The sequence below is a fragment of the Pontibacillus sp. ALD_SL1 genome (genome assembly GCF_017355605.1).
In genome coordinates this window covers 825887-877530 of the sequence record NZ_CP062975.1, presented here as the reverse complement: position 1 = coordinate 877530, position 51644 = coordinate 825887, and the positions used below count along the sequence as shown (strand labels likewise).

The following is a 51644-nucleotide window of genomic DNA, read 5'->3' as shown; positions in this document are numbered from 1 at the left end:
TTTAACACCTCGATATCCGCCTCTACATCTCGACCGTCAAAATCAAGAGGCGCGTTTTGGATCCGCTGTAATTCTTTTTCGACAAAACGGGAACGAAGAATCGTCATATTTTCATAGGATTCATTTAACACCTCTTCTGCTTCTCCTGGGCTCGCATCAAGATTGAGCTGAATGATGCGTCTCGCAACTTTCCCTGGCGTACTTGCTTCCTCAACGGCGATATAGCCTTCATCATTATCATCGGATCGGTGCATGTTGAACCAGTTTCGAACGGTTCCGACAACCTGCTCCCGATCTGTCGCAAAGGCACTTTCACATAAAAAACCATCAATTCTCGCTATGATATACACGGATCATTCCCCGTTTCGTTTCGATTTTTTGCAATGGGTGACAGAACTCATTGTTCCAACGCCTTTCCTATACTTGAAACAAATACACCCCGTTGTATTTTTCAAAAGACGTTCTGTCTGTTTTCCATGCTTCTTTAACCTGTTCGACCGTAGGACTGATGATTGTTCCGTCCTGGTTTTTCTCCAAAGCCCAGGTACACGCGTAAGAATAACCTCTCTTTGTTGTAACGACGCATAATTTGTGAGTGTCACTGAATTCCTTGATTTCAATATACATGAGTTCCCCTCCACATAAGAATAAAGGTTCCGTGGGCGCCATTTCTAAAGCAATTCTAGATCATCAACTATACCATATTCCTTCATCACCTTTTTTAACTCAACCTCATTCGTAAAGGCGTTTTGTTTGGTGCAGTCTATAAAACCACCTTTTGCTAACATTTCAGCTGTAATTTGCTCTTTAGTGACTACCGTTTCATCAAACTCAACATCATCTTCAACTTCCCATGCTCGATCGACTGTTTCTTGGTCTATTTCACTTAAATCGATATCAAATAAATCAACCCAACCTTTTTGTTCAGACACGTCAAAACGATTTAAGATTACGATTTGATAGCACTCTTCTTTTATTGGTTTAATCCAAAAATCGCCGCCTATTAATTCGTATCCATTATTTCTTTCTAAATATGGATGCACTTCTGCGTCTTCCTTCATGAACATGCAGCTCCTTTGTCATTATTTATGCAGCTTTTGCCTATTCTTGATGATGAACTTCTACGATTTTTACGTCACCCTGAAACTCGAACCCTTCTTCCTTCAACCCTCTTAACTCTTCGAATGCTTCTGAAAGGTCTCCGATCGGTGAGCTGATTACGCCTTTTGAATCAACGATTTCATAATAAGGTGTTTTCATAGCTTACATCCCTCTCTGTTATTATTTTTTTATCCCTTGTTGTGCGTTTCGAATGCATACAGATCCTCATCGCATTCAAAACACTGATACTCGTACTCTTCCAACTCACTATTTTCCACTTTGCTCCCGCATCTGTTGCACACTCGTTTTTCCGCCATACAACATCATCCTTTCTGCCAGTCACTACCCTTATTATAAACGGTTTTATATAGGTAATATAAAAAAAGAAGCGTTCTTTATACGCTTCTTCCTACGACGCCTCGGCCTTATTGAAAATCGCTTTTTCTCTTAGTTTTTCATACCTGATCCCTTTATCGAATCGATGAAACGTTGCGAGGATCAGAAAATAAAAGAACGCAAGACTCGCATCCGATGGGAAGAGGGTAACATCGTAGGATAGCAGTAACGGAAGCGGCAAAATAATGATCAAAACGGTAATCAAATACACAACGCTTTTCCGTTTGAAAGCACGATGCTCCGCTTTCCATGTTTCGTTGATCTCTTCTAAGGAATCAGCTTCCATTTCCATCAGACGCAGGAAGTGATCATTCGATAGTTTTTTCAGGTGTTTCATGAGCATACGATGTGTGTATAGGCCTGATATGACACCGCTCAACAGAATGGAAAAAACGCTGTCCCGAAACGCAATATAACAAAGCAAAACGGTTAAAAAAAGACCGAACATGCGCAGGTCTTTCGCCTTTACTAACAGGAGCCTTCCCCTGGTTGATTTCATCTCTTATCCCCCTGATTGATGACAGATATTTACTTTTATAAACAAATTCCCCTTGTTTATGTTGGGAAATCAATTTTCTTTCCCACTAAACTTGCTAACAATAAAACACTCTCTTTGTTGGATGGTGTGAACAGCCCTTGAATGCCATGACTTACGGTTTTGATAACCCCTTCAGTGTCCACGTTTAATTCCATAATGACCGACGACATGTCTGTGTTTACATCTTCAGCATCGACGCCTTCAGGCGCATAAATCATATCCGCTTCGCTTCGATCAATAAATGTGATCGTTTTTCCATCACTTAAATCCGTGATTGTTGTTTCTAATGTTCCGAACACGGGCAATGCACCCTTTACCATTTGCTTAAAGCCTTCCAGGTCAGCCTTTTGTTCTTTGAAAAACCCATCTTTAATCGCTTCAAAAAACTGTTCTCGATTCATCCCATCACCTTTTCTTGCTTAATGTTTTCATGGTAAGCATATCATGGATCTCCATCATTTACTAGATTTTAGGTAGACAAGCGGGAATGCTCGGTTGGTTAGAGGTTCACTAAAGCAGACCTCCATTTTGTCATATCCAAAAATTTTTGTTTAATGTTTTTCGAGGTTTATCCTGCCAATAAGGTGCACACGCGATTATATCTATTCCGCAGAGTAAAGGGAAAAAGCACCCTAGAGGGGTGCTTTTATCGTTGAAATACCGACATGGCTTTGCGTTCAGGAAGAGGAATGTAGATTTCTTCCCATTCCAGCTTTCGCCCGCACGAGGGACAGAACACGAAATCTTCCTCCATAAACGTTCCGCACCCTCCGCAATAGGGTTCGGCATCATCACCAGCAGACATGTAACTGGCGTAAGCAGGCGTCCAACAGACTTTTGCTACCTTTTTCTCCCGTTTGTTAATCAGAAGCGGGAATCGTTTTCTCATTAGGCTCATCCTATCTGTATAGTAATCTTGTTTGTTCTTATTCTATGGGGAAAGCGTTCGCTTCATGAAATAAAAAAACCAGGGAGATGTCCCTGGTTTTTGGATTATGCTTTCTGTCTCAGATAAGGTTCGATCTTTTGATAGGTTTCATTTGTCACAATCAAATTCGTGCCATTTGTTTGATAAACAATATACCCATCGCTTGTACGGGCTTTGCTGGTATAGGTCAGTTCGCATGCTTCTCCTTTTTCAATCGCATTTAACAGACCATTCAATGTTCGGCATCGTTTCATAGAAAGCGCCTCCTTCAGGTTTTTATTTCCCAAATTTTAAGCTGGAATGTACACATGATCGTTAGCATTGATAACGTGCACATCGTCGGTTTGCGGTGTAACCGTTCCGTTGATATTTACAGAAAAACTGATATTCATCGTTTCTTCAATCTTCCGCCAATCAAGATCATCGGTTTCCGTTACAGCGTCCCCATAAGCTTGTGAATACGCCTCATTATAATCCTCATCGCGCCAGTCCTCAGCATTTTCCACTTCCCCGCGCCATAAGGCATCCAGTGTGTCTCGGAATGTTTCGGCGTGCTCCTGTTTCTCGAATAACACAAGATGGTGACTCCCCTTTAAATGATTCATGACTTGAACAGCAAACATATGATCATCTCCTATATCGTTAAGATTTTCTTTCCCAATTAAAATCAAGCTGTTCAAACATCCATTCCTTAAACGCTTCTTCCACTTCCACTTCCGTCATGTCATCGGGTAATTCCACTTCTTCCGTAACTTGACTGCCTACATATTGAGTTTTGACTCTGAATTCATAAATCATGTTACATCCTCCTGTACTGGTTCATTGTTTCTGTTTTTCAAATTCCATTGGGCTCCAGTATTCATCAGAACACTCATAAATCATCCACTCTTCCGCACCAACCTGACCTTCAGAATCGACATCGATTCGGACCATCACCTTTTTCCCGTCAGGATCTGTGGCATTGAAGTAGAGGCAATCTCCCTCATCCTCTGTTTCGAACACGACGTTTTGATAGTAGCCGATTGATTCGATATAGCCCTGTACCTCTTCGACGGTATAGTTCAATTTTCGTTTAATGTGCTTGTGGTAGTATACTAGATCCTCATCATACTTGTCATCATCATATCGGAAATCGCATAACTCCTGATGTGCCCCCTTCAACTCTTCGTCGCTTAATCCATGATAATACACGGTTAAAACAGCCACCCACAGTTGTTTTTGTTGGATTTTGTCACAGCACTCCCACTCATCTTCAAGTGACGCGTTTCCGATACGGTGAGCAAAATCAATAAACACCTCGTCGAGTTCAGGGTGCTCAAAAAACAGGGTTTCCTGACGAATCAAGTCATCCAGCATCATCACTCTTGTATAGTCCATACATTTCCCCTCCAAGTATCGTGATGAGTACCGTTAGCCTAACACTAAAACCATTCGATCCTCTTCGAGTAAAATAACGCGTTTCGGAGTCACGCCTGTTACGTTTCCGATTACCATATCAGCAGCATCTTCAGCAGCTTGCGGATCATCCGCCGCATCTTCTTCGACATCTAAAAACCTCATTATCTTAGGATCATTCGGGATACGCAGAACACGCTCACCGCTTAGCTCGCCGATGAGAAAGCGAAAGTCGTCTACACCGATGATCTTTGAAACTTCCTCTTCAATGTCCCTTCTCCCATACAGCTTCGCTTCATCAAACTCATGCATGGTGTGTATCATCGTATCATCCTTTCTTCTTGCCCGTATTGCATCTAGTATACCTTACGATTAAGGGGTGAGGTAAAACATCTCAAGATTTCGTATCCTCTCCAAAAAAAGACGTTCTCCTACGGGTTTCATACGTCCTTTTTCGTATGGTATTGTTGGACGGAAAGGGGAGTAAATAAATGACACACGACACAAATAAAGGAAGAGTTATTAACATACACAGCATGAAGGGGTCACGCATTCGTTACGATGCAGAAGGATACAAAATGACGAAGCTGTTTAAGTGGCTCGGGTGGACGATTATGGTGATCGGTATTATCGGTTCTTACGGGATTGCTCAAACCACACATGAGGTTCTCGACTACCCTGTCTTCAGTTTTTCAACGTTTTTTGCCTATGCGCTCGGCAGCATTGCAACAGGTGCTCTTTTTTTGGGCTTGGGAGAGATTATATCCCAACTTCGCATGAACAACGAATTGCAGGACGTGGAGATCAAATACCTGAAAACGCTGGTGGATCAGACAGGTGAAGAAACTGGGAACGGTACATAATAATAATAAAAAAACGACTTCAATACGAAGTCGTTTTTGTTGTTTTACTCTCTGTTTTGTAGCGGGATTAACAAATCAGGCATCACTTCAACTTGCTCACCCTTCTCCGTTTCGCATATCCATCGTTCGCCTGCCTCTTCGACAAAATACAAGTATTCTCTACGAATGACGTGCATGAATTTTTTACCTTTTTCAGCCATTTTCATTCCCCATTTCCTGTATAGGTTCAAATCTTTTTCCATCTTCTACGCCTGCAAGATACGCATCGTTCAACAGCCTCGCAAGTTTTACGGCCCGATTCCAGCCCATCCCTGTTTTGATTAGGATGCCGTTTCGGTAGACAGAACAATGCCTTTTTGCTTCTCGAATTACCAAAAACTCCCCTACAAACGTATAGCGCTGTCCTTTCTTGTTTTTGCATGTGAACATCCCTACACCTCTTGTTGTTTTGGTTCGGTTCATGAGGATCGATAATTCGCTATTTCATCACAACGGCAATGCGTCCGTTGATTGTTTTAAATAATCGTTTCACCTCTTGATCCTTTCTCTCCCATGCATAATACGCCATATCTTCCTTGTCATCGTAGTACACAACCGATGACCCTTCTCCAAGCAAGAGGATTTCTTCTGTGGTCAGACTGCTTTCTTTTAGGGGTTCTACCACCAATCGGTGTGAATCCATCTTGTAATAATCAGTTGTCCGTAGCATGAGATCCTCTCCTTTATTTTTTATTCCACCAGCCGCGCACTTCATCATCCATTCTGTGGTCGTATTGAATCAATTCCCCTTCGATATAACCCTGTTCCAATAAACCTCCGACATGTCCTGTATCCGCGTCATTTAAGGTTCTGTCCGAGCTGTCAAAGAAGGTGTATTCGACCTCAATCCCGTTGATCACGGCCCTGTTTTTTTCTTTCTCGACGATTTCATAGGAATTGAGATTATGGATCAGCGTATTGACCATCTCCGTTGCTTCACGATCCCCTACTGGATCGAGTAAATTGGCTTTCATCAGTTCAAGCATCGTGATAGCATCCTCGTATCGTTTTCTCATTGTACCAGGCCCCTTTTGATTCAATTTTTATGCCGTTGTCAGCTGAAAACTCCTATACTTCCACATTTAATTCAACAGGCTGAATGTGTCCGTAAACGAGAAGGGTGTCAAGCGTACGAATGTCCATTTTTATGATTTCGTCCTCATCGCGGTCACTGCATTCGACATCACCTTTACGAAGATCTTTGATTACGACTTCTTTCACTTTATCTTCTGTGAACACACCAACTAAATGATAACTGTTCGTCATCTTCCATTGATCGCAGTGATAGTATACATACAGTTTATCCATCTTTATCTTCCTCTCTTATTAACTGATACTCCTATTATAATCGGAAACGAGAAGGTGTTTGAAAAAACACCCCTTTTTCAGAGTTCAGGCAATGAAAAAACCAGGTTGAAAAGAACCTGGCTTTTGATGATCCGTTTTGTCTCAGGTATTTGTATTGTAATAAATCCGCTTCCCATTTCATTTCAATGAATCAAGCAACATTTCTCTGACATCGTATATACCCTGTGCTCTTTGTTTTTGGTTGTTGCATTCATCGTTAATCTTTTTCGCTTTTTCATCCAATTCAAGATATCTTTTGTGAGTGATCGTTTCTGATTGCATTTCTTTCTGTATTTCATTATGCTGATCCGATAAATATTGAGCTTCTTTGATAACGTCTCTGTACATTTCAGACACGCGTTCAATAGCTTCCCTTTCGCTCATATGAGCATACACCCCTTTTCAGGTTGAAACAATTCCTTACAGTTTGATCTTTAGCCAATAATCTTTGCCTTCATCAAGGGGCGGTGGATACACGTGGCTTCAGCCATGTGAGGAAACCGCCCGACTTTTTCTCTTATAATCCCATCCATCGTTACGGTGGACAACCTGGCAGTGTTTCCAAGAAACACCCTGGATCGTTTCGCCTGTAAGGTGGTTCTTAATGTTAAAGAATCCGTTGTGACGAATCGAAACGCGACCAAAGTACGTTCCCTGTTTTTTACCTGTTGGAACAAGAGCGTATACAATGTCTCCTGTTTGAACGTTATTACACAGCTTCTTCCGCTCTCGATGACCTTTACGCTTTCCTTTCTTGTCATACTTCTCAGTATGAGTGTGTTGTTTCGGGAACCCATATTTATCTACGCGAGCCATTTGTCGATTCCCTCGACCAGTTGCGTGGAACTCTAACACTTGATCAGTAAAGAAGTTCCAATGCAAAGAATCCCCGACACATAAAGCGTCATAATAATGTTCTTTGGGGAGATCAGATTTTATGCGCTGCATTTTTGTCTTAGCTCCACTTTGGGAATACAGAGGTAATTCTCTATTTTTTAACTTGTTATAAAGTGCCCATCGTGTTGCGTTTACCGCACTTGCATCTTTAAGAGGTTGTTTTCTCTTTCTTAACACCTTCGGTATTTCTGAAGATATAGTTTTATATCGTTTGGATTTCTTTTTCTTGCTAGCTTCAAGCCATTCAGATAGAAACAAACTTCCTTTTTCCTCGTTACAAGGTCGGCAAGCTAGAGTAAGGTTTGAAACTCGATCACTGCCACCTTTAGAACGTGGCTCAATGTGCTCAACCTCTAAAGGAACATCCTCTTCGTGGCAATAAGCGCATTTTCTTCCCCATTTTTCTAAAAGGTATTCACGAACCTCGTATCCATTTAACTCCCCTTGTTGATACTCAACCCCTTTTATTTCAGGATTTTCTAGCTTTTGAGTATCAAATTTAACAAGTTCTAGAGCTAAAGAATCAATGGGGATAAACCTCATAAGTTTTCGCAGTAGATTTTCTGTTTGCGAAATCCTAGATCCAAGAGAAGGGGCCAACCATCCTCTTGGACGGTTCGTTGTAAATGAAGATGTTTGTCCTTTTTGGTTAGGGAATTTGCACCTACGATAGCGTGTTTTTCTACCTCTACGACCTCTCCGTAAGGAGTTTCTTGATTGGAGTTCTTCAGAAATGCCTTTTTTATGATGCAGTTCTGATAAAACAACAACGTTATTTCCTTTTGTGATCGTTAGCCCTGTTATCTTACTTCCAGGATCAATCTTCGCTTCGTAACTATGGTTAGAAACTGTTTCTTTCTTTTCTTTCAAGCGAATAACGAAGGGGTAGCGTTTATGCACCACAGCTTTCCCTCGTTTTAATAGTTTCCTAGCTTTTGCTGGATGACACATATCTAATGGCTCTTTGTTTTTGTTTAAGACACAGACAAACAATGGTTGTCTCCTTTCGCATCCCGATAGGGATGAACATATGGTGTTACCTCACTCAAAAGAGTGGTGACGCGACCGCTAGGTCATCTCTCCTCGCCAATGTTAAATAGAGTTTCGATCTCCGCAGACTGTATCGGTGTCCCACACCGCATCCTTTTACGTACGGAGAAAGGCACTTTCGTACTGGAGAAGCATACGAACGCCTGTCATCTCTTAAAGAGAAATCATCTATCTAACGTAGTCTAAAGTAGACTGAGGCTGGACAACAAAGACTTCATCACTGGCTTTTACAAGCCCGCGACTTTAGTCGTGGGTTATTGACTCGACTGCTGTTCGATTAACCACTGGTCTTTCATCTCTTCACCCAGTAAAAAATCAATCGTTCCGTCTTGATTAAATCTCATATTTCTGGCTTTTTGCCAATCCAGCCACGATTCTGATTGATCTTCCTTTTCCGTTTTGACGCTATTCGATTGCACTTTCACAACCGTTCGCACCTCACCATTATGATAAGGTTTTAAAGCATTTTCCACGATCTTCAATTTCGAACCCACTTCTAACGATATTTTTAGCTGTGATAAGTTTTGAACAACCACAGGATCATATCCCTTCTGTAAAAATTCTATATTGGTTCACACGTTGTATGTCTCTTTAACGAACGTAAAGATGATTAATTCGTCTCATTCGACTTATTCTCGAGATCACATAAAAATCAAATCAACATTTTATCCATTACTTGTTAAACTTGTATTCGATATTGTCTAAAACCATTCTAACTCCCTCTGCATAATTCAAATACATTTGTGCATTTTCTTTATCATTTTTTTCTAAACAATTTGTTGCATTTTTCTCTAATTGTTCAAGAGTATCACTAACAACCTTTACCACTTCTTTTGCTCTCATACTATCATTTCCCTTCTGTATAAAATTAGAATTATATCAACTCTGCATTTTCTGTTAACGCTCGTATAGCTCTTTCGCGTAGATGATTTCTCGGTTTGTGAACTCGTCTTTTTCCCCTTCTTTTAACGCAAGAACATGCTGATCGAACTTATACCCAATCACCACATAGCGGCAGAGGTACCCGCATCGTTTTACGATCTGCCCTTCTTTGAATTCCATATCGCATCTCCCTTTCTCTTAGGTGATGACTGCGTAGCGTAAGGCGTATCTGTCGTCTACCGTGACCATATCGCCCTTTTTAAGCAACGTCTCAATTGTTTCGTCAAACTGTTTGGGCGTATACGTTTCATAGCGAGCATCAATTTCTGATACAAACTCATCCACGAAAAATCCCCTGTCTTCTGTGTTCAAGACCTCCAGAATCTTTTCACCCAGCTCTTGTTTAATCGGATTCATGCTCATCTTCCTCTCTTATTGATTACTACTCTTATTATATAGGAGGTTCCGTGCTTCGTATAAAAAAGACTCGTTTCTTTATCCCTTCCCACCTCCAATCCTCTCCTGTGCTATAATCATGAAAAATACAGAGAGGAAGATTCTATGTTGGATCACTGGCGAAAAGCTTTTCTGATTAACATGATCGAAGAACTGAAAGAATCCCCTGATGAGGAATCTGAAACCCTGGGAAAAGAAGCGGAAGAACATGCTCACCAAAACGGAACAGAGGAAGCTCTTTCTTTCTTGTTTCAGCTTTCGTATCTGTCAGATGAGGTTCGGGAGTGCTTAGGGAAAGGATTCACCGAAACGGTCGAGTCCATAAGCTACGAACATGCGGTGTCCCGTTTCGGACCTGCTGCGGACAGTCATTACACCAGCTCTTTCGCATCCTACGGTCCGATAACCTACGAAGGATCCTTTGTCCCAAGATGCTGCATCGAGTTTGATGGACTCGTCTACCCAATTACCTTGCAAATGAGTCTTGAGGACTTATTGGACGACGATGCGTTTCAACGACACCTGCGATTTGTTAAGGTTCAAACAGACCAAAACCTAAGATTGGAAGTATCCTGAAAGATGAGCGGGAGCTCATCTTTTTTCTTGCATTTTGCTATAATACATACATCCAAAACCTGGAGGGATTAAGGATGTATGTATTATTAAAAACCGTTTGTCTTATGGTGTATAATGTTCTCGCTATTCTTGCAGCGGTATTAACGTTCGTCGCGCTTGTCATTATGGTTCCTCTGTTGCTGTTTTTGGCAATCGTTGAAACGGATACCGAGGATGGTTTTAAAAAAGTCGCTGATTTAATCGAAGATGGTTTGTAATTGGTCTAGCGGCTAACTTGGGATGGTTTTTAACATCTTGCATTTATCAAGAAGAGGGATGGTAAAATAGCAAAAAGGGCTTCAAACTACTAGTTTGAAGCCCTTTTTTTTGTTTTTTCCATAATTAGATCTCCACCCACAAATACTATTGTTCCAATAAAGAGGGTTTGGAGGAGGTTTTCTCCCCACATAAAATCATTCGAACGAAAATACTCAATACTTGTCAATACAGCAAATAATACTAAATAACCAATTCCGTAAAAAAGTACTCTCACCATAACACCTTCCTATATTTTCCTATGTTCCATTAAATGTTAACTCAAATAAAAGTAAAATTGAATAAGTATAAAGTTACAAATTAAGATAATCCGAAATATAAAGAACTCCGATCCTATTTCAGGAGACCGAAAACGATTTTGGGCTACATGAAACCCATATGAATACTCCCCCACTAAATCATATATTTTGAAGGGGGTACTCTGGGTTACGTTTGATAGACCAACTGGCCTTTCCGTAACGTTTGGGAGGGTTTTTTGGACGAAAAAACCGTCTCTAGGACGGTTTTGAGAATGTTCTATTCTTTTTTTATTTTCGGCGACAAACGGGCAATAGTATACAGTTCCCCTTTGTCATTCTTTGACTCTTCAAGACTCGTGATCGTCCAACTTCCCATATAGTTAATCACCTCTTGTTCATCTTTAAATCGGTCATGCTCCAAATGGTTCCCAACTGTGAATCCATATCCGTCTTCGAGGACGAATAAGACCTTTCGAATCGTGTCGTTGATTTGATTAAACACCTCACGTTTGATTTCTCCAAGTTCCACATATTCTCCGTACCATTCCTCATACATGTCCTCATAGTATCCTTCAGGTACATAGTCCTCAAACGTGAACCCTAAGGCGATAGCTTTATCTTTGGACCAGGAGGAAAGGTTGTACCAATGGTTGTATTCCGCTCCTACATAAAGACGATCCTTTCGATATTTGATTCCCCGATACATGACGCCTACGGGTTCGCTTCTGGTTTCGATCAGCCTCTCTAAGATGGGTGTATCCATCCTTGAACCCAGAAACTCAGCCAAATCCCTGCCTTCCTCTTCGGTTAGATCTGAAACGACTTTGTATTCCTGTTCCATTTTCATCCGCCTTTCTTATGTCATGTTTCACTTATTATACGTCACCGATCCATTGGAACGGAGAAAACGTATGGTTTGTTTCGTCATAAGGTTTCGTCCCCATTTGCCGCAACCTTTTCACATTTTTTTCATCCCGCTCCTGTTTCCTCATGCTAGGATAAGGACGGTTAACAGCGTAAACAATAAATGAAAAGGTGTGATCCGATGAATTTGATCAAAAAGCGCCGCGCGAAGCATTCAAAACGAGGGCATTATATCCAGGATATCGAACTGAAAGAAACAGCTTTCTCCCCTGGTGATAAATATAAGTACGTGCTGGACCTGAACGAAAAACGCATCGTCATTCTTCCTTCTGAGGACGGGAAAGGCAACACCGTCTCAAAACGAAAAGTGAAAGACGGATACAAACCTGTTCTTGATATCAGAAGCAAAGAAGCGAAAGCGTTCTTCGGCGAAGCAGATCAGCTTCAGGTCAGCATTTACGAAGACCAGGTCATCATTGAAGTCTTCGAGGAAGAAGAGGAAACTCTTCTTCAAAAAGCGACCCGTACCGTTAAAAACGTACTGAAGAAAACGGGTAAGGTGGTTTCGCTTTCGGAGCGGGTTGCCCTGAAACACAGAGGAACCCTCACCCTCTCGAAAGAAGACTTGAGGAAAGCGGCTGGATTCGAACAGGTCAGTTTCGAAGACCTGGGCTGGTCCGTTGAAACGGATTCACAACAAGGTTCTGTATCCGATATTCAGCATGCTTTGTCGAACATTGGAATCCCCCTTCAGGCCGCAAGCTTGTTTTCAGGGATGGGCATTATGGATAAAGGATTCGTTGATGCAGGATTCGATATAGAGTTTGCCATCGATTTGAGTGAGAATGCTTGCGAGACGTATCGCGCGAACATCGGCGATCATATCGTATGCGGCGATATTACCGCATTTGATAAAGAGAAGATTCCGAAAGTTCCGCTTATGTTTGGCGGGAGCCCGTGCCAGGGTTTCTCAGCCGCGAATCGGATAAACGGATATTTAAACAACCCGAATAATCCGAATAATTTGCTCGTGAAGCATTTTGTGGATTCTGTAAAGGCGAATGAGGCTTGTCAGGTGTTTGTGCTTGAGAATGTACCTCAGATCCTGACAGCTGGAGGAGGACGCTTCAAAGAAGAAATTTATGAAGCTCTTCATGAATTCGATATTACTTCTGGTGTTTTACTAGCAGCCGATTATGGTTCACCGCAGCTAAGAGAGCGGGCTTTCCTGATCGGGAGTAAAATTGGACGGATCGATCTTCCAGAACCGACTCATTCTCCGTCTGAATACACAACGGTACGGGAGGCATTCAAGGGTCTTCATGACGGGATTCCGAATATGAAGGATCATTCCGATCCGAAAGCGCCTACGATTGAGCGTATGCGTCACGTACCGCAAGGCGGGAACTGGCGGGATATCCCCCATCATTTGCGAACGAAAAAAATGACGGATAGTGGTTCCACTCAGCATTCCGTGTACCGACGACTCGAATGGGATAAGCCGTGCAAAACCATCGTGAACCCTAGGAAATCAAACATTACGCATCCCGATTTGCATCGTTCTTTATCCATTAGGGAGTGCGCGAGGCTGTTCGATCTTCCTGATACGTTCGTGTTTAAGGGAAAAAAGAATGCCAACCAACAGGGAATTGCCAATGGGGTGCCTGCGAAACTCGCCAAAGCGGTGGCCCTGAAAGTGAAATACGCCATCGAGCAGTTCAATATCAGACAGCAACATGCCACAGTGTAAGAAGCGGATATCCGCTTCTTTTTTCTTGCACTCTTTTCGGATATTCTCTCACCCTTCACGAAAACAAGGTATACTGGGAATACAATAACAAGAGAGGATGATAGCTGTGAACGAGTACAATTCTGGGACGCTGGTTGTCATAGCGGAAGAAAATGATAATGACAGTTACGATGAGTATCGCAACATGGAGTTGAAAGTGGTTGAGGTGTACAGAAGTACCGAGGATCATCCGTATTATGATGAAGGACTGCAAGGGGAAGGGCTTCACGAACTCGTGGTCAACAACAAAGATGAAACACCCGTTCCGTTCCTCCTGTACCATTACGAACTGGATGAGGTGTAACAAAAACGGTAAAAGGAAGCTTGTTGGCTTCCTTTTTTGTGTGCTTCACCAGGAAAAAAGTCAGGCAGTTGCCTGTCATAACAATAAATGATTTTTTCTTCCCCTCAACACGAGTTCACGGTATAAAAATACCTGGGGGTGATACTATGCTCAAGTTTTTACTGCTTCTTCTCTTCACGGCCATAAGCGGTGGGATTGGCTATGCCATAGGCTTTTTGGGATCCGACGGTTCGAACAGTCTTGTTGGCGTTGTTTTTATGGGTCCGTTTTTACTAATCGGATTCATCGGATCTTCTATTTTCCTGTTCAGAAAGAGAAAACGCTGAAAAACAGAGGGATGGTCCTCTTTTTTCACCTTTACCAGAAGACCCCGTTACTGGATTGGATGGAATGAGACCAAAGCGCAAAAACGAAAAAAGGTCAGACAGTTTGCCCGACCCCACTCATAAAAGTTTCATATTTACCAAGCGAACGGAGTTATTCCCTCGTTTATCGCATCCAAACATTCCTTCAGATGCTCTTCGTTGTTGAACGCATACAGGTCAAATGTGAATGTGATCTCGTGTTCTTTCTCATCTGTTTCTTCCCAGCCGACGACTTCTACATGCTCTTTTTCGAACCCTTTTTGTTTCAATTCTTCCTGTAAACACAGGGCCACATCCTTCACATCATGATGGGCTCTGACGATCATTTCCACAACAGGGTATTCTCCGTATTCCTCATAAAACGACAGGGGAGATCCTTCGGTAAGGTTTTCCGTAATCCAATGTTCTCGTTTCGATTGCTTTTCACACATCGCATTCATCATGTTACGCCTCTCTCCCTCGGGATTGTATTTTTCTAATACCTCGGTTTTCTTCACTATTATAAATATTGAAGATGCATCGAGCCTTATCCCCGCTCAAATGAAAATTTGCAACAACATCATCCATCAGACTTTCGCTTCTGATTTGAGCCTGATTCACTTTGCTTAAATCCGCAAATAAATCTGGGTCTGATTCCACATGGTTCTTTACCTCGTTAATTTTATACGTTTCCCCAAACTTGAATTGTTTCACTTGGTTCACCTTCTCTTTCAACCTCTTATTTTTCTCTAATTATAAATCATTTCCAAACTACTTTTTCAGAAAAACCACAAAGGTTTTCTTCTTAACGCAGCTTTTATTTTTCGTCTGATGCTTCCCCGTGGATAAATCCAGGGGGTTCCAGTTCTTAATAGGACTAAGCTCTTCCGATCTGTTTTTTAATACAAAACAGAAAAAGGCTATCACCTCGTCCCTAAGATCCTTTCACGAACGAAACAGTTCTACCGACACAAGGATAAACAGTCCTTATATCGGGCGCTCGGATTCCCTTGCACCTCACCGTTTATTGATCGTCTAGGGGCACATCTACACCTGAGGATATTCTTTGATGTCTGTATCCTAAGACAAGTTTATTGTTTCATTTTCTAAAAACCGAAAGAAGAATAAGTCTTTTGGTTTTTTTCTTTGGTATTTTTAACACATTCATCTAAGAGTACCTTAGCCATATCCCATTGTCTCTTTGATTTTTGTTTGCTTAGAGTTCCCGACCTTACAATACATTTAGCTAAAAAGGCTGAATATAAATCTCTCTGAGCAACGATTCCGCACTCACACCGATGCCATCGATCGGAGAGTTTTTTCTTTTTCGTTTGTCCGCAATGACAAGTTTGCGATAATTTCGTTTTGTAGGTTGATATCTCTTGAAAATCACCACCATAAGCAATCATACGGTCTTGGAGTCGATTGACGAATTGACTAGGAGCTCTCCGACCTACGGATTTGCCAAATAGTTTTTGAAATGCTTTGTAAGAAAGTTTTTCTGCCTTTACAATTTTAGAACGGCGAACAATTTGATTAACTTCCTTACCATGGAATGTCTTTCTTTTTTCTTTAAGTTTGCGTTCATATTCATGGACAAGGGCTTTAGTTTTCAAATAGCGATTGGAGGAGGCCCAGGTCTTTCGACCTTTCTTTACGACACCATTAGGAAGGTAGTTGTCTGGGTTATTTTTTCTTCGTTGACGATCCATTTTGCGTTGAAGCCTACGTTTTTCTTTATCCAAAAACACAAGTTCAGAACAAAACTCTTTCAGCTCCGCCTTGGTATCCGATACAACGGCAATCGTCGATGGACCAACATCAATACCTGTCTCTTCGGTTCCGAGCGAATGTTTTTGATACGGTTGACCTTCTAAAATCAACTGAAGATAAAACTTACGTTTGCCTTTGACGACTTTTGAAATCAAACGGCAATACTTGATTCGTTGTTTCAAGGCATGTTGCATCCACTTATCTTTTGGATTAATCGAACACTTGCAGGTCGTATTCCCAATAATTGCATAGCCATTGGAGTAGCGAATGAATGTTTCATTGTTTTTCCCTTCAATGGAAACGAACTCACCTTTTCTTTTGAAGTTGGCTTTTTTTGCTTTTCGCAAAGCGACTCGCTGCTCAGCTCTAAAAGCTTTTGTTGATGTTTTCTGGCAAACGTGAGTACCCAAATGCTCCGCGATGAACTTGGAGTCGTTTTTTGTTTTGGTGCCAAATGACTGCAAAGAGGAATCCGTAAACCCGAACTGTTCATTTAAGTATTTAAAATTTTCTCTTCGTTTGCTTATGTTTTCTTTCTTATTTTTCGGTAGTCGAATGGTTTCTTGATATAACTTCGTGTTTTTGATTCGATTGGAACGCTTTCTTGCTTCTGATAGAACAGCATTGAAAAGCTGACGGGCGCAGTCGGACAGCTTCCAATAGTATTTTTCTTGCTTGGCTACGGATTCTAGAGGCAACGTAGCTGTAAACGACGGGGTGCACTTTTTTTGAGTTTTATTGTCCAACATAACGCCTTAACTCCTTTACACGTTTTTTTGATTTTCGATATATAGTTTAACAGTATCTAATGTTGCACCACCTACTGTTGAAACAAAATAACTATTCGTCCACAAGGACGGAATTCGACTTTTCAACCAGGGAAACTCTTCTCTTAGAAGTCTTGAAGAAGTTCCTTTCATTTTTTTAATGAGCTTATTGATCCCGAACTGTGGATCCACATCCACAAGAAGGTGGACGTGGTCTTCCATGATTTCCATTTCTATAATTTCTGAATCGAGTTTTTCAGCAACTTCCTGGAGAATAACTTTCAATCGTTCGTCTACTCCGTCGATAAGAACTTTCCTTCTATACTTTGGACACCAAACTACATGGTACTTGCACGAGTATACAACGTTCTTATTTGATTTATATTGAATTAAATTCTTCATGTATTTATTATATCGTTGCCGTTTATCTAATATACATGATAGGAAAACAAAACATAGAAAAGAGACCTCACCCCATGTCTGAAGCCAGGGGCTTGCGGTCTCCTAATGAACGGTCAGTGAAGGGAAAGACGAAGAGTATTATGATGTGTACACGTCAGACCAGCGTATCCTTCACTCGTTTTATGGGAGGGATGTTGAGAACCTCGTTCTGTATGAGGAAACAGCGTCCGCCTATCAGAATGCCTGTTTAACGCTTGAAATGATCGAATATGAGTTCTCACCTGATTATAAGGGTGATGAGGATCACCCGAAAGGAAAGGAACGAAAAGAAATCCTCGAACGCCTGGAGGAACAAAACCGAGAAGCCGAACTCCTCCATCAAACGCTGGAACATGTTGAACCGAAGATTCTCGATTCGTTGAAAATACTCGAGCTCGAGCCTTTGTAACAGCAAAAAACCGCAGAACCATGTCTGCGGTTTTTTGCTTACCCCACTTCCTCGAGGGCTTCTGCGATATGGTGTTTTTTATGGGTTTCGAGTCTCGCCATTTTGTCAAACGTATGAAACAGCACGATTAAGACGGAGAAAAAAAGAGCAAGGCCCATGTTGGAAGAAATGAGTCCATTCGCCGAAGCGATGATAACGGAAAAGGGAAAGGTGATCACCAAAGCAACGATAGCCGTTCCTTTGGATAATCGATGGTACCTCTTCCGCTCTTCCTCTCTTATTTCATCAAACGGTTGTTCTTCGTCTTTTGCTCGTTTAAGCGTTCTGAGGACATAGTTGTTTCCGAGTTTCGTCAGGATCCCTGTCATGGTCCGATGTGTGAGCAATCCTGTAATTCCTCCGCACAAAAGAGCCGACAGGCCTGCTTCAGGAAAAACGATGTACAACAAAGATAAAAGAGAAAACAAGGCGAATAATCGCCAATCTGTTTTCTTAGTAGAATAAAATAGTTCGGTTATCTGTTTCATACTATCCCGCCTGCTTTAAGGTATTCATCGGCATTGCGTTTCAATCCTGAACGCATAGCCTGTGTTGCATGCATTTATTCTGGTATCGGACCTCCATTATGCTTCTTCCGTTCTGATTCAATGTATTCTGGATAGGACAACAGCTGTGTCTGTTCTCTGTATTCCACTTCTTTCGCGTAGTCTTTGAAGAAGTTTTTATAATCTTGAGATTTTCTTTGTTCGAGAAAATATTGAAATTCAGTTGAGGATATGTCCTGTATATCGTCATCTGTCAATCTTCGATGATCGTTATGAGGAATCGTCAAATCCATTCTTTGACACTTTAAAAGACTATGATCTTGATCCGCTTCTTTTAATTGTGGCAAAATCAAATAATCCCGATTGTCTTTCGTGATCCCGATATAGAAGAAATCATCATCTTCACAAGGCATTCGATTGATGTTTCCTAGTACATCAGACAAAGGAATTTTGTTTTTCCCAAAGGAATTTCTCTTCCAGCGAGGAGAACCTTTTCTGCCACCAAAAATAAGCAAGCCTAAGGATGCACTGGCATACAAAAGAAGAAGAAGAGGCAAAAAGACGACACAAATAAGACCAAACACCACATATCCAAGAAAATCGCTCAACGAAAACAAAAGAAGAGCCACCAGGCAAAGAGCTAAAAAGAACAGAAAAAGGACAATAAAAAAGAGACCAAAACGATCCAGCGTATCGCCTGAATGATTTGTTACAACCCCTATTTCCCTGAAGAAATCGGTCAACCCGATGAAGGTTGAAAATTGCACAATGGGTTCGATGAAAAATATAAAAAGGCCAATTAGGATCAAACTAATTAAAAAAGGGAGACCCCCGTTATACCCCTGATTGTACATTTGCCTCATATGAACGTAACCTAATAATGTATTTAGTATTTTAAACACCGCCTATTGTATATAAAACGTTTTTTGTTGGTCATGGCTCTGGGCTTGTAGAATGTATGTGCTTACAGATTTTCGATCTCTTGTTTGATGACCTTCGCCCTTCTCACCTCGCGCCTCGCCCCTTGATCGATCCAGTGAAAAGCGACTAGTATTCCTGCGAAAAAAATGGATAAACGGAGGTCTGACTGAAACCATTGTTTCGAAAAGGCCAAAAGTAGCGGGAGGGGCAAAAGAACCGTTGTTAGGACGAGGAAAACCAGCAAACTTTTCCGACGGAAAAGTTTCAGCTCCTTCTCAACAGTTTCCGCGAACCCGTCCAGGGAATCGAGTGGTTGATTCATCATATGGGAGAGACGGTCGTTCGCCAATTTTTTTAAATATTTGTTAAACGCCTGATAGGCAAACAAACCGCCTATTCCTCCGCTTAGTATTGCGGTAACTTCTTCGTTCTGATTCATGATATGTATGAGAATCATCAGAAACAAAAGCCCAAACAAACGACGGTCTTTCACAGCTGATGATGTCAGAAAAGCAGCAACCTTGTTCATAGTCATTCCTCCGTTACCATCCGCCCTCTTTGTAAGTGCGAATCTCTTTTTTAATCGTTGAAACCAACAAACCCACACAAATCGTGAGTAGCATCAAGGAAAGAACCGTCTCCCCTGCCCGCCATGCGTAAGCGGTCTGTCCTGCAACTACGACGACAAATGCATGATCGATAAAACGCATAAACCATCTGTACATTCTGTTTCCCTCTTCCTAGCTTCCACATTTAGGTATAGTTTAGCAGTTTTGAAATCCCTTGTCCTGCCTATTTTTTCTGATAGAGCGCTCATTTTTACGTTCACAACCAAGAAAGCTCGGTTTTTTAAAGCCGAGATGAATCGGGAATTTTGCCTGTTATTCTTGTTGGTTTCTGCATAAAATAGGAACAGGAGGTGAAAATCATGTCTACTGTAACCTATACCGTCCAGTTAAAAAAGCTAACAAGACGAAAGCATATAGCTTTTTTAAAGGATCAAAAGGAATACTCCAAAGCCGTAAACTGGTCCGTCGGGGAACTTCAAAAAGGGAACAAATTATCCTCTAAAGACGTGCCTGGTCCACTTAAAAGTGCGATTAAAAACGAAAGTATTCGACGGGCTAAAAAAGCCCTTTCAGACGTTCAAAAGGGGCTGGCTAAACGAGTGCCTCGGTTTAAACCTTCTCTTCCAATCTCTATAAACAATCAGAACTGGAATACGATCGAGAAAAACGGCAGATGGTATGTCAGTTTCACCTCAGGCCTTGGCAAACTCCAACTTCCTGTGATCGAGAATGAAACCGTACGGACCTATTTCCCTTTTTTAACGAAAGCGTATAAAGGCATCCGAAAGACCTTGCAGCTATTCCGAAAGGGAAAGAAATGGTATGTAGCGATCCCGATTGAAATGGCCACTCCAATTGATGGAATGGGCAGAGATCAACAGACACCGATTGGTGTCGATGTAGGTCTTCGTCATTTGGCTGTTGTTTCCGAACCAACCAGTGGAAAACGACAGTTTTTCAGCGGGAAAGAAGTTGGGTTTAAACGACGTCATTTTCGTTCCCTGCGCCGTTCGTTAAGTAAAAAGAAGGCACTGCGTGCCGTTAAACGCGTAGGTCAAAAAGAAAAGCGTTGGATGACGAACTATAACCGTCAATTAGCCCGAGATATTGTGCTGTTTTCCCTTCAGTTTGAAAACCCTGTAATTAAACTTGAGAAATTAGATGACATACGAAAAACGTGCAAGTCGACCAAACGAAGCGATCGTACCATCCACTCCTGGGCATTTTATCAGCTTAAACAGTTTATTAGGGAGTGCGCCTCGAAGTACGGCATAACCGTAACGGATATCGACCCGTACAAAACGAGTCAGACGTGTTCTGCATGTGGTCATGCCGAAAAGAAAAACCGATCAAGAGATCGGTTCTGTTGTCGTTCTTGCGGGTACACCTCACATGCCGATTTAAACGCAAGTCATAATATCGCACGAGCCTAGCGGTGTAGCCAGTTTTCTGGTGATAGACTAGGTGCCCAGACGGTATAATCCGAGCTGGGAGGGCCGCGTGACACGGCCTGTGGTCTCTACGTTGAATTCGGGTTGGAAACAGAACAACTGTAAAGCAGAAAAACACTGCTTTATTCCGAAGGAGTAAGAGACTTCCTTAGATCCTTGCAGGATGCATGGGGTTTTAACCCCGTGAGGATGTCACCACTAACTTCCACTCCTAATCTCGTATAAGAATCTCTCGATCTACCATACTAGGAATATAACCGAAAGGAGTTGAAGAAAAGATGGCCAACCGCAATCACTTAGTCGTCCCTGGTGTGGAGGAAGCAATGAATTCCATGAAAACAGAAATTGCTGCTGAGTTTGGTGTTGTTTTAGGGGCCGATACGACAGCCCGTCAAAATGGGAGCGTTGGAGGCGAGATGACAAAACGCCTCGTAGAAATGGCTCAGGAACACTTAAAATAGATAGATAAAAGCCCGAGAAAAGAGTTTTTCTTTTCTCGGGCTTTTTATTTTTATATAGTGACTCTTAGGAATCTAACACATCAATCAAACCTTTTGTCTGTTCGGGTGTTCCCGCTTCATGAAAAGCTAGGATTAATTCACCTAATGTCAACTGCCCGTATTTTTCTTCGCTTTCTTCCCGCCACTCGTTCGTGTACGGTTCACCATCCCTGTGACAAGCTAAATACATGGCAGCGTCTAACAGATCCGTTTCCTTCACAAAGAACGTACCGTCCTGTTTAACATGAATAATCGTGTGATGATCAAAAGCCCCCCCATTAATCTGCTTGATAACCTCACCATTCCACTTATTTTTCATTTCAATATTTCCGTTTTTGTCATCCTTGCGTATGAACCAACCCGTAGAATAGATCATTCTGCTTCCCCCTTTAAGGTTTTGGCAATCGGGCTCGATATCCGCTTTCATACAGGTGTTTGATAAAACGATCGTAGTTATACGACCCTTGTTTCATCAAACGATCATACCCGACATCCTTTCTCCACCTGAAGAAGTGTTTCAGTTCGCGTACCAAATCCGAATCTCGGATCGTGACCGTTCGTTTATCGTATTTCCTTCCGTTACAGCCCCTGTTATCCTGGGTTAACGTATGGGTCTCATTCTGTTCTCTTGGCTCGCGCATCACGTCTTCATTCAGAGGTTCATCGGTCATTCTGATCCCTATGACTTTTTCATGCGGACTTTTAAACGTCCACCCGTGATAGTTTTGGCACAGTCGGCTGATCTCTCTCAAATCATGAACGTTCTCATACCTGTACATGCCTATATTCCCGACCTCAACATGCTTCAGGAACAGGGGTGCCAAATCCAAAGGTTTCAGTTCTTCCATCGTCAGTTCTTTCATTAGAATCATCCTTTCTGTTAAGCTTTTCCTCTATTCTACATCGATTATCAAAAGGACTGTAAAAACAACCTCAGTGTTTTTCTTCTCTCTAAGGATACATGCCGTACAATAAGAAGAACAAAGGATAAAAGGAGAGGATCCTATTGGAAAAGACTTTAACAAAAGAAGACATTTGCAGGAAATACAAAACGTTTGAAGACCTGGCTCGGGCCCTTGATTCCTGCTACGACCTTTATGACCTTGGATACTGTGACGAAGAAACACAAAAACAGTACGAGGAAATGGCGGGAATGGGGATTCTTGAGGTATTTGGATACTGGCGCAAGGCTCAGGGAGACGCGGATTTCAAGGGTTATCCGTTCGATTAAAGAGGTACCACTTTTTTTCTCCACTAGGGAAACGCTGGTGGTAACATAACCATAACGACACAAAAAATAATGAGAAGGGATGATGATGATGGCGGAAAAAGTAACGTATCTTTATTTGGACGCCCATGCGTTCGAAAGAAATAAACTGGAGATATTTGGTGCATTATCCGATGACATCGATTGCCCTGTGCAGGCAAGCATTCACGATCTGAAGTACGACCTGTACAGACAAAAACGTTTGCTTTCCCTTGATGCCCATCCAGATGGTGTGCTATGTCCATGGGAGGGTCAATTGGTGGTATCAGAAGGGATTTGTCACTGGAATGAGCAAAAAAGAGATTATGAACTGGTTTCATAATCTAAGATAATGAATCCAAAAAAGCAGATGGCGATCAGGCCACCTGCTTTTTTCTTTCTCTTATTTGTTTCCGCTGTGATCCTGATGAAGACTGAAACAGTCAGTACGTAACCCCCCCATTGGCTGATCTGCCGAATGGGGGTTTTTAATTTTTTTGATAAGAGTGTCATACGTCTCCCCTTTCGCCCATAGACTATATTAACAAAGGTGCTCTACAATGGCTCCTAAGGGGCAAAACCAAACAGCGGTGCGCTTTTGGTTTCATTTCTCGAATACGCGAGTACGGGCTTCTTTTTAGCACCGCAACGATTAATCACTTAAGAGGGTCGCTCCCTCTTTTTTCTTTTGTTCAGGAAAGGAGAGAACCATCATGACCAACATAACGATCGCAGTGGGTAACAGCTCAACCAGTGAGGAATTAACCCGCTCATGCGGATCTCTTATTATAAAAGGAGTTTCTTACGCATCTCTGAAAGAGTGGATGGATATTTTGTTCACAGATTATCATCTGGCGAGAGATGGTGATACGACAGAAATCTTTTTCCGTAAACCTGACTGGATCAAACGACGGCTTCGGGCGAGCAAAGACTATCACTCTCATAAAGTGCGATGTTTTTTTCAGTTTCTCGAATGTCACGCGTCTTACGCCAGGGGTACGTTCACTTGTTATCACCCGTTTAATGGAAAACGGGTTGATGAGTTTTCGATAAATACAAAAAGGTCTGATTACAACCATCTTTTGGAACAACATGCTCCCCATCTGTTTGAACGGGGAATCACACTCCATCTGACAAAGACCAGCCCTCTTTTTGCGCGTTTAGTTTGGAGCGCTTACGTCATAAGAGGCATCCTCACAAAGGAAGAGTTAGAATCGTTTTGTGAGGATGCATTTGAGGTGAGGCCCGAGTGGCATACCCCGAAACTAAGAATCTTCCGTTCTTTCGAAAATGGATTCTTGTTCAGAATTGATCAACCCTATACGGATTAACCCCTCTGCCAAAGCGGAGGGGTTTTCTTATGAAAAAACAAGATGCATGGATTTCGTATTGTTTAAGGTCCTGTTAAGATTGGAAGCCCCTATACTTTTACCGTATCGTCTCTATTTCCTCCCCCCTCTCCATTCCTGAATATGGTATTATAGTCTTATAATCCCTTACACAGAGAAAGGAAGAATCACCCATGATGTTTGAAGTAAGACGCCGCTGCAACTGGCAGGAGAAACCTTGTGATGAAGCGGTCCGACGGGCCCGTTCTGAAATCGATGCCAAAAACGCAGATCCAAAAGAAACAGAAGAAGCAACGTACTGGACCATCCAGATCGAATCAATCGAATCCCTCATCAGGTTTCAGAATAAATACGGAAACGTGCTCATCCACGATGATTCCGTGGCAGGTCTAAAACTTATCGAAATTCCATAAGAAGATAACAGTTGGGTAATGAAGTGCTATACTGCATAGCGGACGATAATTGAGCAAGGAGAAAGGAAGATGGAAAATGGCGGGCATCACAATGTGTCCAAATAAAGAGTGTAAATTATCATCTGATTGTTACAGATTTAACGCCAAAGAAAATCCATACTCACAATCTTATTTAGCAGAACCCAAGAAAGATTGTGAAGAAAAAAATTATGAACTTTATTATGAACGGTAAATCTGGTTTAGGTAGACAAGCGGCAACCCTCAGTATGTTTAAATGCCGAGAGGTTCACTGAACATTTCGAGAAAAAAGCACAGTAAACAATAAAACAAAAGCAACTGACAATTCAGTTGCTTTTTGTATTGAAAATTTATATTTAAACTATTTTTAGCCTCGTGAGTATCGCGTTGTTCCCTATACCCGCAGCGACAGGTATAGGTTCTGGAAGAGACTTTTCTTCTCAACCCGCAAACAGAGCTAAGGATGCTAATAAATGCTGTTATTTGATCAACGAATTTGGTTGCTATTTACCTTTTTTTACTTCAAAATCGAACCCGTTACAATTATTCCAGCCGTTCTTCCATTTCATGAAGCGGACTCTTGTACGTAACGTGGGGCTCTCCGTCTTCTGTCACTATGATCTCTTTTACGAACGCTCTTAAGGTCTCGTCCCCGATCGCATATCCTGATAAGGACCACTGTTCTACACGTTCCTTCATATCAGAGACGACGCGTTCAGGTTCAGCCACGCCCATTTCCCATAACTCTTCTGCGAGACCGCCTGTTGTTTCAGGCTCCCTCAGGATGTTTTGGAACTGGATGAGTTCATGGGTTAATTGCCCCTTCACATAATCCTCTTTCACCACGTGGCTCGTGCAATAGTCGTTTCCGTAGCGGGCATGACGTCCACAGATATACCCTTTTCGGTTCTCCCGATACCACATGCTTGATCCGCACTCGTTGCAGTGCATGATCCCGCGGAACAGCCGCTTCTGTTGCGTTTTCAAAAAATGTGTTTCCTGGTGATCTTTCCGAATGGCTCGGACCGCTTCAAAATCTTTCCTTGAAATGATGGCTTCATGTGTATTCGGTATGAGAACCTGCTGGTCTTCAGGCACCTTTTCCCGCTTCCGCTCATAAGGCTCAAGCGTCCGTTCCCTTCCCTGCACAAGGTCGCCGACGTAGTGCGGATTGCTTAAGATTTTGCGGAGAGATGTTTTTTTCCACTCCTTAGTCGCATTTTTCTTCCCGACGATGGATGAAGGACTTCGCACCCCTTCTTCATTCAGACGGGCTCGTATACCATCCATGCCCGCTCCATCCAGGTACTCTTTGTAGATGCGCCTGACGACACCTGGCGTTTCATCCTTTCGTGGGACGAGTTTTCCGTCTTTCAATTGGTATCCATACGGAGGAATCGAGCCTTTAAATTTCCCACTCTCCGTCCTTTTTCGGATCTGGGACTTGATGAACTCACTTCGTTTTTTGGCTTCTTTTTCGTACAGATTTCGGTACAGGGCGAAATGTGCAGGGTCATTCTCTAACGTATTGTAGCTTCCGTCAACCGTCAAAACATGAATCCCTCTTTCTGTAATGAGGCGCTCGATCTCTTCTGATATGTGACCATTTCGTGCGAGTTGAGGAAGATCGTACGTGACAATCGCGTCGTATCTACCGTAATCGCCGTCTTCGATCATCGTTTCTGCTTCTTTGCGTACGATGTTACGGCCTTTGATTTCATCCGTGTAAACCTCAGCGACGCTCCAGCCGTTCTCCTGTATATAAGCAGAAAGCGTTTCAATCGCTTCCTTCTTTTCTTCCTGGTATTGTTGGGATGATACGCGTATGTATAGTGAACATTTCATGATTTACCCTCCTACTAGAAAAGGATACCAAACTCTTGTCACCGTGCAAACTAAAAAACCCGCTATGGTAGCGGGTCAGGGTCCTGATATGATACTCCACAAGAGCTGGGTTTTGTACGGAGTGGTGCCACCTGGGTAATGAATGAGATCGGTCAGTTTTTGATCGGTCGGAATCGTGAGCTCCAGACCACCAGAAAATACATACGCCCACAATCCAATTCCCTTTCCATCTTCTGCTCTGACAACCGTCACAGGAGATCCGTCATCAATGATATGAGAAATACCAGTGTGACCTGCCCCGAGAGACCAGCCCCCTGCCTGCTGCGTCCCTGACAGCGTACCCGAGAGTTTTAAACTTCCGACAGGAAACATCAACCCCTCTCCGTTTATTTCCTTCATAGGAGAAGCGGATACAGTTATGTGATATCCGCCACCCTGGCTTCTTGAATCTTTCACCGTCAGAGGAGGCAACGGAACAAGGAGCGGCCCTCCCTTTCCGATTTCAGCTGTCCCCATATCAACGGAATCGGGCACCTCGAACGAGAGGCTTCCTGTATCCCCGATTCGCTCCCGTTCAATTGTAGCGTTTTTGAGAATTTCTTCGTCTGTTAAAACGCGATCATAAAACTTCATTGCCTGTACATACCCTTTATATTGGTCATACCCCAGTATATAATTGTCGATTGTATAACCGTTCAGATAAATCGGGAATCCGAGGGAAAGGGTCTCGTAATAAACACCATCGAGATAATACGAGAACGTGTAAAGGTTTTTGTCATAAACGAAGGTGAGACTCCGATTTTCATAGGCTGACAGGGGTTCTCCGTAATCTCCGTAGATGAAGTCGTTTGACAGTTGTACATCATCGCTTTCTCTGTAAAATTCATGATACAGATTCCATCCACCGATACTCATAAACGTCACGCCTGTTAAAAAGGTAGGGTACGTGTTGAGATTTTCTCCGTTGAACGTGAATGTGAACGTGAATGACTGATTTTTCCGATCGAGTTCTGACGGGAACGGAAAGGTAACCCGATCATCAGATCCGTCGAACCAGACACCGTCTTCATGCAGGGAGGCACCTTGTATGGTTCCGTCATACTGACCTTTTGTGGCGGGAGCCTGGTTTTCCCATACACCTCCCGTTTCATCGAACCCCTCGTGATAATGCCAGTACGCAACAAGCCCGTCTGTTACGATCTCACGTTCGACGTAAGGCGGAACATTTTTGAGATAAGGATAGCCGTCGTTGATGAGGGGATCGATCGCCCAGGTGTTGGTAAAATCCCAGCCCGCAAAAGATACTTCACTTTTAAACTGACTGTCAGTCAAAAAGGTGAAAGCTCCAGGATCATGGGACCCTGTACTGTCATCAATGGAACTCGCCTCTTCATTGACATAAATCCCGCTTATGGTGACAGAAGACGCTTCACCAGAATCGATATAGGAAAAGTATTCAAAATCCTGATCCGAACGATCCTGGGAGTGGATGTTCCCTATGTAGTAGAGGTTCTCTATGGTGGAAGAGTCTGTCATAGTCCACGCCCCGCTTATATCCCCTATTAAACCAGCTGCATCTGTTCCTAAAGACGTAAGATTAGCTCGGACATAACTATTCTGAATGGTTGAATTCTCTATGAATCCGACTAGCCCATAAACATAATCCCCGTTCAATTCTCCCTCTACATAGACGTTTTCAATGGTGGAATCCCACGCCGTTTGAACTACCCCAGAAACATAATCCCCTGTGGCGTTCCGATTGGTAAACCCAACGTTTCGAATAATCCCCCCATCGACCAAAAATTCGAACACGCTTGCATAGGTTTGTCCTGATTGGTAAATGGCGTCCACGGTAAACCCTTTTCCGTCGAATACACCCTCGAATGTCCCAATCGGTTCAAACCCTTGGCCCCCGTTCCAATTCACCGTATCACTACAATCGATATCATTTCCAAGATCAAAATATCCGTCTATATCACTTGTCCCTGTATCCGTATCAAGACTCGGGATACTCTGAAGTTCTGTACACGTCGTGATGATATAGGGGTCCCCGCTTGTGCCACTGCCTGATAACGCTCCTGCTTTTCCGCTTATGACTAATACGCTTAAAAGCATGATCGCAATCAGCATCCATCTCTTCATCTCGTCCATCCACCCCTTCTTTAATACTCCTCGTGCACTTATATATGGATTAGCTTTTTATGGCGCATTTCCTTATAACAGTCCTAGAAAAGACATACAAAAACCCGCTGCGGTAGCGGGTCAGGGGCCTGCGGACAGAACCCATTGAATGGTCGAACGGTACGGTGTAGGAGAAGAAGGGTAATTGGCGCCATCCACAAGAGGAACCGATGAGGGAATCGTCAACGTGAGCGCATCACTCGGGAATGAAACCGTAAATGTACCGACTCCTTCCCCGTCAAGTGCGGTTACAAGCGTGTGCGTCCCTCCATCATCGATCAGGAACGCGCCGCCAGGTAATGAAGGAATAGCACCACCTGGCCCTTTTGTTTCCGTGATCCCATCAGGGCCCTTTAACGAGAGGCTACCAGTTGGGAACGTATAGCCTGCTCCTCCTGATTCTGTAAACGGGGTGGCGGATACGGAAAGCTCCCATCCCCCTCCGCCTAACCGTTCATCCCCTACGGTGAGAGCAGGAAGGTTTGCCGTAACCCCGTTTGTCCCTTCTCCGAGTGTAACAGAAGGGAAACTGACAAAAGCAGGAGCGGTGATCGATAAGGCTCCGTCACTCTCCGCTGCCACGTCATCGAATGATGCGGACGAATAACTTGCTACACCAAAGTAGCCATCGGTATACGTATTATCCGTGAATGTGTTGCTCCAGATCGGATTTAACCCTTCGTCATACACGGTTCCTTCAATGGTAGTTCCGTTCCAGATCCCCTCGACGTAATACCATGTGTCAACTGATATTGGGACCGAGAACTCCTGCGAGGTCGTAAAATCATAATCTTTCCGAAAGTGGATCTTCCCGCCGTTTCGCTCATCGATCACGATCTGATACCCCGTTTGAGAGACAGGAGACAAATCCTGCACGCCGAACGTGATCCCGTTTAAGCCAGCCGTGTCCGCGTCAGTATTGATTTTCGTCCAGACCCCCATACGGAAGTTGCTGTTTGTGATGTAATCCGAAGAAAGCGCATATTTATAGCTTTTCGCGACAATGCTCCTCAGTCCGTAGCTTCCGTTGTAGGCGCTTGTGGTTCCTCTGGAGAAACCAGTGCCACCTGACATATTGGAGAATAAGTTCCCGCTTTCAAATGTTTCAATTGGACGATTCGCGATATGAGGGCTCGGGGGATCTGTTGTCACGTTTAACGAAACCCCAGAAGATTCATTGCCCGATGTATCGAGCGTTTTTATGGTATAGCTGTAAAGGGTTGAAGCGGTTAATCCCGCGTCGGTGTATATTTCGCTCGACGAATTGCCAACGAGCACGCCGTCTCGATAGATGTTCACAGAATCAAGATCGGAGTCAGCAGGATTGTTCCACGAGAGGGTCACACTGCGGTCGTTGTGGATCTCAGATAACCCTGTGACCTCGGCTGGCGGGGTGGTGCCAGGCGCGGTGCTCGTGGAACCGTTTAAACCCACTTCGTCAGGAGATATAGTGTAATTATGGGCCACTTCGTCAGGGGATAATATCCGATTGTAAAACTTAACTTGTTTAACCAATCCCTTGTATCCATAGATAAGTTCCTGTTCATACGCCATGTTTTTGCTTTTATCATTAAAAGAATACGTATCTGTTATAACAAGAGTTCCATTCACATACAAACGTTTTGTTTTCGTTCCGTAATCGTGCGTAACACCGATTTGTAATGGCTGATTATCCCAATTGATCTGAACTACCGTAACATCAGCCTCGTAACTACCGCTTGTGGTATTGTAAATATAATTGTAATAACGAAATTCTCCAGTGTGTAATAAATGTAATGCATTTGAATCCCAATTATAAAAAGAGTGGAACGTATCTTCGATTGATTGGTACACACTGTAAAAAACCGTAAATCCACTTCCTTCTGGAATTCGATTGCCATCTTCCAAAAGGAATGTATCGCCAGTTCCAAACGAAACCCCATCCGTCGATAACGCGCCCCCGTTGATGACCCCGTCGTATTGCCCTTTGGTAGCAGGTGCGATGTTTTCCCACACCCCTCCCGCTTCATCGACACCCTCTTTATAATGCCAGTAGCCGACGAGCCCATCTGTCACAATCGTCGGGCTTGGCGGAACGCTTTGCAGATACGGGTAACCATCGTTGATGAGGGGATCGATCGCCCAGGTGTTGGTAAAATCCCAACCTGTGTAGGTCGATTCTTGTTTCATTTCGGACGTGGTTTTGCCTGTGCCCATGTCGGATAGTGTTGTCCCAGAAGCTTCTGTATCCCAGTAACAATGGCAATCATCTAGTGTACTTGCATGTTCAAATCCCACAGCCCCGCCAATTTCCGAAGAACCCGAGACAATTCCTGTTGCATAGCTGTCATACCAATCATCATCGGTTATTACATATCCAAAAATCCCCCCAATCCACGAGCTCCCAGTAACCGCGGCTCGGGAATACATATGGGACATGTTCCGTGCATAAGTTATTCCTGCTATACCTCCTACCCGATCGCGTCCATTTATGACACCTGTTGTAAACAATTGATCGTACAAATCAGGATTAGTCCCTTCTATGGAACCGACCAGTCCGCCTACGTTGTCTTGGCCTGTAATGTCCACATCTTCCAACCCTACATTGTAAATGTAAGCGAATACGGATACTCCGAACAACCCTACATAATCTTCTGTTGGACGATTGATGCTCAGGTTTTTGATCTTATAGCCCATCCCGTTGAAACTCCCATTAAAACGGTCTGTGCTGTAATTCCCGATTGGGTCAAACCCTTTCCCTCCGTTCCAGTTCACTGTATCACTGCAATCAATATCGTTCCCCAGCTCAAAATAGCCTTCTATATAAACGGTTCCCGTATCTGTATCAAGACTCGGGATACTCTGAAGTTCTGTACACGTGGTGATCACATACGGATCCCCGCTCGTCCCGTTGCCTGATAACGCCACGGCTTCCCCGCTCATCCAGCCTATCCCGATAAGGAACAGTCCGATCTGCAACCATCGCTTCATCGTATCCCTCCTTTTCGACCATTTCTGTTATACACCTTATTGGACACTTCTCATTCGATTCCTATGAGAAACAATGCGCTCTTTTCCCCCGTTCTTCCCCATTCGAGGTATACTGATGAAAAGAAGAGAAAGGATGATTCTGATGGATATGTTTAATCACGCGGCATCAACCATGAATGTTATGTTTCTTCGTCACGCGACAGGGAGAGAACGGTTAGAGGGAGTTTTAAAAGAAGAAATGAGGCTTTTTTTGGTGGCATTCGAAGCGAGCCTTCCAGGTGTTTTTTCTCCTTTTTACGATGAAGTCTATCGGGAACTCCGAACGGGTGATCATTTGAGAGCCAAAACACCTGAAGAATTCGATGAGGCCATAGCGGACACCCTTGCTGACATGAAAGACGACGATGGCAATACTTTGATCAACGTCTACAATTTTTATACACGCCTTGCGGATAAGGTGCGAGACAGTCTGGATTAGAAAAACCCACTCTCACAGTGGGTTTCTTTTGTATTTTTGAAGCATCATGTCGATATAGGTTCCCTGTTCCTCGATATGGTTAAGGTTTTCATATAACGCGACACCCATCTTATAATCTCTCTCACTCATTTCCTTCAGCGATTCTCTCGGGAAAAGGATTGTAGCTCCGTTCCCTATTGCTTCTTTTACCAGTATTTTACCCTTTGAACAAAACCAGGACGAGTCTCTTTCGTAGATGAATCCTTCTTCCTCTGTATCACTTACATTGATATAATACCGCGTTGCTGTTTTTTTCCTTTTTCGCACCACTATCTGATTCTTTGGGATGTTGGTCATAGGGACACCTCTTTCATTTCGTTCAGGAATCCAATCACGTCTTCTGGATCATGGTCATCATTTAAAGATTGCAACAGTTGCATTTCTTCATCCAGCAATCCTGATTCCGCAAGACCTGTGAGAATACGTGCCAGATTTTTATCTTCTACCTTTCCTTCTCGGACTCGATTCAGCAAGTAGTCGATGTTATAAGAGGCCTCGTTTTCATCATGGAGGAGATCCAGCTCTTCGTCGGTCGCTCCCTGTTTTTTTAAGAGATGCCCGATGATGCAGTAGTAACACTCCTCTTCTTTCATATCCACGTAACACCCTCGTTTAAGCGTCTTTTCTTTGGCTGTCGTAATCAGATAATCGATCGTTTCCATGCGTTTCATAGCACTTCATCCTCTCCGCAATGAATCGTTATTTTTACTAGTTTATCATCCTCTTTATCTCTGGGAGGAAAAAAACGAGAGTTTCCCGACAGAGGTCAGGGTCCTGCTATACTAAAGAAAACGAAGAGAGGGATGAATGTGGGTAAACCTAACGATTGGATCATTGGAAAACCGTGCCTTGTGACCTCTGATTTTCTGATTCGGGTCCGAAAGAGGCGGATGAAAAAACGGGGCATTATAAGAGGGTACTATCTTACGGAGTATTGGCATCCCTATGTGTACAAAGCGTTTCATGTTGAATTGGAAGACGGGACGCGGGACACGTTCCCCGCAAAGGATGTGACGATTTTGGAAGAGAAGGATAAAGACGATCACGCGAGAAAAGCCTGAATTTTTTCAGGTTTTTTGATCACCCTCCCCTATTTTTCACTATAATCCACACATACCAAACGAATGGGGGAATCATCATGTTCGGATTTTTCAAGTTTTACAATCAGTTACTTAACGGAAACCAAGAGGAAGCTTCACGAATTCTCGCCAACAGCGCTAACTTCTTCTTCGCGTGGTTCACGCCAATTGCGATGTATCTCGTGCATACCAACGTGGGGGATATCGGAAACTACGGAGAAGCTTACTATTGGTTCATCCTGATTAACGGTTTGATTGTCTACTGGAAACGACCAGAATTTTGCCATTCTAAAAAACAAGCCAATTCAATCGACATGTATTATGAAATTCTTGGCTGTTCCAAATTGGACAGCAAAGAAACCATCAAGAAATCTTACCGCGCTCTTGCCAAAACCCATCATCCAGACAGGGGCGGCGATGCGGAAACCTTCAAAAAAATACAGAAAGCATACGAATTTTGCTATGCAACAGCCCGCTAAAAACATAGCCCCGCTATGTTTTTTCTTTTTTTATCGCAAACGCAGATTCTCGCTGTATAATGAGGAGGCAAAAAACATAACGGAACATTATAAGGAGGGCTTTTCATGACAACTGATACACTGGGGTACCGAGCGGAAGGAGAAACCTACTGCAACGACTGTTTCAGGGAGCATATCGAAACGTGTTTCCCGAACGGAGACAAAACCGCCATTCAGGAGTATATCGAGGGGATGTGCACCCCTTTATTATCAGACGATGCTGATGAGTATGGGGATCAGGTGTACGAGGAAACATGTGGCAAATGCGGCGAAAAAATTTACGAGAGTGTAGGAGCGTAAGATCAGGAAGTAGAACGATCAAAAAAGGGTGCCAGTCACCCTTTTTTTCATAAAAAAACGCACAGGTGTGCGTTTTAGTCCCTCTCACTTTCGTCTAGTATAGCTTTTGTACGCCTGAGCTGATCCAATGTTAACGGAACATCTTGCCCTCCGTAGGTTTGGATGACCTCACGAATCTCGCCAAGAAGCTTTTCTTTTTCTTCGTAATCCTGATACGCCTGTTCGCTTGGAAACAGGAGGTAATCGGGAGAAAAGTCCGTCTTTTGGGACAAAAAGACCCGATCCTGATGATCGGAAAGCTTGAACAAGACTTTTTTCCGACTGGAAAGAGGACAGATTTCGACGGTAACATACTTTCGTCCGATTGTTTTGACAATCCCCTTTGTCATTCCTTCCCTGTACCTCGCTTCATTATTAATATGCTTCAAAGCCACTTCTTGACCCTTGCGGAAATCTTCCTTTGTTACTCCCATATAATCATCCTTTCACATTCCATTTTTACCACAACCGTTCTCCGTTTCTTACTTTATGAAGCAGTCTCAGCAGCTCTCCCCGATCTTCAAAATCATTGGCATGCTGAATTTTGACAAGATCTCGTCGGTGATAGGCCTGTTCGAGCTCTTGCAATACCTGCTGGGCGTGTTTGTCCTCAAGTTTCCGATTCCCTGCATGAACTAGCAGCATATCGATATGAGACTCCGTTCCGTCTCCCTGAAGCCTGAAGAGCTGTTCATCCGTAATGCCATTTAATCGAAGCAAGTGTCCGATGATGCAGTACGTGACATCCCCTTCTTCGCTACGCTCGATATAACAGCATTTGTTTAATGGTTTTTCTTCTGCAATTTCAATGAGAGATTCCATTGTATTCTTTTGGTCCATAGTGATCACCCATTCTTCTTTTTCCTTATTATAGGCGACAAATGGTCAAAAATGAGGAAAAAAACGGAGAGACAAGGAGAACAACGTCCCACTTATCTGAGAAACATTGTTATTACTATCTGGTTTTGGTATAGTTGGTAAGAATTTTGTCAAAAGGGGAGTACAAATGAATAAAACAGAAACCATCAGAGCAATCGAAGAACTATTACCTTTACTCGAAAGAAAAGAAGAATTATGGAACATAAGATTTGAGGCAACGCGCTCGCCAAAATTGCCTATGTCACCCAGCGATCACTTGATGGATAGATATGCGAATCAATATGGTCTGACGCCTCAAGTTGAGAAGGATAACCCGTGGCCCTCCGATCCGAAAATCATGAACGAATGGCTCGTTTATCTCATCAGTGCCGTTCCCACTGCTTCGATCCTTATGTTCCTCACGAGAGATTGGTATGCGGATACATATAGCGGTACGCCAGCCCTGAAGTGGCCGTTGCTCCTTTTCTTTTCGTGGATATCCGTCGTCTTTCCTATGCTGAAGAAAAAGTACATGGACGCGCCAAAAAAAGAAGAATACAGCCAAAAATATAGCAAGGTCGCAAAAGAACGGGAAAAGCAAATGAAACGGATGGTGAGGGAACATTATGAGGAGCGTGTAAAGCGCATCGAGGAAGAGGCTAAGCGGAAAGAAGAAAAGATAATCAGGGATACGCAGGCAGAGTTTGATGAGTATGAAAGAAGGATCGAAGCGACACCGATGGCTGAAGTATCTCGTGACATGTCTTATCTGGGATACATGCTAGATCACCTGAAGTCAGGGCGGGCGGACACCTATAAAGAAGCGGCCCAGCTAGCTTGGTCGGATAAGGTGCAAGAAGCAAGAGAATACGAGCACCAAAGGGAAATGGAAGAGATGGAAGAGTCCATTCGTGACATGAAACGAGAACATGAAGACAGCCTATCCTCCATGGAACACGACATGCGGAAAAGAGATTCTGATAACTTTTGGAAAGAAAAAAGATATAACGAGGAAATACAAGATCAGAGGAAAGAAATTGACGATCTGAAGAACCTTGAACGTGAAAGAAACAGACCGAAATCATCCATATTTTAAGTAGATAAAACAAGAGCACCTCAACAGGTGCTCTTGTTTTATATGATACGCTTCTTCTTCGGTTGGTTATCCCTGTTCCATCAAGCACGAACATGCACAGAAGAGCAATCCCAAAAGGAAACACTTTCGCTTCTCCCATCCATCCAATCGAGAAAAGCACAACCATCACAAGCAAAGCCACCACAAATCCAGCGCCTGCTTGTTTTTTCCCGCTTAATTTTTGATCCGTGAACATATAAACACTTCTCGTGAGTAACCAAACGGCTACAAATGATCCGAATAACAACACGATAAATGGCACACTATCCCTCCTTACCACTTGAATAGTTTGCGGTTGGTCACCCCTGCCATATCGAGGACGAACCAGGAAATCATGGCCATCACATAGGGCAGAAATCGTTCCATCCCGATCCATTCAAGATCAACCATCCCAAAATAAATGAGCAGGGACAGGAGCATTCCGACGTAAGCTTTGTGTTTACGCCCAAGAAACAGCCCCGTCACCTTGTTTGATACCCGTGTGATGCTCCAGACCACAATAAAACAGACTAGGAAAACGCCCACTCGTTCACTCCCTTTCCTATACGTTTAGTATATCAGTTGCTCATAACAATTTTGTATTTAAAAAGGTAAATAATAGATGCCCTACTAGCATTTTTCTTTCCTGTTCTCGGCTATAATGAGATGGAATCTTACCAAAAAGGAGCGGAACCCATGTCAAAAGAAACGACAACCGAAAAAAATATAGAAGAGCGCATCGAAGAATGGCACGAAAGCCATTCAGAAGAAGAGCTGCACGATTATCTGGGAATCCCTTTTGCCCAGTATGCCCGATGGGTTGAAACAGGGGAATTGCACACGTGATGTCTCACTATAATGAAATGGAAAAAATAAAAAACCGACCTCTAAAGGGTCGGTTTTGTTTGATTATAGGCCGTTTTCATAAAACACGCTATACATGTTTCGAAGCTCTCTTTGTTCATCTTTTGAGCACTCCGCAAAGAGCGATTGAAGCACCTCAATTTCATCTTGTTCGAGACCGTTTCCTTTTGCGAGCTCATACTCTTCCTGGCGATAAGCACCGAGGACATCCATCGCATTGACGATGGTTTTGATTGCTTCGAATGATAGGGAATGTTTCATCGGGATCCCCCTTTCTGAAATGGATTCTGTATAGCAATCGATTACGCGCGCCCTTTAGATTACAATAATGAACATTTTTATAAATATTTTCAAATATAAATAGGTCAAAGGAAGCGGGAGGAACAACCCTTTCCCATGGTATGTGCGCGTTGTCGTGCATTTGACTGAGCCTAAATAAAAAAGTGATGACGATCATCACTTTTAAGGGTTTCTACTTTCTTTTTTCTACGAAACAAGTTGATTTTTGACAATGTTCACAATGGCACGCTGTACAGCAGCGCCTATCGTAGGTTTTACGGATGTTAACACGTCGTACCTTGGAAGAATGGCGCGGAAGTTAGCCTCGCACGACATGATATGAATAGCTGCACCGTTATAGTGCGCCAAGAAATCATGCTCCTCCGTTTGTTCCATATAATGAATACCACGATCGACCGCTTCGCCAATCGTTTCTTTGTAAGAGGTGCGGATACCTTTCTTCGGCAGATACGCGGCATAAAGCCCTTCATACCTCACGATTTGGAACCTTTCTCCGTAACAACGGCCCTGTAAAATGATCTTAGACTTACTAAGTAGTTTATCCATTAGCAATTCCTCCCTGTTTCGTTTTCCGAAGTATAGGCGGAATCACGAAAGAGTCAAGCGCAATGGGCTGATTTGAACCGTTGCAATTTTCCCAACACTTCCTCATACTGGAACTAAAAGATATAAAAGGAGTGAGCTCGATGAGCCATAAAGATACCATGCTTCACCGTATGTTTGCCCAGAATGGCGGCATTACCATTTCAGCTCAGACAAAAGAAGAACTGACATTTGGGGAAGCCAAAAAAATGGCGGAAAGCGAACTGTTTCCAGAAAACGTCGATCCATCAGGCTTTCAGCCGTTTGTCGTTCTGCCATTAGCTACAAAAGAACGATGGGAGAACCGTTCGATCAATTTTTGCCCAAGGTGCGGTAGCAGCCTGAAGGATTATGAACTCGATTCATCGGCCAGCTTCACCTGTTATGAGTGCGATACATCGATGAGTATCGCTATTGCTGAACCCGTTTCCCATAGTGAATAAATCAAAAGTCCGCCTGCATGGCGGACTTTATTTTATATATTAATATTCGATTTCCAGAAATGTTCCGTCGGTTAACTTGAGCAAATAAGAGGGCTGATCCCCGTTATTGAAATCAGTTCGTCTTCCTTCTTCAATACATTCTTTTCGGAAGAAATGCGTTATTTTTCTCGGTAACCTGTTCAAGACTTTGCAAGCTTCCCAAGCGAATGGAGTTTCCGTATATTCGTACACAGGAATTTCCGCAGGTAGCTGCCGCTTTCAAGCGTGCAGAGGAATGCGCATAATATCACAAAGAAATCTCCAATAGGGATTTCTTTTTTATTATATTAGTTAAATTATATAAAGTATAAATATCTAATAATAAGGATATATTAATATAAAGAGGTGAATGTTTTTGGAAATCTCTACAAAAGAAAAGGGATATAAAACTAGCTCTCATTTGACTTTCAGTTGTCAATACCACGTTATTTTTTGTCCTAAGTATAGGAGGAAAGTGTTAACAGGTGACGTCGAAGCAAGAATAAAAGAATTGTTTGAGGAAATTTCAAATCAATATGATTTTGAAATCGTCGAATTAGAAGTGATGCCTGATCATGTGCATTTGTTAATTGATTGTAGCCCGAGGTTCGGAATTATGAATTGCGTGACAAAATTAAAAGGGATTACTTCCAGGAAGCTTCGAGATGAGTTTCCAACTTTAAAATCAAGAATTCCTACACTCTGGACGAGAAGCGCTTTTATTTCAAGCGTTGGTTCAGTTTCGTTAGAAGTAGTAAAAAAATATATCGAAGAACAAAAAAGTGTTTAGAAGAAAAAAGGAGGTGTTTTCAATATGGCTGAAGCATTTGTTTTTGAACAAGAATTAAAAACGAATAACAATATAGAAAAAGAGATTAATACTCGTTTAGAAATCGGAAGACAAATTCGAAATACGGTACTTTCGATATTGTTAAAACAGCACAAACAGATGATTCGCACTAAAAAGTATCAAAAATACAAACGTCAATTATCAGCTGTATTGAAAAAACTTTCTCAAGCAGAAAAAAAGAATGATAAAAAATCAAAAGAAGAGAAAAGAATATTAAAGCAAGATTTATATCACAATTATGAACAACTAAACGATCTACGAAATACATTTGGTTTAACAAAAGTTGATGCCGAAAAATATGCAACACCTGTCCGTAATCATTTTTACCAAGAAAAGATTAATAAAAAAGGGAAAACGGTTTTCAAAGAAATCTTAGACGCAAATACTGCTCAAAAAATGGCAGAACGTGCATGGGTTTCATATAAGAAATATTTAACCAAACAATCGAAAAAAGTATGTTTTAAAAAAATTGACGAAGTTCACTCCATCGAAGGAAAAACAAATAAACAAGGTATTCGTTTTATAAATAACCAAGTTTATTTAACAGCAAATTTATCAATCCCTATCATTCAAAAACCCCATGACATGTATGCAAACGAGATCTTAAGTGACATACAAATTGGTGTTAGAAAAGTAAAATATTGCCGCATTATCAGAAAAGTCATTCGTGGTAAGAATCGTTATTTTGTTCAACTGGTTTTAGAGGGAGTTCCGCCTATCAAAAGATGCTCTAAAACAGGGTCTTTTAATCGAATTTTAGGTCAAGGAAATGTCGGCATTGACATTGGTACGCAAAATGTTGCCGTTGTTTCAAAAGAAAAAATCTTATTAAAAGATTTATCACCTAAGACAAACCCTTTAGGACGACAGTTGTGGTTAATCGAACGAAAAATGGATCGTAGTAAACGAAGTACAAATCCAAAGAATTATAACGATAATGGGACATTAAAAAAAGGTAAAAAAGATTGGGCATATTCAAATCGCTATAAAAAACTTCGAGATTTAAGAAAAGAATTACATCGCAAACAAGCGGATATCAGAAAACAAAGTCATAATAGAGATACCAATGTTTTATTATCATTTGGTGATACTTTTTATGTGGAAACAATGAATTTCAAAGGCTTGCAGAAGAAAAGTTCCAAAACTGAAAAAAATAAAAAAGGAAAATTCAAACGAAAAAAACGATTTGGCAAGTCTATTGGAAACAAAGCACCTAGTATGTTTTTAACCCTTCTAGAACAAAAATTAGAAGCATTAGAAGGTAACTATAAAGAAATTAATACTTGGACATTTAAAGCAAGTCAATATGACCATATAAAAGATGAATTTATTAAAAAGAAGTTATCAACGCGTTGGCATTTGTTTGAAAACGGAACAAAAATTCAACGCGATTTGTATTCGGTATTTTTATTGATGAACAGCAAGGCAAACGGTAAAACAACTGATCGAAATTTATGTGTAGCAACGTTCGATGAATTCGAAGGGTTACATGATGTTTTTATTCAGCAAATAAAAAAAGATGGCAGAGCCATCAAAAATTCGGGGATAGTAACCCCTGTATAAATATAATTTGTACAAACGGTTTGAGCTAACCGATGCAGTCGTTAATGGAAACAATGGTTTCTTTGGCTGCGAATATTCCTCTGACTTGATTCTCAGTTCTTCGTCCCTTCGCCTGATGATATTTATATCTGAGAGGTTTGTCGGACTTGAGAAAGAATCAATTTAAGAACCTGCCACATTTATGTGTGCGGAGCGTCAGTAGAAGCATCACAGAACAAGGAAGGTATGATAATAATGATTGACGGATTTCTGCATGACAAAAAGGCGAAGGACTTAAACGAGTTTTTGAAGGAATACGGGGTATACGCTTACTCAGACGACCACGAAGAAGGGTTCGCGTTTATCGACGTCGAGTATGAGGAAGAAACATTTCTGATACTTCTGGCAGAAGATTGGTCTGAGTTTGTGATCGATTTCTCTGTGGGTGCGTTCCCGCAAAACAATGAAGAACAAAAGAACCTTTGGCAGGAAATGAGAGCCTGCACAGAACGGTATGAGTATGAGGAAGAAGTGTTAGCGGAAAGTGGTGTGAGTGTTTGTGCCAGAGGGGAAGAACGAAATTTCCGCACGTCTTATGTCACGGAGATGGTTCCGCTTGTGAAGCGGTATAAGCGTCTGAACGAAAAGGTTTCTTAGCTTCATTCACCCACTGGCTTCTATAACGAATGATGGTTTTGATGAATAAATACCCCTTGCGCGAGGCAAGGGGTATTTATGTTACGCCAGGCTCCGCGCCGAACCACTCTATCCCTATTCCTCCTTGACACGGAGCCGATTTTCCTTATGTTCAGGACTAACGACCGTGTTCACAGGAGGTGAGCCCTATTGAAAAAGAAACCTGTTTTATCCCTTTTCGTATTCCTTTGTTTCCTCTTGTTCCCTGCATTTGTACTCGCAGCGGGTCCAACCTATTCCGTATTCCCTGATAGCAAAACCTATGAGGGCGACATGATGAACTACTCGACCTACAACACCTATACGAAAGACTACTACGTCATCCGCTCATATCTTGAACAATTAGAGCGGGATGGCGGCGGAACACTCCTGATCCATGCAGGGGTGTATACAATCTCGAACACCCTTTATGTTCCATCGCATGTGACCATTAAACTGAAAGACGGAGCTGTATTGAAGAAAGGTTCTGTTTCAGGCACGAGCAAATTCTCGGCATCCAAATCTATGTTCCAGCTCATTCGCCCAACGCTCTCCAAGCAGGACGGGGTATATGGATCGTATAACGGCGAGAAGAACATCTCCATCATCGGTGAAGGGACAGCCGTGATCGATATGGGCTTCATCGAAAACAGCCTTAGCATCATTGCGGGTCATAATTCAGGCGTCCGTATCGAAAACATCCATTTCCTGAACATGCACAGCGGCCACTTCATCGAACTGGATGCCTCGGAAAACGTAGTGATCCGAAACAACCATTTCCTCTACTCGAAAGCTTCTGACAAATGGAACAAAGAAGGTATTAACCTCGATACCCCAGACCATGCCACAAACGGATGGAGCCAGGATTGGAGCACGTATGACAAAACCCCGAATCGAAACGTTTTAATCGAAGGGAATGTCTTTTATGACCTCGACCGTGCGATCGGAACCCATAAATATTCCCACGACAGGCTACATGACGGGGTTACCATTCGGAATAACGCCATCAAGAAAATGCGGAAAGACCCGATATTCCTCATGAACTGGCGGAATGCGGTGATTGAAGGCAATCAGATTTCTGATGTCGGTTCATCAGAAGATGCATACAGCGGGATCATCGCGGCAGGTGCCTTGAACCCGACGATTGAGAACAATACATTCCACAGAGTCTATCGTCCGATCTATTTCTTCCCGTGGCAAAACGAGGGACCAGGCTCTGAATACGAACCCATTTCGAATATCCTTTCGTCAGACAACCTGAACAAACTTGCTTCTAATAAGGTGGACGGGGTAACAGAAGATTTTGCCCGTGTATATGACGGAAATACGACGGATTATTACCCGAGCACCGTCGTAACGTTTAAGGAAGACGCGAGACTTCAGAATCTCTATACCCCTTCTTACGGGGGCGGAGGAAGCATGGAAGCTCCCCTCCCTTCATATAGTGCGGGAGAACGAACGGCATCACTCGCAGGAACTATCTCCCTATACGGAGACAAAAAGAAAAGCGGAGTTCTCTCTACGCTCCCCTCCAATGAAAAGGTAACCGTCATCGCCCGATACGGCACGCTCTATCGTGTGAAATACTATGATCTATACGGTTATATGAACAAATCGCAAGCCGTCTTCCCGTCGATGAGCGGGATCGGCATATCGATTGATGGACATGCACTCCAAATGGATGAAAAACCCGTGATCCGAAACGGACGTGTCCTGATCCCGATCCGCTGGGTCTCAAACGGCATGGGCATCAAGGTGAAGAGCTGGAACAACACCACGAAAACCGCTACGCTCACAAAAAATGGGAAGACGATCTCGCTTACGATCGGAAAACCGTATGCGGTGGTGAACGGGAAACGCTCTTCGCTCGATGAAACCGTTCAGTTGATCGATTCCCGCACCTATGTCCCGCTTCGCTTTGTGAGTGAACAAACGGGCGCTTATGTGGACTGGGACAGCGCGTATCGGATGGTCTGGATTGAGAAATAAGGATGGCATGAAGCCACCACTCAAACAATCATAAAAAGGATGCTCGGGGAATAAATCCCCCCAACATCCTTTTAATGTTCCGCAATCGATAAGGTTTAGTTGTTTTGTTCTCCGTAAAATTCGCCCTCATCCTCTGTCACCTCTATGGCTTCAGCATCACAGCACAATTCCGTGTCATAAGACACTTTAATGAAGACCTCATCACCTTCCGCCCCTTCCAACAAAGTGACCTTCATGCTTTCGTTCGTTTTACCTTCGATCTTTTCGCTGATGTAGGATACCTTTGCTCTTTGGAACTGTTCTGCGTATACATACATAACCCCCTCCTCTAAGGTCAGGCTGTGCACTCTTCCATCATTCGATTCCATCCTCATCAACCATTGGGTCACGTCTTTTGGAAACTCATCTTCTTCTGACAGGTATTCATAATCGATGATGGTCAGGTCGTCCCTTTTCTCGGTATTGCATCCGTTTAGCAGGAATACGGAAAGGATCAGCATCAGGGTAAAAAATCTCATCACATCTCTCCTCCCTTTTTATCAAAAAGTTGGATCGGATCAACTTGTCCTTTTATTGTAAGTATCTTCCTCCCTAAAGTCTACGCATTTTTTCACAAACCACCCTATAATCTGCTACATCAATTCTTGTGAAAGACCAGGTTTTTTATCGGGAAAAGAGTCCCCAGGTCCCAAATAATGGTGATACAATGAGAAAAAGAACAAGAGAGGAAGATGAAGATGTTTGCATTAGAAATAGATGAGCTGGTAATGGCAAAAGTCGCTTACCTTAATGGATATCAGGACGTATTCCATAACGAGGACCCATCAAAAGGCGAAATAACCCTTCCAGACGAATGGATCATGGATAGCGATAAGATCATCGAATTCGCGATCGATCACGACATCAAGCGTGAGGATACGGGATACGGGGATATATATTATTTCACAGAAGAACAGGAAGAAACGTTTCGCTCGAATTTAAGTGATGCGGTTACGAAAACAGTGAACGAATTGTTGTTGCAAACCATCGCCGTGTAGAAAAACAAAAAGACCTCACCAGAGGTCTTTTTTTCGTTTATAGGGTTTTTCGCAGATTCCGCGCTATCTCATCAAGAGAAGACCCGAACGCATGGTGCTTTGTGTAAAATTGTTCGATGGGGTCTCCTCCTACTTTTTTCATCGTTGCTTCGTAGGTCATTTCGTATACGCGGCCTTTCCCTTTGCATTCGATAACGATATTCCATCCTTCAGCCATGAGCTTTTCAATTTCGTCCATGTAGTTCTCTCCTTTATTGATGGCGTTCCTGCTGCATTCTCACCAGTAACTGTTTCAGGCGTTTAACAGCCTGTACAACTTTTCGATGATCCGCTTTGAAGGCGAATACATCCCACTCCTCACATGAAGCAACACAGCATCCCGTTCCTTCCAGATGAGTTTTCTCATCCATCTGACCCCTGTATCGTAACGAATACCATGTTTTTCTCAAGCTCCCCTTTCACGTCAGCACTCTCCCATTCCCCGTAGTACCCAAGCGGATTTAGAATGACCTGTTTTCCCTTGTAGGTCACGTTCCCGATTCGTTTGTGCGTGTGACCAAAAGCGATCGTTTCGATATTGGGATACTGATCAAGGAGTTCTCCCATTTTTTCAGACCCCAAATACGCATGGCAAAACTGCCATCTGTAATCATGGGGTTTTTGAATAAGGAACTCTCTGTATGGAACGAAATGATTCACAAACAGTACGGGCCGATCAGCGTAGAGATCAAGCACCCTTTTTGTTTCCTTTATGATGCGTCCCGTTTTGTCTTCGTCGGTTTCCTTAAAATGCATGAAGCGCCCGTCCCACCATTTGTTTTTCTTCGTTCGGCAGGCATTCCGTTCTTCTGTTCCTAATCCGAACGAATAGTCATACCACCCCATACTCCCGATTAACACGTGGCTGCCGAAATCATGAGGCTTCCCGATTAAACAGGACGGGTGTGATACGAGGAGTTCGTATTCCCGCTCGCTGTCCGTCTCGCTCCACACATCGTGATTGCCAGGGACAAATGAGAGGGGGATTCCTGTCCTGTGGAGAATTGTATCGATATAATAGATGGCTTTCTCGGCTCCGTTCGCGATATCTCCCGACAAAACGATATGATCGGCTCCGCTTTCTTTCACAAGTTCCGTAAAGGGATTAATTATGGACTCTCCTGTGATGTGTTCATTGACATCAAAATGCAAATCGGATACGAATAATAGTTTCATAAATTCCGCCTCCCTCCTTCGCTGTATTGTACTGGAAAGAGAAGAAAGGGAACAGAGGCTGAACGGTTCAGGAAACGAAAAAACCCAGGCAATTCCTGAGTTTTTAAATGACAGGTTCAATGGTATAAACCGTCCCGATATTGAAATTATACGTATCCGCATCAGGCAAGACACCGATAAAGACACTCACACCTAATGTATCACTGGCGCCTGGAGCCAGGTTATCGTAAACGGTTTCTTTCGCTGAACCAAGGTCATGGGTGTAATCCCCGTTCACGCGCAGATGGACGGCCTTTTCCCCGTAAGAAGGAAAACTGTTTGTCCAGCTGTACCCTGTTGGCAACGTTCCAGTCGGTTCTGCCGCTATGCTGACAGCAATCGTTCCGTTGTTTTGAACCGTAATCGTATCAAGGTCAACGGAGAACCAATCGTCACTAATATCCCATGAGTTCCTTGTGACCTCGTAAGACGTCGTGCCACTATCCGTCGCCTGGCTGACAAAGACAATATCTGCTTCAGGATCGACAACCGTATACGAGACGGTGTAGTTATAGGTTTCAGCGGTGACAAGCGATGTGATCGCAAGCATAAAGGAACAGAACAGGAGAATGCGAACCACATGTTTCTCGAATTTTTTCATATTCCTCACCTCCACCTCTCTTATAGACCATTTTACCAAGCTGTCAATGCTTTGTTTTCTGAAATTTCAGTCGAATAACGCTGTATATCAAAATCAAACCCAGTCCCATCCATCCTCCGTAGCGGAGAAGCCAGCGCAATGCCCATTCATACCATGGGGGTGATGCCACCTCATAAAGGATGGGGATGTGAAATTGCACTTCCTTTTTCTCATCTTTCGCAACGGTCAGGACAACGGCGTCTTTGTATCGTCCGTTCTTCTGGTCTTCTTTAATCTGTATGAAAACGTCAAACGTATAGAATGTTGGTTCCTTTTCTATGATGATTTCCGATACATCCGTCCTCAATGCTCCTTCTGCTTTTACGATCACGCTTTTCTCCGTTTCAAGATTGTTCACCTTTGGGGTAAGCGTGATCGTTCTGATTCTTCGTTCTTCACCCTGCTCCAGGGGTTCTTTAATCTGGATGGCAGCAGGTTTGACGGAAAACCCTTCTAATTCCCCTTTTTCTGCACTAACAGGATTCGACATCCAGAACAAACCCAAACCCAGGAACCCGATCGTGATCAAGCGTTTCATGAAACTCCCCCCTTTTCCTATTTCATTAGAGGGAGACCGCCCTTTTCCTCTTGTATGCCTTGGTCCGTAGACATGAGAAAAACGCTCTCAATAAGAGAGCGTTCATCCACAACGATTATAGTCAGAAGATTAAACAGCCCGATCCCCTTGCTCTTCCCGAGCTTTACGTTCCACCTTGCGTAGGACCTCTTCGTTAAACTCTCCGAGGAGGCTTCCGATGCAACAGGCTATGAGATCAAGTTCAACAGGTCGATTTTGATAATAGTAGGTCGATCCGAAAGGTGTGTTGTAACCTGATCGTTTAAAATCGGCGGTATAATCAACCGTTACTTCTTGTTCATGATGCAAGAATGTATACCTTTCATAATGTCCTTCATCCATGTAGTACCACTCTTTGGTATGATAAATCAGTTCGCTCCCTTGCAAAAATGGGATAAACGCTTCATACCGTTCATGAAAATGGGTGTCGCAGTCGTCCCTGACCTCGATATCCAGATCATTCTTTTCCCAGAGGGGTTTCCCGTCTTTCCCCTGTTTCAATGCATCAGGGAAGAGGGTACACAAGTGGTTCATTCGTTCTTCTTTCGGGACGATTTTAAGATCCCTGATTCGTTCTTGTAAGAATGTTTTCCAGAGTTCATTTAATTCATTACCTTCAACAATGAATTGGTAATGGTCGTTATCCTTTGTTGTTGGTTTGAGTGTAATCATTATGATATTCCTTTCTTTCTCCGTTTCTACCACCTTATGAAAATGGCGAAGGAATATGAGTGAAAGGACTCCGCGACCATTTTGAAGCGCAAAAAAACGCTCCCAAAAGAGAGCGTCTTGTAGGTTGTTGTATGCTTGGTTTTACCTAACAAACGTCTCCAGACGGAGCTTTTATCATGCGGGTGCGTTTATTTCCGTCTTTATCTTCTTCTGTTACCGTTACGCTGTTATCCGCCCAGTGAGTGCGCCCCGTTTCTTTCCACCCTGGAGCCGTTTCGATTTTATACTCACAGTAGCGCTGGTAACGTTCGATTAACTGATAGAGCTTTTCCACCTCTTCATTTGAAAACAGTTCTCCGAAGCGGTAGTGCTGATTGAGGAAATTCGAACTTAACACAATCATGTTACGCAGGCTTCGTCTGTGTCCTGCATCATAGGTGTATCCGTTTTCATGAGCATAACGGAGTTTATCGGCAAGTGATCGCTTCTTTCGCCTTCCTCTTACCTCTTGTGGCAGCGTGTTCAGGCATCCTTCCACCTGATCGAATTCATGTCCCATATGCCACGTGTTCACGGTTTCGGTGAATCCTCCGCCGAACCATTCCACCGTATATTTCACGGTGCCTTTTAAACTGGAGGCAACGCCCACATCTCCTGAAGCACGGTCGATGAAATAGGTAGCATAGATGCCTGCTTTCCCTTCTTCTATCAGATCCACTAACCAGTCACGGTCCATGAGCTCGCTTGTCAGGATGCCTTCTTTTCTGTACTCGATACGGATGTTCTTGTCCTTATTCGAATAAGCTTCTTTCACAAGCACCCTGTCTCCGTTGATGAGATATGTTTCGCCGAATACGATCATGTAGCATTCCCCTCTCGTTTACGTTGTCTTCTTATTATAGATGGGTTGCAAAGGAGATGTAGGAAATAGTGCGATTTTTTGTTGAATCACATAAAAAAACGCAAGGGGCTAGGCTCCTTGCGTTTTATGGGTTTTATTGGGTTGGTTGGTCGTTCACCATAGCATCCTCGTATTGTAAAATTTCCTCATAGGTCAGCCATTCTGGTTTTTTATCATGGGAAAAGCTGTTGTGAAGCTCTTTCATCTTTTGGATCTGGTCTTGTTCGTTCCCTGCCCATAGATGTTTAGGGTGTCGGCCGCCGTTCCCTAGATAGTAATCACAATCCATTTTCAGTCGACTTAATAAGGAATAGTTGAAACGGTCTCCTCGATTGATTGGCTTTGGCGTCCCTGTGAATCGAAAATTTAGCTCTTTGCTGAGAGGTGAATCAGGCTCCCCGTCCATCGCATTGCCACAGGTGTACAACTCAGGTCTTCTGCCATCACTATCGGAAAGGTCTTTGTATAACCGTCCTGTCTCGGCGCATTTATAAACGGGTCTGCTCCAATCATCCTCGCCTACATACTCCATTGTTCGTTTCTGTGTATTCTCCATATTACCGCCTCCATCATTATTATTTTCCGTGTCTATGTGAGTTTCATTCTTGTTTCCCTTTCTTTGTCTGTTACTCCTATTATAAAGAGGATCCAAGAAAGAGTTGAAAAAAACCAAAACAAAAAAAGAAAGCGGTCTAGCCTGACCGCTTCTGGTTTTCAATAGTTTGCAAAAGCAACTTCTTGTTCTTTTCGCTGTTTCGGGCTGAAAATTCGACATACATATTGAACTTTTGAAGCTCGTTGTAAACAAATTCAGGCGATATTTTGGATCTGAAATTCTTAATTTTTCTTAATTGATGAAGGACCGATTTTAATTCACGGCGTTCTTTTCTCAGCTCGCGGTAGCGAAGCATCCCATAATAATAGGTGATGAGATCCTGCACTTCCATCAACGTGTTCTCGATTTCGTGCAACTCCTTGTGAATATCGATCAGCCGTTCGTTTGCCTCCTGGATGATGGCTTGGTTTTCTGAACGCATCGTCATGACCACCCGTTCCATCTCGAGTGTCAACTCTCTCATTCGATTGCGGTACGTGTTGTAGTGGTCGTGAGGGATGTCATGGAATGATTTCTCTTTCAGATGTTGCAACCGTTCACGGTACTCTGAACTTTCACGTAACAGAAAGGCGAACGTATCCGTCACGATCAAAATTTCCTGTATAGTGTGATGATGAGGGGTTTCTTGTACAGCCTTCTTCAATTCCTTTCCGATTCTGGCGCCCTCTTTTACCGTTTTGAAGTCTGAGTTTTCGATATCGTGAATCAGAGTGTAATACCGCTCCCATTTTTCATTGCAACGCAATTCTTTTGATACGTCATTTAATCTTTGTAACAGGTTTTGGCCGTTTTGCTTATCCTGTTCCGCAGCTTTCCCGCTTTTGATCCGTTCGCTAATTTCCTTCAGGGTTTTGATTTGATTTTCGCTTTTATGCATCTCAATCTCCCTCTCATGTTGATGATGGAATATGCTTTTGATTATTATAAATCACATTTGCTGAATCGGTCGTTTTTTACCGTCAAAGTTCCGAAAAAGGGGACCGTATTAGCCCTGAATAAGTTGCCGATCAAACCCATTGCGAACTAATCGCTTATAAGCTTCCATAACATCTTTAGGTATATCCTGCGGAATCTGGAATCCGTTTTCTCCATACAAATCAATTCGTTGCAGATCCCCTACCATGATATTGATGAAATCCGATATATCAAACTCTTCAGAGTCATTATAGAATCGGCAATAAGCTTTATAAGAAGCTTGAGGTGAGGTTACAATGAAATCAAGAGCAGGCCACTGCTTTTTTAAGGTTGCATATATTCTTCTCTCTTTGAAAGGTTTATCCACCACAATATAATCGGAAAACGTAAGCTTCTCTTTTTCAATCAATTTCTTTGTGAATGCAATATTTTGTCCTGTATTTGTTGATTCTGTCTCAAGAAATATCTTATCCTTTGGAACCCCTCTTTCAATAGCAACTTCTGTAAACATCTCAGCTTCGGTTTTTTCCCACGTGTTTTTGGTTATTTTGCCTAAACCACCTGTAAACATGACACATTCGGCAAAGCCTTGGTTATATAATTCAGCTGCTCTTTCGGCAACGTGCAAATCATGACTCCCAAATGCCAAAATGCAATCTTTCTTACTGAGGTTATGGTGCAGGTGGTGATAATCCCACAATAATTTCGCATCAGCGTTTAAATCATACATGCGGAGATCCCCCTTTCTATATACCTTAACATTATAACGAATTCATCAGTCTGAACCATATCGACAACTGCAAGTTCACATTTGGCATCTTATCTCACTCCCAGTTGGTCATTGTATTTGCTGTCAGGCTGATTGTTTCCCCCTGCATTCCCTATCTTTTTTCATCACCCATGCTGGTTTTCCTATTATAATAGCTGAAATCTGACACTGGGAGTGGGTCACATGAACATCGTCTATCAGCGTGTGGGAAAGAAAACGTATAACGGCGAACGGGTCTATCTCGATAATGAAACGCTCGCAAAATTTGGCTATGTGCCTGGAGCGAAGATGAATACGCTTATTAACCCTGATGATCATACCGTTGAATTCCGTCTCGATCCTGACGGTACGAACACCGTCTCCAAAAAGAAGCGCAAAGAACGTGTTATTCCTGTCATCGATAAATCTGGCAAAAGCATTAAAGCGGCCTTATCGAGCTGTGACCACATTACGTTATCAATCATTGAAGAAAACGGGGAGTACCGCGTGTTGGTTAAAGGAGAAAAAAATACCGCTTCCTTAAAAAAAGAAAACCCGACTGCACAGCCCCTTACAACGATCACGTTTTGCGCAGGGGCAGGAATTTCGACAGAAGCGATGAAAGAAGCGGGATTCCGTGAAGTAGCAGGCGTGGAGTGGAATCCAAAAGCTGGGGCTGAGGATACGTTCTCTGATCTCTATCAACAAAACAACCCTGATACGGTTTTATTTAACGTTCCTATGGAACAGTTGAAAGGAACGGATCTTCCGAATGCGGATGTCTGGCTTATGACGCTTGACTGTACCGATTATTCGAAATCGAGCAACGGAACAGGAAAAGGCCTTCATACGATGCATCTTTTTATGCACGCCAT

At 42.9% G+C, this 51644-nt stretch carries 82 protein-coding genes (2 of these 82 running past the window's edge); 26 read left to right on the top strand and 56 right to left on the bottom strand.

Annotation, left to right across the window (positions count from 1 at the left end; all coding sequences use genetic code 11):
* From IMZ31_RS24215 to IMZ31_RS24160, 13 genes are all read right to left on the bottom strand, one after another.
* Positions 1 to 350, bottom strand: partial view of a hypothetical protein gene (locus IMZ31_RS24215; RefSeq protein WP_207531014.1) — the 5' portion only. 181 nt of this gene lie to the left of the window's left edge; 350 of the gene's 531 nt are visible here — the first part of the coding sequence; the start codon lies at positions 348 to 350; its stop codon lies off the left edge, out of view.
* Between the two features lie 67 nt (positions 351 to 417).
* Positions 418 to 627 carry a hypothetical protein gene (locus tag IMZ31_RS24210; protein ID WP_207531013.1) on the bottom strand — a complete coding sequence of 70 codons (210 nt, stop codon included), beginning with the start codon at positions 625 to 627 and terminating at the stop codon, positions 418 to 420.
* A 44-nt stretch (positions 628 to 671) separates the two neighbouring features.
* The gene (locus tag IMZ31_RS24205) at positions 672 to 1061 is read right to left on the bottom strand and encodes a hypothetical protein (RefSeq protein ID WP_207531012.1); all 390 of its coding nucleotides are present in this window, start codon (positions 1059 to 1061) and stop codon (positions 672 to 674) included.
* Between the two features lie 40 nt (positions 1062 to 1101).
* Positions 1102 to 1260 (bottom strand): hypothetical protein, encoded by a 159-nt coding sequence (locus tag IMZ31_RS24200; RefSeq protein WP_207531011.1) that lies wholly within the window; start codon positions 1258 to 1260, stop codon positions 1102 to 1104.
* Positions 1261 to 1289: 29 nt separating this feature from the next.
* Complete coding sequence (locus tag IMZ31_RS24700) at positions 1290 to 1418, bottom strand: hypothetical protein (protein ID WP_256438039.1); 129 nt, start codon at positions 1416 to 1418, stop codon at positions 1290 to 1292.
* Positions 1419 to 1510: 92 nt separating this feature from the next.
* Entirely contained in the window at positions 1511 to 1996 is a 486-nt protein-coding gene (locus tag IMZ31_RS24195; RefSeq protein WP_207531010.1) for a hypothetical protein, read from the bottom strand.
* A 56-nt stretch (positions 1997 to 2052) separates the two neighbouring features.
* Positions 2053 to 2436 carry a hypothetical protein gene (locus IMZ31_RS24190; RefSeq protein WP_207531009.1) on the bottom strand — a complete coding sequence of 128 codons (384 nt, stop codon included), beginning with the start codon at positions 2434 to 2436 and terminating at the stop codon, positions 2053 to 2055.
* Positions 2437 to 2681: 245 nt separating this feature from the next.
* Positions 2682 to 2924 carry a hypothetical protein gene (locus tag IMZ31_RS24185; protein WP_207531008.1) on the bottom strand — a complete coding sequence of 81 codons (243 nt, stop codon included), beginning with the start codon at positions 2922 to 2924 and terminating at the stop codon, positions 2682 to 2684.
* Positions 2925 to 3028: 104 nt separating this feature from the next.
* The gene (locus IMZ31_RS24180; protein WP_207531007.1) at positions 3029 to 3217 is read right to left on the bottom strand and encodes a hypothetical protein; all 189 of its coding nucleotides are present in this window, start codon (positions 3215 to 3217) and stop codon (positions 3029 to 3031) included.
* Positions 3218 to 3253: 36 nt separating this feature from the next.
* Positions 3254 to 3586 (bottom strand): hypothetical protein, encoded by a 333-nt coding sequence (locus IMZ31_RS24175; RefSeq protein ID WP_207531006.1) that lies wholly within the window; start codon positions 3584 to 3586, stop codon positions 3254 to 3256.
* Positions 3587 to 3605: 19 nt separating this feature from the next.
* Positions 3606 to 3761, bottom strand: a complete 156-nt coding sequence (locus tag IMZ31_RS24170; RefSeq protein ID WP_207531005.1) for a DUF7167 family protein — start codon at positions 3759 to 3761, stop codon at positions 3606 to 3608.
* A 21-nt stretch (positions 3762 to 3782) separates the two neighbouring features.
* The gene (locus IMZ31_RS24165; protein WP_207531004.1) at positions 3783 to 4340 is read right to left on the bottom strand and encodes a hypothetical protein; all 558 of its coding nucleotides are present in this window, start codon (positions 4338 to 4340) and stop codon (positions 3783 to 3785) included.
* A gap of 33 nt (positions 4341 to 4373) precedes the next feature.
* A complete protein-coding gene (locus IMZ31_RS24160) occupies positions 4374 to 4682 on the bottom strand; it encodes a hypothetical protein (RefSeq protein ID WP_207531003.1) in 309 nt (102 codons plus the stop codon).
* Positions 4683 to 4849: 167 nt separating this feature from the next.
* Here IMZ31_RS24160 and IMZ31_RS24155 point away from each other — a divergent pair, with 167 nt between their 5' ends.
* Positions 4850 to 5221 (top strand): hypothetical protein, encoded by a 372-nt coding sequence (locus IMZ31_RS24155; RefSeq protein ID WP_207531002.1) that lies wholly within the window; start codon positions 4850 to 4852, stop codon positions 5219 to 5221.
* 44 nt (positions 5222 to 5265) lie between these two features.
* Here the strand turns inward: IMZ31_RS24155 and IMZ31_RS24150 are convergent, their stop codons facing one another.
* The 11 genes from IMZ31_RS24150 to IMZ31_RS24100 all read right to left on the bottom strand — a co-directional run bounded on the left by IMZ31_RS24150 (position 5266) and on the right by IMZ31_RS24100 (position 9853).
* The gene (locus IMZ31_RS24150) at positions 5266 to 5421 is read right to left on the bottom strand and encodes a hypothetical protein (protein WP_207531001.1); all 156 of its coding nucleotides are present in this window, start codon (positions 5419 to 5421) and stop codon (positions 5266 to 5268) included.
* Positions 5414 to 5650: a hypothetical protein gene (locus IMZ31_RS24145; RefSeq protein WP_207531000.1), complete on the bottom strand. Its 237-nt coding sequence runs from the start codon at positions 5648 to 5650 to the stop codon at positions 5414 to 5416. Before IMZ31_RS24145 ends, IMZ31_RS24150 begins: the two co-directional genes overlap by 8 nt.
* A 49-nt stretch (positions 5651 to 5699) precedes the next feature.
* Positions 5700 to 5930: a hypothetical protein gene (locus IMZ31_RS24140; protein WP_207530999.1), complete on the bottom strand. Its 231-nt coding sequence runs from the start codon at positions 5928 to 5930 to the stop codon at positions 5700 to 5702.
* Between the two features lie 13 nt (positions 5931 to 5943).
* Complete coding sequence (locus IMZ31_RS24135; RefSeq protein ID WP_207530998.1) at positions 5944 to 6276, bottom strand: hypothetical protein; 333 nt, start codon at positions 6274 to 6276, stop codon at positions 5944 to 5946.
* 52 nt (positions 6277 to 6328) lie between these two features.
* Complete coding sequence (locus IMZ31_RS24130) at positions 6329 to 6568, bottom strand: hypothetical protein (RefSeq protein WP_207530997.1); 240 nt, start codon at positions 6566 to 6568, stop codon at positions 6329 to 6331.
* A 177-nt stretch (positions 6569 to 6745) separates the two neighbouring features.
* Positions 6746 to 6991 carry a hypothetical protein gene (locus IMZ31_RS24125; RefSeq protein WP_207530996.1) on the bottom strand — a complete coding sequence of 82 codons (246 nt, stop codon included), beginning with the start codon at positions 6989 to 6991 and terminating at the stop codon, positions 6746 to 6748.
* Between the two features lie 99 nt (positions 6992 to 7090).
* Positions 7091 to 8497 carry an RNA-guided endonuclease IscB gene (gene iscB, locus IMZ31_RS24120; RefSeq protein WP_207530995.1) on the bottom strand — a complete coding sequence of 469 codons (1407 nt, stop codon included), beginning with the start codon at positions 8495 to 8497 and terminating at the stop codon, positions 7091 to 7093.
* A gap of 311 nt (positions 8498 to 8808) precedes the next feature.
* On the bottom strand, positions 8809 to 9036 hold the full coding sequence (locus IMZ31_RS24115) for a hypothetical protein (RefSeq protein ID WP_207530994.1): 228 nt from the start codon (positions 9034 to 9036) through the stop codon (positions 8809 to 8811).
* A 190-nt stretch (positions 9037 to 9226) separates the two neighbouring features.
* Positions 9227 to 9397 (bottom strand): hypothetical protein, encoded by a 171-nt coding sequence (locus IMZ31_RS24110; RefSeq protein WP_207530993.1) that lies wholly within the window; start codon positions 9395 to 9397, stop codon positions 9227 to 9229.
* A 54-nt stretch (positions 9398 to 9451) separates the two neighbouring features.
* Positions 9452 to 9616 (bottom strand): hypothetical protein, encoded by a 165-nt coding sequence (locus IMZ31_RS24105; protein ID WP_207530992.1) that lies wholly within the window; start codon positions 9614 to 9616, stop codon positions 9452 to 9454.
* Between the two features lie 18 nt (positions 9617 to 9634).
* The gene (locus tag IMZ31_RS24100) at positions 9635 to 9853 is read right to left on the bottom strand and encodes a hypothetical protein (protein WP_207530991.1); all 219 of its coding nucleotides are present in this window, start codon (positions 9851 to 9853) and stop codon (positions 9635 to 9637) included.
* A gap of 144 nt (positions 9854 to 9997) precedes the next feature.
* On the opposite strand from IMZ31_RS24100, the gene IMZ31_RS24095 reads away from it, so the two are divergent.
* Together IMZ31_RS24095 and IMZ31_RS24090 are read left to right on the top strand one after the other, a co-directional pair.
* Positions 9998 to 10468: a hypothetical protein gene (locus tag IMZ31_RS24095; protein ID WP_207530990.1), complete on the top strand. Its 471-nt coding sequence runs from the start codon at positions 9998 to 10000 to the stop codon at positions 10466 to 10468.
* A gap of 74 nt (positions 10469 to 10542) precedes the next feature.
* Positions 10543 to 10725, top strand: coding sequence for a hypothetical protein (locus tag IMZ31_RS24090; protein ID WP_207530989.1), 183 nt, complete (start codon positions 10543 to 10545; stop codon positions 10723 to 10725).
* Between the two features lie 89 nt (positions 10726 to 10814).
* Here the strand turns inward: IMZ31_RS24090 and IMZ31_RS24085 are convergent, their stop codons facing one another.
* Positions 10815 to 11000: a hypothetical protein gene (locus tag IMZ31_RS24085; protein ID WP_207530988.1), complete on the bottom strand. Its 186-nt coding sequence runs from the start codon at positions 10998 to 11000 to the stop codon at positions 10815 to 10817.
* Between the two features lie 299 nt (positions 11001 to 11299).
* On the bottom strand, positions 11300 to 11863 hold the full coding sequence (locus tag IMZ31_RS24080; RefSeq protein WP_207530987.1) for a hypothetical protein: 564 nt from the start codon (positions 11861 to 11863) through the stop codon (positions 11300 to 11302).
* A 204-nt stretch (positions 11864 to 12067) separates the two neighbouring features.
* Here IMZ31_RS24080 and IMZ31_RS24075 point away from each other — a divergent pair, with 204 nt between their 5' ends.
* The 3 genes from IMZ31_RS24075 to IMZ31_RS24065 all read left to right on the top strand — a co-directional run bounded on the left by IMZ31_RS24075 (position 12068) and on the right by IMZ31_RS24065 (position 14305).
* Positions 12068 to 13636, top strand: coding sequence for a DNA cytosine methyltransferase (locus tag IMZ31_RS24075; RefSeq protein ID WP_242705744.1), 1569 nt, complete (start codon positions 12068 to 12070; stop codon positions 13634 to 13636).
* A gap of 106 nt (positions 13637 to 13742) precedes the next feature.
* Positions 13743 to 13979, top strand: a complete 237-nt coding sequence (locus tag IMZ31_RS24070) for a hypothetical protein (protein WP_207530986.1) — start codon at positions 13743 to 13745, stop codon at positions 13977 to 13979.
* A gap of 146 nt (positions 13980 to 14125) precedes the next feature.
* Positions 14126 to 14305 (top strand): hypothetical protein, encoded by a 180-nt coding sequence (locus tag IMZ31_RS24065; RefSeq protein WP_207530985.1) that lies wholly within the window; start codon positions 14126 to 14128, stop codon positions 14303 to 14305.
* A gap of 134 nt (positions 14306 to 14439) precedes the next feature.
* Here IMZ31_RS24065 and IMZ31_RS24060 read toward each other — a convergent pair whose 3' ends face one another.
* From IMZ31_RS24060 to tnpA (IMZ31_RS24045), 4 genes are all read right to left on the bottom strand, one after another.
* Positions 14440 to 14787, bottom strand: a complete 348-nt coding sequence (locus IMZ31_RS24060; protein ID WP_207530984.1) for a hypothetical protein — start codon at positions 14785 to 14787, stop codon at positions 14440 to 14442.
* Between the two features lies 1 nt (position 14788).
* Positions 14789 to 15037 carry a hypothetical protein gene (locus tag IMZ31_RS24055; RefSeq protein ID WP_207530983.1) on the bottom strand — a complete coding sequence of 83 codons (249 nt, stop codon included), beginning with the start codon at positions 15035 to 15037 and terminating at the stop codon, positions 14789 to 14791.
* Between the two features lie 392 nt (positions 15038 to 15429).
* Positions 15430 to 16845, bottom strand: a complete 1416-nt coding sequence (locus tag IMZ31_RS24050; protein WP_207530982.1) for an RNA-guided endonuclease TnpB family protein — start codon at positions 16843 to 16845, stop codon at positions 15430 to 15432.
* 15 nt (positions 16846 to 16860) lie between these two features.
* On the bottom strand, positions 16861 to 17265 hold the full coding sequence (gene tnpA / locus IMZ31_RS24045) for an IS200/IS605 family transposase (RefSeq protein WP_207530981.1): 405 nt from the start codon (positions 17263 to 17265) through the stop codon (positions 16861 to 16863).
* A 145-nt stretch (positions 17266 to 17410) separates the two neighbouring features.
* Between tnpA (IMZ31_RS24045) and IMZ31_RS24040 the strand changes: the two genes are divergently transcribed.
* On the top strand, positions 17411 to 17713 hold the full coding sequence (locus IMZ31_RS24040; protein ID WP_207530980.1) for a hypothetical protein: 303 nt from the start codon (positions 17411 to 17413) through the stop codon (positions 17711 to 17713).
* Between the two features lie 38 nt (positions 17714 to 17751).
* Here the strand turns inward: IMZ31_RS24040 and IMZ31_RS24035 are convergent, their stop codons facing one another.
* The 4 genes from IMZ31_RS24035 to IMZ31_RS24020 all read right to left on the bottom strand — a co-directional run bounded on the left by IMZ31_RS24035 (position 17752) and on the right by IMZ31_RS24020 (position 19904).
* The gene (locus tag IMZ31_RS24035; RefSeq protein ID WP_207530979.1) at positions 17752 to 18240 is read right to left on the bottom strand and encodes a hypothetical protein; all 489 of its coding nucleotides are present in this window, start codon (positions 18238 to 18240) and stop codon (positions 17752 to 17754) included.
* 74 nt (positions 18241 to 18314) lie between these two features.
* Entirely contained in the window at positions 18315 to 19121 is an 807-nt protein-coding gene (locus IMZ31_RS24030; RefSeq protein WP_207530978.1) for a hypothetical protein, read from the bottom strand.
* A gap of 101 nt (positions 19122 to 19222) precedes the next feature.
* Positions 19223 to 19708, bottom strand: coding sequence for a hypothetical protein (locus IMZ31_RS24025; RefSeq protein ID WP_207530977.1), 486 nt, complete (start codon positions 19706 to 19708; stop codon positions 19223 to 19225).
* A gap of 13 nt (positions 19709 to 19721) precedes the next feature.
* Entirely contained in the window at positions 19722 to 19904 is a 183-nt protein-coding gene (locus IMZ31_RS24020; protein ID WP_207530976.1) for a hypothetical protein, read from the bottom strand.
* A gap of 203 nt (positions 19905 to 20107) precedes the next feature.
* Between IMZ31_RS24020 and IMZ31_RS24015 the strand changes: the two genes are divergently transcribed.
* Positions 20108 to 21181, top strand: coding sequence for an RNA-guided endonuclease TnpB family protein (locus IMZ31_RS24015; RefSeq protein WP_207530975.1), 1074 nt, complete (start codon positions 20108 to 20110; stop codon positions 21179 to 21181).
* A 296-nt stretch (positions 21182 to 21477) separates the two neighbouring features.
* On the top strand, positions 21478 to 21660 hold the full coding sequence (locus tag IMZ31_RS24010; RefSeq protein WP_207530974.1) for an alpha/beta-type small acid-soluble spore protein: 183 nt from the start codon (positions 21478 to 21480) through the stop codon (positions 21658 to 21660).
* 64 nt (positions 21661 to 21724) lie between these two features.
* On the opposite strand, the gene IMZ31_RS24005 is transcribed toward IMZ31_RS24010, so the two are convergent.
* Both IMZ31_RS24005 and IMZ31_RS24000 read right to left on the bottom strand, forming a co-directional pair.
* The gene (locus tag IMZ31_RS24005) at positions 21725 to 22075 is read right to left on the bottom strand and encodes a hypothetical protein (RefSeq protein WP_207530973.1); all 351 of its coding nucleotides are present in this window, start codon (positions 22073 to 22075) and stop codon (positions 21725 to 21727) included.
* 13 nt (positions 22076 to 22088) lie between these two features.
* Positions 22089 to 22562, bottom strand: coding sequence for a hypothetical protein (locus IMZ31_RS24000; RefSeq protein ID WP_207530972.1), 474 nt, complete (start codon positions 22560 to 22562; stop codon positions 22089 to 22091).
* Positions 22563 to 22705: 143 nt separating this feature from the next.
* Here IMZ31_RS24000 and IMZ31_RS23995 point away from each other — a divergent pair, with 143 nt between their 5' ends.
* From IMZ31_RS23995 to IMZ31_RS23980, 4 genes are all read left to right on the top strand, one after another.
* The gene (locus tag IMZ31_RS23995) at positions 22706 to 22930 is read left to right on the top strand and encodes a hypothetical protein (RefSeq protein WP_207530971.1); all 225 of its coding nucleotides are present in this window, start codon (positions 22706 to 22708) and stop codon (positions 22928 to 22930) included.
* 88 nt (positions 22931 to 23018) lie between these two features.
* Positions 23019 to 23288: a hypothetical protein gene (locus IMZ31_RS23990; protein WP_207530970.1), complete on the top strand. Its 270-nt coding sequence runs from the start codon at positions 23019 to 23021 to the stop codon at positions 23286 to 23288.
* 370 nt (positions 23289 to 23658) lie between these two features.
* Positions 23659 to 24276, top strand: a complete 618-nt coding sequence (locus tag IMZ31_RS23985) for a hypothetical protein (protein WP_207530969.1) — start codon at positions 23659 to 23661, stop codon at positions 24274 to 24276.
* 191 nt (positions 24277 to 24467) lie between these two features.
* On the top strand, positions 24468 to 24707 hold the full coding sequence (locus tag IMZ31_RS23980; protein ID WP_207530968.1) for a hypothetical protein: 240 nt from the start codon (positions 24468 to 24470) through the stop codon (positions 24705 to 24707).
* Between the two features lie 561 nt (positions 24708 to 25268).
* Here IMZ31_RS23980 and IMZ31_RS23975 read toward each other — a convergent pair.
* The 3 genes from IMZ31_RS23975 to IMZ31_RS23965 form a co-directional block, all read right to left on the bottom strand.
* A complete protein-coding gene (locus IMZ31_RS23975) occupies positions 25269 to 26570 on the bottom strand; it encodes a recombinase family protein (RefSeq protein ID WP_207530967.1) in 1302 nt (433 codons plus the stop codon).
* A gap of 75 nt (positions 26571 to 26645) precedes the next feature.
* On the bottom strand, positions 26646 to 28712 hold the full coding sequence (locus IMZ31_RS23970) for a WxL domain-containing protein (RefSeq protein WP_207530966.1): 2067 nt from the start codon (positions 28710 to 28712) through the stop codon (positions 26646 to 26648).
* A gap of 120 nt (positions 28713 to 28832) precedes the next feature.
* Positions 28833 to 31721 (bottom strand): WxL domain-containing protein, encoded by a 2889-nt coding sequence (locus tag IMZ31_RS23965; RefSeq protein WP_207530965.1) that lies wholly within the window; start codon positions 31719 to 31721, stop codon positions 28833 to 28835.
* 142 nt (positions 31722 to 31863) lie between these two features.
* Here IMZ31_RS23965 and IMZ31_RS23960 point away from each other — a divergent pair, with 142 nt between their 5' ends.
* Positions 31864 to 32199 carry a hypothetical protein gene (locus IMZ31_RS23960; RefSeq protein ID WP_207530964.1) on the top strand — a complete coding sequence of 112 codons (336 nt, stop codon included), beginning with the start codon at positions 31864 to 31866 and terminating at the stop codon, positions 32197 to 32199.
* Positions 32200 to 32211: 12 nt separating this feature from the next.
* Here IMZ31_RS23960 and IMZ31_RS23955 read toward each other — a convergent pair whose 3' ends face one another.
* Together IMZ31_RS23955 and IMZ31_RS23950 are read right to left on the bottom strand one after the other, a co-directional pair.
* Positions 32212 to 32535 (bottom strand): hypothetical protein, encoded by a 324-nt coding sequence (locus IMZ31_RS23955; protein ID WP_207530963.1) that lies wholly within the window; start codon positions 32533 to 32535, stop codon positions 32212 to 32214.
* Entirely contained in the window at positions 32532 to 32909 is a 378-nt protein-coding gene (locus tag IMZ31_RS23950) for a hypothetical protein (protein WP_207530962.1), read from the bottom strand. Before IMZ31_RS23950 ends, IMZ31_RS23955 begins: the two co-directional genes overlap by 4 nt.
* A gap of 138 nt (positions 32910 to 33047) precedes the next feature.
* Here IMZ31_RS23950 and IMZ31_RS23945 point away from each other — a divergent pair, with 138 nt between their 5' ends.
* The 3 genes from IMZ31_RS23945 to IMZ31_RS23935 all read left to right on the top strand — a co-directional run bounded on the left by IMZ31_RS23945 (position 33048) and on the right by IMZ31_RS23935 (position 34135).
* Positions 33048 to 33299 (top strand): hypothetical protein, encoded by a 252-nt coding sequence (locus IMZ31_RS23945; RefSeq protein WP_207530961.1) that lies wholly within the window; start codon positions 33048 to 33050, stop codon positions 33297 to 33299.
* 77 nt (positions 33300 to 33376) lie between these two features.
* Positions 33377 to 33796 carry a J domain-containing protein gene (locus tag IMZ31_RS24565; RefSeq protein WP_242705743.1) on the top strand — a complete coding sequence of 140 codons (420 nt, stop codon included), beginning with the start codon at positions 33377 to 33379 and terminating at the stop codon, positions 33794 to 33796.
* Between the two features lie 105 nt (positions 33797 to 33901).
* Entirely contained in the window at positions 33902 to 34135 is a 234-nt protein-coding gene (locus IMZ31_RS23935) for a hypothetical protein (protein ID WP_207530960.1), read from the top strand.
* A gap of 74 nt (positions 34136 to 34209) precedes the next feature.
* Here IMZ31_RS23935 and IMZ31_RS23930 read toward each other — a convergent pair whose 3' ends face one another.
* Complete coding sequence (locus tag IMZ31_RS23930; protein WP_207530959.1) at positions 34210 to 34608, bottom strand: beta barrel domain-containing protein; 399 nt, start codon at positions 34606 to 34608, stop codon at positions 34210 to 34212.
* 25 nt (positions 34609 to 34633) lie between these two features.
* Positions 34634 to 35014, bottom strand: coding sequence for a hypothetical protein (locus tag IMZ31_RS23925; RefSeq protein ID WP_207530958.1), 381 nt, complete (start codon positions 35012 to 35014; stop codon positions 34634 to 34636).
* A 166-nt stretch (positions 35015 to 35180) separates the two neighbouring features.
* On the opposite strand from IMZ31_RS23925, the gene IMZ31_RS23920 reads away from it, so the two are divergent.
* The gene (locus tag IMZ31_RS23920; protein ID WP_207530957.1) at positions 35181 to 36128 is read left to right on the top strand and encodes a hypothetical protein; all 948 of its coding nucleotides are present in this window, start codon (positions 35181 to 35183) and stop codon (positions 36126 to 36128) included.
* Between the two features lie 312 nt (positions 36129 to 36440).
* Here the strand turns inward: IMZ31_RS23920 and IMZ31_RS23915 are convergent, their stop codons facing one another.
* The gene (locus IMZ31_RS23915) at positions 36441 to 36692 is read right to left on the bottom strand and encodes a hypothetical protein (RefSeq protein WP_207530956.1); all 252 of its coding nucleotides are present in this window, start codon (positions 36690 to 36692) and stop codon (positions 36441 to 36443) included.
* Between the two features lie 150 nt (positions 36693 to 36842).
* Between IMZ31_RS23915 and IMZ31_RS23910 the strand changes: the two genes are divergently transcribed.
* A complete protein-coding gene (locus IMZ31_RS23910; protein WP_207530955.1) occupies positions 36843 to 36992 on the top strand; it encodes a hypothetical protein in 150 nt (49 codons plus the stop codon).
* 63 nt (positions 36993 to 37055) lie between these two features.
* Here the strand turns inward: IMZ31_RS23910 and IMZ31_RS23905 are convergent, their stop codons facing one another.
* A complete protein-coding gene (locus IMZ31_RS23905) occupies positions 37056 to 37271 on the bottom strand; it encodes a hypothetical protein (RefSeq protein WP_207530954.1) in 216 nt (71 codons plus the stop codon).
* Between the two features lie 225 nt (positions 37272 to 37496).
* Entirely contained in the window at positions 37497 to 37856 is a 360-nt protein-coding gene (locus IMZ31_RS23900; RefSeq protein WP_207530953.1) for a hypothetical protein, read from the bottom strand.
* A gap of 140 nt (positions 37857 to 37996) precedes the next feature.
* Here IMZ31_RS23900 and IMZ31_RS23895 point away from each other — a divergent pair, with 140 nt between their 5' ends.
* The 5 genes from IMZ31_RS23895 to IMZ31_RS23875 all read left to right on the top strand — a co-directional run bounded on the left by IMZ31_RS23895 (position 37997) and on the right by IMZ31_RS23875 (position 43409).
* Entirely contained in the window at positions 37997 to 38335 is a 339-nt protein-coding gene (locus tag IMZ31_RS23895; protein WP_207530952.1) for a transposase, read from the top strand.
* A 388-nt stretch (positions 38336 to 38723) separates the two neighbouring features.
* Positions 38724 to 39143: an IS200/IS605 family transposase gene (gene tnpA, locus IMZ31_RS23890; RefSeq protein ID WP_371825517.1), complete on the top strand. Its 420-nt coding sequence runs from the start codon at positions 38724 to 38726 to the stop codon at positions 39141 to 39143.
* Positions 39144 to 39167: 24 nt separating this feature from the next.
* Entirely contained in the window at positions 39168 to 40766 is a 1599-nt protein-coding gene (locus tag IMZ31_RS23885) for a transposase (protein ID WP_207530950.1), read from the top strand.
* A 234-nt stretch (positions 40767 to 41000) separates the two neighbouring features.
* Positions 41001 to 41402 (top strand): hypothetical protein, encoded by a 402-nt coding sequence (locus IMZ31_RS23880; RefSeq protein WP_207530949.1) that lies wholly within the window; start codon positions 41001 to 41003, stop codon positions 41400 to 41402.
* Between the two features lie 189 nt (positions 41403 to 41591).
* Positions 41592 to 43409, top strand: coding sequence for a stalk domain-containing protein (locus tag IMZ31_RS23875; protein WP_207530948.1), 1818 nt, complete (start codon positions 41592 to 41594; stop codon positions 43407 to 43409).
* A 95-nt stretch (positions 43410 to 43504) separates the two neighbouring features.
* On the opposite strand, the gene IMZ31_RS23870 is transcribed toward IMZ31_RS23875, so the two are convergent.
* Positions 43505 to 43927 carry a hypothetical protein gene (locus IMZ31_RS23870; RefSeq protein ID WP_207530947.1) on the bottom strand — a complete coding sequence of 141 codons (423 nt, stop codon included), beginning with the start codon at positions 43925 to 43927 and terminating at the stop codon, positions 43505 to 43507.
* Positions 43928 to 44146: 219 nt separating this feature from the next.
* On the opposite strand from IMZ31_RS23870, the gene IMZ31_RS23865 reads away from it, so the two are divergent.
* Positions 44147 to 44446, top strand: a complete 300-nt coding sequence (locus IMZ31_RS23865) for a hypothetical protein (protein WP_207530946.1) — start codon at positions 44147 to 44149, stop codon at positions 44444 to 44446.
* Positions 44447 to 44483: 37 nt separating this feature from the next.
* Here IMZ31_RS23865 and IMZ31_RS23860 read toward each other — a convergent pair whose 3' ends face one another.
* From IMZ31_RS23860 to IMZ31_RS23820, 9 genes are all read right to left on the bottom strand, one after another.
* Positions 44484 to 44684, bottom strand: a complete 201-nt coding sequence (locus IMZ31_RS23860; protein ID WP_207530945.1) for a hypothetical protein — start codon at positions 44682 to 44684, stop codon at positions 44484 to 44486.
* 164 nt (positions 44685 to 44848) lie between these two features.
* Positions 44849 to 45661 (bottom strand): metallophosphoesterase, encoded by an 813-nt coding sequence (locus IMZ31_RS23855; protein ID WP_207530944.1) that lies wholly within the window; start codon positions 45659 to 45661, stop codon positions 44849 to 44851.
* A gap of 103 nt (positions 45662 to 45764) precedes the next feature.
* Complete coding sequence (locus IMZ31_RS23850; protein WP_207530943.1) at positions 45765 to 46301, bottom strand: hypothetical protein; 537 nt, start codon at positions 46299 to 46301, stop codon at positions 45765 to 45767.
* A 43-nt stretch (positions 46302 to 46344) separates the two neighbouring features.
* Positions 46345 to 46878, bottom strand: a complete 534-nt coding sequence (locus IMZ31_RS23845; protein ID WP_207530942.1) for a hypothetical protein — start codon at positions 46876 to 46878, stop codon at positions 46345 to 46347.
* Positions 46879 to 47007: 129 nt separating this feature from the next.
* Entirely contained in the window at positions 47008 to 47589 is a 582-nt protein-coding gene (locus tag IMZ31_RS23840; protein ID WP_207530941.1) for a hypothetical protein, read from the bottom strand.
* Between the two features lie 145 nt (positions 47590 to 47734).
* On the bottom strand, positions 47735 to 48451 hold the full coding sequence (locus IMZ31_RS23835) for a hypothetical protein (protein WP_207530940.1): 717 nt from the start codon (positions 48449 to 48451) through the stop codon (positions 47735 to 47737).
* 133 nt (positions 48452 to 48584) lie between these two features.
* Positions 48585 to 49046 (bottom strand): LPD11 domain-containing protein, encoded by a 462-nt coding sequence (locus IMZ31_RS23830; RefSeq protein WP_207530939.1) that lies wholly within the window; start codon positions 49044 to 49046, stop codon positions 48585 to 48587.
* Between the two features lie 136 nt (positions 49047 to 49182).
* Positions 49183 to 49983 (bottom strand): hypothetical protein, encoded by an 801-nt coding sequence (locus IMZ31_RS23825; protein WP_207530938.1) that lies wholly within the window; start codon positions 49981 to 49983, stop codon positions 49183 to 49185.
* A 108-nt stretch (positions 49984 to 50091) separates the two neighbouring features.
* Complete coding sequence (locus IMZ31_RS23820) at positions 50092 to 50751, bottom strand: YdcF family protein (RefSeq protein ID WP_207530937.1); 660 nt, start codon at positions 50749 to 50751, stop codon at positions 50092 to 50094.
* A 222-nt stretch (positions 50752 to 50973) separates the two neighbouring features.
* Between IMZ31_RS23820 and IMZ31_RS23815 the strand changes: the two genes are divergently transcribed.
* Positions 50974 to 51644: the 5' portion of a DNA cytosine methyltransferase gene (locus IMZ31_RS23815; RefSeq protein WP_207530936.1), read on the top strand. 667 nt of this gene lie beyond the right edge of the window; 671 of the gene's 1338 nt are visible here — the first part of the coding sequence; the start codon lies at positions 50974 to 50976; the stop codon falls past the right edge of the window.

Excerpts from the sequence above, each read along its gene's own strand:
- IMZ31_RS24105 (WP_207530992.1), bottom strand. The coding sequence starts at position 9,616 with ATGGAATTCAAAGAAGGGCAGATCGTAAAACGATGCGGGTACCTCTGC.
- IMZ31_RS23885 (WP_207530950.1), top strand. The coding sequence starts at position 39,168 with ATGGCTGAAGCATTTGTTTTTGAACAAGAATTAAAAACGAATAACAAT.
- IMZ31_RS23845 (WP_207530942.1), bottom strand. The coding sequence starts at position 46,878 with ATGAAACGCTTGATCACGATCGGGTTCCTGGGTTTGGGTTTGTTCTGG.
- IMZ31_RS24145 (WP_207531000.1), bottom strand. The coding sequence starts at position 5,650 with ATGTTCACATGCAAAAACAAGAAAGGACAGCGCTATACGTTTGTAGGG.
- IMZ31_RS23930 (WP_207530959.1), bottom strand. The coding sequence starts at position 34,608 with ATGGGAGTAACAAAGGAAGATTTCCGCAAGGGTCAAGAAGTGGCTTTG.
- IMZ31_RS24135 (WP_207530998.1), bottom strand. The coding sequence starts at position 6,276 with ATGAGAAAACGATACGAGGATGCTATCACGATGCTTGAACTGATGAAA.
- IMZ31_RS24090 (WP_207530989.1), top strand. The coding sequence starts at position 10,543 with ATGTATGTATTATTAAAAACCGTTTGTCTTATGGTGTATAATGTTCTC.
- IMZ31_RS24075 (WP_242705744.1), top strand. The coding sequence starts at position 12,068 with ATGAATTTGATCAAAAAGCGCCGCGCGAAGCATTCAAAACGAGGGCAT.
- IMZ31_RS23960 (WP_207530964.1), top strand. The coding sequence starts at position 31,864 with ATGGATATGTTTAATCACGCGGCATCAACCATGAATGTTATGTTTCTT.
- IMZ31_RS23985 (WP_207530969.1), top strand. The coding sequence starts at position 23,659 with ATGACCAACATAACGATCGCAGTGGGTAACAGCTCAACCAGTGAGGAA.
- IMZ31_RS24000 (WP_207530972.1), bottom strand. The coding sequence starts at position 22,562 with ATGAAAGAACTGACGATGGAAGAACTGAAACCTTTGGATTTGGCACCC.
- IMZ31_RS24565 (WP_242705743.1), top strand. The coding sequence starts at position 33,377 with ATGTTCGGATTTTTCAAGTTTTACAATCAGTTACTTAACGGAAACCAA.
- IMZ31_RS24035 (WP_207530979.1), bottom strand. The coding sequence starts at position 18,240 with ATGAAACAGATAACCGAACTATTTTATTCTACTAAGAAAACAGATTGG.
- IMZ31_RS24025 (WP_207530977.1), bottom strand. The coding sequence starts at position 19,708 with ATGAACAAGGTTGCTGCTTTTCTGACATCATCAGCTGTGAAAGACCGT.
- IMZ31_RS24190 (WP_207531009.1), bottom strand. The coding sequence starts at position 2,436 with ATGAATCGAGAACAGTTTTTTGAAGCGATTAAAGATGGGTTTTTCAAA.
- IMZ31_RS24125 (WP_207530996.1), bottom strand. The coding sequence starts at position 6,991 with ATGAGCGAAAGGGAAGCTATTGAACGCGTGTCTGAAATGTACAGAGAC.
- IMZ31_RS24165 (WP_207531004.1), bottom strand. The coding sequence starts at position 4,340 with ATGGACTATACAAGAGTGATGATGCTGGATGACTTGATTCGTCAGGAA.
- IMZ31_RS23860 (WP_207530945.1), bottom strand. The coding sequence starts at position 44,684 with ATGGACGAAATTGAAAAGCTCATGGCTGAAGGATGGAATATCGTTATC.
- IMZ31_RS24050 (WP_207530982.1), bottom strand. The coding sequence starts at position 16,845 with ATGTTGGACAATAAAACTCAAAAAAAGTGCACCCCGTCGTTTACAGCT.
- IMZ31_RS23990 (WP_207530970.1), top strand. The coding sequence starts at position 23,019 with ATGGCGGAAAAAGTAACGTATCTTTATTTGGACGCCCATGCGTTCGAA.
- IMZ31_RS24205 (WP_207531012.1), bottom strand. The coding sequence starts at position 1,061 with ATGAAGGAAGACGCAGAAGTGCATCCATATTTAGAAAGAAATAATGGA.
- IMZ31_RS23865 (WP_207530946.1), top strand. The coding sequence starts at position 44,147 with ATGTTTGCATTAGAAATAGATGAGCTGGTAATGGCAAAAGTCGCTTAC.
- tnpA (WP_207530981.1), bottom strand. The coding sequence starts at position 17,265 with ATGAAGAATTTAATTCAATATAAATCAAATAAGAACGTTGTATACTCG.
- IMZ31_RS24170 (WP_207531005.1), bottom strand. The coding sequence starts at position 3,761 with ATGATTTATGAATTCAGAGTCAAAACTCAATATGTAGGCAGTCAAGTT.
- IMZ31_RS23925 (WP_207530958.1), bottom strand. The coding sequence starts at position 35,014 with ATGGACCAAAAGAATACAATGGAATCTCTCATTGAAATTGCAGAAGAA.
- IMZ31_RS23850 (WP_207530943.1), bottom strand. The coding sequence starts at position 46,301 with ATGAAAAAATTCGAGAAACATGTGGTTCGCATTCTCCTGTTCTGTTCC.
- IMZ31_RS23870 (WP_207530947.1), bottom strand. The coding sequence starts at position 43,927 with ATGAGATTTTTTACCCTGATGCTGATCCTTTCCGTATTCCTGCTAAAC.
- IMZ31_RS23880 (WP_207530949.1), top strand. The coding sequence starts at position 41,001 with ATGATTGACGGATTTCTGCATGACAAAAAGGCGAAGGACTTAAACGAG.
- IMZ31_RS24140 (WP_207530999.1), bottom strand. The coding sequence starts at position 5,930 with ATGCTACGGACAACTGATTATTACAAGATGGATTCACACCGATTGGTG.
- IMZ31_RS23820 (WP_207530937.1), bottom strand. The coding sequence starts at position 50,751 with ATGTATGATTTAAACGCTGATGCGAAATTATTGTGGGATTATCACCAC.
- IMZ31_RS23965 (WP_207530965.1), bottom strand. The coding sequence starts at position 31,721 with ATGAAGCGATGGTTGCAGATCGGACTGTTCCTTATCGGGATAGGCTGG.
- IMZ31_RS24180 (WP_207531007.1), bottom strand. The coding sequence starts at position 3,217 with ATGAAACGATGCCGAACATTGAATGGTCTGTTAAATGCGATTGAAAAA.
- IMZ31_RS24150 (WP_207531001.1), bottom strand. The coding sequence starts at position 5,421 with ATGGCTGAAAAAGGTAAAAAATTCATGCACGTCATTCGTAGAGAATAC.
- IMZ31_RS23980 (WP_207530968.1), top strand. The coding sequence starts at position 24,468 with ATGATGTTTGAAGTAAGACGCCGCTGCAACTGGCAGGAGAAACCTTGT.
- IMZ31_RS23975 (WP_207530967.1), bottom strand. The coding sequence starts at position 26,570 with ATGAAATGTTCACTATACATACGCGTATCATCCCAACAATACCAGGAA.
- IMZ31_RS24010 (WP_207530974.1), top strand. The coding sequence starts at position 21,478 with ATGGCCAACCGCAATCACTTAGTCGTCCCTGGTGTGGAGGAAGCAATG.
- IMZ31_RS24175 (WP_207531006.1), bottom strand. The coding sequence starts at position 3,586 with ATGTTTGCTGTTCAAGTCATGAATCATTTAAAGGGGAGTCACCATCTT.
- IMZ31_RS24005 (WP_207530973.1), bottom strand. The coding sequence starts at position 22,075 with ATGATCTATTCTACGGGTTGGTTCATACGCAAGGATGACAAAAACGGA.
- IMZ31_RS23970 (WP_207530966.1), bottom strand. The coding sequence starts at position 28,712 with ATGAAGAGATGGATGCTGATTGCGATCATGCTTTTAAGCGTATTAGTC.
- IMZ31_RS24095 (WP_207530990.1), top strand. The coding sequence starts at position 9,998 with ATGTTGGATCACTGGCGAAAAGCTTTTCTGATTAACATGATCGAAGAA.
- IMZ31_RS24110 (WP_207530993.1), bottom strand. The coding sequence starts at position 9,397 with ATGAGAGCAAAAGAAGTGGTAAAGGTTGTTAGTGATACTCTTGAACAA.
- IMZ31_RS23920 (WP_207530957.1), top strand. The coding sequence starts at position 35,181 with ATGAATAAAACAGAAACCATCAGAGCAATCGAAGAACTATTACCTTTA.
- IMZ31_RS24160 (WP_207531003.1), bottom strand. The coding sequence starts at position 4,682 with ATGATACACACCATGCATGAGTTTGATGAAGCGAAGCTGTATGGGAGA.
- IMZ31_RS23825 (WP_207530938.1), bottom strand. The coding sequence starts at position 49,983 with ATGCATAAAAGCGAAAATCAAATCAAAACCCTGAAGGAAATTAGCGAA.
- IMZ31_RS23935 (WP_207530960.1), top strand. The coding sequence starts at position 33,902 with ATGACAACTGATACACTGGGGTACCGAGCGGAAGGAGAAACCTACTGC.
- IMZ31_RS24100 (WP_207530991.1), bottom strand. The coding sequence starts at position 9,853 with ATGAATCCGATTAAACAAGAGCTGGGTGAAAAGATTCTGGAGGTCTTG.
- IMZ31_RS24060 (WP_207530984.1), bottom strand. The coding sequence starts at position 14,787 with ATGATGAATGCGATGTGTGAAAAGCAATCGAAACGAGAACATTGGATT.
- IMZ31_RS23835 (WP_207530940.1), bottom strand. The coding sequence starts at position 48,451 with ATGATCGTATTCGGCGAAACATATCTCATCAACGGAGACAGGGTGCTT.
- IMZ31_RS23830 (WP_207530939.1), bottom strand. The coding sequence starts at position 49,046 with ATGGAGAATACACAGAAACGAACAATGGAGTATGTAGGCGAGGATGAT.
- IMZ31_RS24195 (WP_207531010.1), bottom strand. The coding sequence starts at position 1,996 with ATGAAATCAACCAGGGGAAGGCTCCTGTTAGTAAAGGCGAAAGACCTG.
- IMZ31_RS24700 (WP_256438039.1), bottom strand. The coding sequence starts at position 1,418 with ATGGCGGAAAAACGAGTGTGCAACAGATGCGGGAGCAAAGTGGAAAAT.
- tnpA (WP_371825517.1), top strand. The coding sequence starts at position 38,724 with ATGTTTTTGGAAATCTCTACAAAAGAAAAGGGATATAAAACTAGCTCT.
- IMZ31_RS23955 (WP_207530963.1), bottom strand. The coding sequence starts at position 32,535 with ATGACCAACATCCCAAAGAATCAGATAGTGGTGCGAAAAAGGAAAAAA.
- IMZ31_RS24210 (WP_207531013.1), bottom strand. The coding sequence starts at position 627 with ATGTATATTGAAATCAAGGAATTCAGTGACACTCACAAATTATGCGTC.
- IMZ31_RS23950 (WP_207530962.1), bottom strand. The coding sequence starts at position 32,909 with ATGAAACGCATGGAAACGATCGATTATCTGATTACGACAGCCAAAGAA.
- IMZ31_RS24030 (WP_207530978.1), bottom strand. The coding sequence starts at position 19,121 with ATGAGGCAAATGTACAATCAGGGGTATAACGGGGGTCTCCCTTTTTTA.
- IMZ31_RS24015 (WP_207530975.1), top strand. The coding sequence starts at position 20,108 with ATGTCTACTGTAACCTATACCGTCCAGTTAAAAAAGCTAACAAGACGA.
- IMZ31_RS23895 (WP_207530952.1), top strand. The coding sequence starts at position 37,997 with ATGAGCCATAAAGATACCATGCTTCACCGTATGTTTGCCCAGAATGGC.
- IMZ31_RS23840 (WP_207530941.1), bottom strand. The coding sequence starts at position 47,589 with ATGATTACACTCAAACCAACAACAAAGGATAACGACCATTACCAATTC.
- IMZ31_RS24080 (WP_207530987.1), bottom strand. The coding sequence starts at position 11,863 with ATGGAACAGGAATACAAAGTCGTTTCAGATCTAACCGAAGAGGAAGGC.
- IMZ31_RS24155 (WP_207531002.1), top strand. The coding sequence starts at position 4,850 with ATGACACACGACACAAATAAAGGAAGAGTTATTAACATACACAGCATG.
- IMZ31_RS23910 (WP_207530955.1), top strand. The coding sequence starts at position 36,843 with ATGTCAAAAGAAACGACAACCGAAAAAAATATAGAAGAGCGCATCGAA.
- IMZ31_RS24200 (WP_207531011.1), bottom strand. The coding sequence starts at position 1,260 with ATGAAAACACCTTATTATGAAATCGTTGATTCAAAAGGCGTAATCAGC.
- IMZ31_RS23900 (WP_207530953.1), bottom strand. The coding sequence starts at position 37,856 with ATGGATAAACTACTTAGTAAGTCTAAGATCATTTTACAGGGCCGTTGT.
- IMZ31_RS23855 (WP_207530944.1), bottom strand. The coding sequence starts at position 45,661 with ATGAAACTATTATTCGTATCCGATTTGCATTTTGATGTCAATGAACAC.
- IMZ31_RS24065 (WP_207530985.1), top strand. The coding sequence starts at position 14,126 with ATGCTCAAGTTTTTACTGCTTCTTCTCTTCACGGCCATAAGCGGTGGG.
- IMZ31_RS24130 (WP_207530997.1), bottom strand. The coding sequence starts at position 6,568 with ATGGATAAACTGTATGTATACTATCACTGCGATCAATGGAAGATGACG.
- IMZ31_RS24185 (WP_207531008.1), bottom strand. The coding sequence starts at position 2,924 with ATGAGAAAACGATTCCCGCTTCTGATTAACAAACGGGAGAAAAAGGTA.
- IMZ31_RS23905 (WP_207530954.1), bottom strand. The coding sequence starts at position 37,271 with ATGAAACATTCCCTATCATTCGAAGCAATCAAAACCATCGTCAATGCG.
- IMZ31_RS24020 (WP_207530976.1), bottom strand. The coding sequence starts at position 19,904 with ATGTACAGATGGTTTATGCGTTTTATCGATCATGCATTTGTCGTCGTA.